Raw genomic sequence first — 56,042 nt, 5'->3', positions numbered from 1 at the left:
TCGACACCCAGCGCTCCGGCGCCGAGCGGACCGCGCCCGACCCCGGGTGGCGCACGTCCCGGTCAGCAGCAGCGTTCCGGTGCTCCGGCGCACGGTGGTCCGCGTCCCGGCGGTCCGGGTCCGAAGCCGGGGCCGAAGACCCCGCGCGTCGGCAACAACCCCTTCTCTTCCGCGCCCGATCGGGAGCGTCCCGCGCCGCGTCCTGCCTCCAGCCAGGGTGGACCGCGTCCAGGTCCCGGCCAGGGTCCGCGTCCGGGTCCGGCCCAGGCCGGTCCGCGTCCGGGTGGTGGCGCTCAGGGCGGTACCCGGCCGGCTCCGGGCCAGGGCGGTCCGCGTCCCGGTGGGCCGCGTCCGAGCCCCGGCTCGATGCCGCCGCGCCCGAATCCGGGTGCGATGCCCGCGCGTTCGGCCCGTCCGGGTCCGGGCGGTGCCGGTGCGGGCCGTCCGGGTCGTCCGGGCGGTGGCCCGGGTGGTGGCGGCGGCCGTCCCGGTGGCGGCGGTGGCGGTGGCTACCGCGGCGGCGGTGGTGGCGGCGGCGGCACGGGTGCGCCCGGTGCAGGTGCCGGTGCTCCCGCGGCCGGTGGTTTCCGCGGTCGTCCCGGTGGCGGTGGCGGCGGTCGTCCGGGTGGTCCCGGTGGCCGTGGCGGTGCGGCCGGTGCGTTCGGTCGTCCCGGCGGCGCCCCGCGTCGTGGCCGTAAGTCGAAGCGGGCGAAGCGCGCCGAGTACGAAAGCATGCAAGCCCCCGCCATCGGTGGCGTGCGGCTGCCGCGCGGTAACGGCGAGATCATCCGTCTCGCCCGCGGTGCCTCGCTGTCGGACTTCGCGGAGAAGATCGATGCGAACCCGGCCGCCTTGGTGCAAGCCCTGTTCAACCTCGGTGAGATGGTCACCGCGACCCAGTCGGTGAACGACGAGACCCTCGAGCTGCTCGGCAGCGAGATGAACTACGTCGTGCACGTGGTCAGCCCCGAGGACGAGGACCGCGAGCTGCTGGAATCGTTCGACCTGACCTACGGTGAGGACGAGGGCGGCGAGGAAGACCTCGAACAGCGCCCGCCGGTGGTGACCGTCATGGGTCACGTCGACCACGGTAAAACCCGACTGCTCGACACCATCCGTAAGGCCAACGTCCGTGAGGGCGAGGCCGGTGGCATCACCCAGCACATCGGCGCCTACCAGGTGCTCACCCATCTGGGCGATAACGACCGACTCATCACCTTCATCGACACCCCGGGTCACGAGGCGTTCACCGCCATGCGTGCCCGTGGTGCCAAGGCCACCGATATCGCGATTCTGGTGGTCGCCGCCGACGACGGCGTCATGCCGCAGACAGTGGAGGCCATCAACCACGCCCAGGCGGCCGACGTGCCGATCGTGGTCGCGGTCAACAAGATCGACAAGGAAGGTGCGAACCCGGACAAGATCCGGCAGCAGCTGACCGAATACAACCTGGTTGCCGAGGAATACGGTGGCGACACCATGTTCGTCGACATCTCCGCCAAGCAGGGGACAAATATCGAGCAACTGCTCGAGGCGGTCCTGCTGACCGCGGACGCGGCGCTGGATCTGCGGGCCAACCCGGACATGGACGCACAGGGTGTCGCCATCGAAGCGCACCTCGACCGCGGCCGAGGCCCGGTGGCGACCGTGCTCATCCAGCGCGGCACGCTGCGCGTCGGTGATTCGATCGTGGCGGGTGACGCCTACGGTCGCGTCCGCCGCATGGTCGACGAGCACGGCGACGATGTCGTCGCTGCGCTGCCGTCGCGGCCGGTCCAGGTCATCGGCTTCACGTCGGTGCCGGGTGCCGGTGACAACCTGCTCGTCGTCGACGAGGACCGGATCGCTCGCCAGATCGCCGACCGCCGCAATGCGCGTAAGCGCAATGCACTGGCCGCGCGCAGCCGCAAGCGGATCAGCCTGGAAGACCTGGATGCCGCGCTGAAGGAGACTTCGGAGCTCAACCTGATCCTCAAGGGCGACAACTCCGGTACCGTCGAGGCCCTCGAGGAGGCGCTGCTCGGTATCGAGATCGACGACGAGGTGCGCTTGCGGGTCATCGACCGCGGTGTCGGTGGCGTCACCGAGACCAACGTCAACCTGGCGTCGGCGTCGAACGCGATCATCATCGGGTTCAACGTCCGGGCCGAGGGCAAGGCGACCGAGCTGGCCAACCGCGAAGGTGTGGACATCCGGTACTACTCGGTGATCTACCAGGCCATCGACGAAATCGAGAAGGCCCTCAAGGGCATGCTCAAGCCGATCTACGAAGAGGTCGAGCTGGGCCGGGCGGAGATCCGCGCGATCTTCCGTTCGTCCAAGGTCGGCAATATCGCCGGCTGCATGGTCACCTCGGGTTCGGTCAAGCGCAACGCCAAGGCGCGCCTGCTCCGCGACAACATGGTAGTCGCCGAGACGGTCACGATCTCCACCTTGAAGCGGGAGAAGGACGACGTCACCGAGGTCCGCGAGGGCTTCGAATGCGGTATGACGTTGACCTACAACGACATCAAGGAAGGCGACGTGATCGAGGCCTACGAGCTGCGCGAGAAGCCGCGCGACTGATTTGTTCATCGGTGGTCCGGTCCGGCCGTCAACGCTGGGCCGGACCACCGAGACAATCTTTTCGTAGGCGCCGATACAGGAGGCTTGGGTGTACCTGGGTGCACTGGAGTTCGATGTCCTGCTCGGAGACGTGCACTCGCTGAAGCAGAAGCGTTCGGTGATCCGGCCCGTGCTGGCCGAATTGCAGCGCTTCGGCGTGAGTGCCGCCGAGGGTGGGGAACAAGACCGCTACCGTCGCTCATTGCTCGGAGTCGCCATGGTCAGTTCCGGTATGGATCACTTGACCGAGGTACTCGACAAATGTGAGCGGCACGTCGCGGCTCGTCCGGAGTTAGAGTTGCTGGCAGTGCGCCGCAGGATCTTCGGACCCGAAGACTGAGTTAGCAAGTGAGGAGGGTTCAGCCATGGTGGATCAAGCCAGGGCACGCCGACTCGCCAAGCGGATTTCCGCGATCGTGGCGACCGCGATCGAGTACGAGGTGAAGGATCCGCGTCTGAATTTCGTGACCATTACCGATGCGAAGGTCACCGGCGATCTACGCGAGGCGACGGTGTACTACACGGTGATGGGCGAAACCCTCGACGTGGAACCGGATTACGCGGCCGCGGCCGCCGGTCTGGAGAAGGCGAAGGGTGTGCTGCGCTCGAAAGTGGGCGCGGGCACCGGCGTGAAATTCACCCCGACATTGGCGTTCGTGCTGGACAAGGTGCCCGACGCGGCACGGGATATGGAAGAGCTACTAGCCAGGGCGCGGGCCGCCGACGACGCGGTCGCGAAGGTGGCGGCCACCGCCACCCACGCCGGCGATGCCGACCCGTACAAGGTCGAACGCGAATCCGACGAGTGACGTGCGGTAGACCATGACGACGATGCCCGTCGACCCGGGTAGGGGGGTCGCTGTCGATCCGGTCGATTTCGGACCGGCCGTTGCCGCATTGAGCGCGGCCCGTTCGGTGACCATCCTGTGTCACGTGCAGCCCGATGCCGACACCATCGGCAGCGGGCTGGCACTGGCATTGGTTCTGCATCGGCGCGGTATCCCGGTATGGGTGTCGTTCGCCGAACCCGCCGAACTGCCCGCCACGATGCGAACGCTGCCCGGTGTGCGGCATCTGGTGCCGCCCGCGGATGTACCCGCCGAGGTGGATCTGGTGGTGTCGGTCGACTGTGGCAGTGCCGGTCGGCTGGGTTCACTCGGTGATCGATTAGCCGGGGCCGCAACGACTTTGGTGTTGGATCATCATCGCTCCAATACCCGGTTCGGGACGATCAATGTGATCGATGCGAGTGCGGAATCGACGACCAGTCTGATCGCGCGGCTGCTCGATACCTGGCAGGAGCCGATCGATGCCGAAGTGGCACATTGCCTCTACGCCGGACTGGTCACCGATACCGGATCCTTCCGCTGGGTGCGGCCCGGCACCCATCACCTGGCCGAACGGCTGTTGGCCACCGGCATCGACGGTGCCGAAATCACGCGCTCGCTGATGGATACGCATCCGTTCGGCTGGTTGCCGATGCTGTCGCGGGTGCTCGGCTCGGCCCGGCTGGAGCCGCAGGCTGGCGGTGGGACCGGGCTGGTGTATGCCATTGTGCGGCGCGAGGATGTCGATGGAGTGCGCTCGGAAGAGGTGGAGAGTGTGGTCGACATCGTCCGCACCACCTCCGAGGCCGGGGTCGCCGCGGTGTTCAAGGAATCGCGCACGATTCCGGATCGGTGGACGGTTTCGCTGCGCTCGCGCGATAGTGTGCCGGGGGCGCAGGATGGTGTCGATGTTGCTTCTGTCGCAACGTCTTTGGGCGGTGGCGGACATCGGTTCGCGGCGGGGTACACCACCAACGGCACCTCTGAGTCGGTCGTAGCGGCTTTGTTGGCCGAGCTCGGGTGAGTATCGGTCGTGGGTTGGCAGGTCGGACAGAGGTGCGCGATTCTTCAGCGCTGTTTCCGGCAGAGGGGTGGCAGCGCGCCAGGCGCGGAGTTGCCTTTCGACCGCATTGTGGTGTGCGTATGACAGGACCCGGCAGATCTTGTGCTCGCCGACTTCGGCGGTATCGAGTCAATGGGTGAGACACGACCGGATTCATCGCGCACGACGGGCATCGATCCGGTGAATCCAATGGTCGCGACTGCCTCGGAGGTCGGGGATGGGTTGGATCCGACCCGTGCGGTGGGGCCGCGACGGATTCTCGGACTCGCTTTGCCGACCTTGGGTGTGCTGGTGGCAGAGCCCATCTATCTGCTATTCGATCTGGCCGTGGTGGGGCGGCTCGGGGCATTGGCATTGGCCGGGCTCGCGGTCGGCGGATTGATTCTGGCGCAGGTCGGTTCGCAGCTGACGTTCCTGTCGTATGGGACAACAGCGCGGGCGGCGCGGCGGCACGGAGCGGGGGATGAGCGCGGTGCGATCGTGGAAGGGGTGCAGGCGACCTGGGTTGCCGTGATCGTCGGGACGCTGATTCTTGTTGTGGGGCAGGCGATTGCGGTTCCGCTGACGAATGTGATCGCCGGTGGTGGGGATATTGCGGGGCAGGCGTTGGTCTGGGTGCGGATCGCGTTGTTCGGGGTGCCGCTGATTCTGATCGCGATGGCGGGTAACGGGTGGTTGCGCGGGGTGCAGGAGACGCGTCGGCCGCTGCTGTTCGTTGTTGCGGGACTGCTGGTTTCGGGGGTGTTGTGCCCGACGCTCGTGCACGGGTTACTGGGTGCGCCGCGGCTGGAGTTGGCGGGTTCGGCGGTCGCGAATGCGGCGGGACAGTCCGTGACGGCCGGGCTCTTCCTGACCGCGCTGCTGCGCGCACATGTTCCGCTGGCGCCGCACTGGTCGGTGATGCGGGCGCAATTGGTTCTCGGTCGCGATCTGATCGCCCGCAGCCTCGCTTTCCAAGCCAGCTTCGTGTCAGCTGCGGCTGTCGCCTCCAGATTCGGTGCCGCATCAGTGGCCGCACATCAGCTGGTCCTACAGCTTTGGAATTTCCTTGCCCTGACCCTGGATTCGCTCGCGATCGCCGCCCAAACGCTGGTCGGTGCGGCACTGGGCGCGGGTGACGTCACTGGTGCGCGCGGACTTGCGCGCCGGATAACCCGCTGGTCGGGCGGATTCGCTGTGGTGCTGGCGGCGGCTTTCGCGGCAGGCGCCGTCGTCATCCCCGAACTCTTCACCGACGATCCGGCCGTGCTCGACCGCACCAACGTCGCCTGGTGGTTCTTCGTCGCCATCATCCCGATCGCAGGCATTGTCTTCGCTCTCGACGGCGTCCTGCTCGGCGCGGGCGACGCCGCCTACCTCCGCAATACCACCCTCGGGGCCGCCCTCCTCGGGTTCCTTCCCGCCATCTGGCTCTCCCTCGTCTTCAACTGGGGCATAGCAGGCATCTGGACCGGCCTAGTGGCCTTTATGCTGCTACGCCTGATCGCCGTGGTCTGGCGCGCAGAATCCGGCCGCTGGGCTCGAATTGGTACGGAGATCCCGCGCGTCCAGGCTTAGTTAGCGCACCTTCCATGCGGCACAGAGTTTCGGGGGCGAATTCGTGCTCGGCAGGCGGCAGTCCTCAGCGGTGTCCGCGGACGATCACGCCTGCCGGGTGAACGTGCGTGCGGTGTGCGGCGGGTCGACAGTCGCGTCCGTGGACTCCCGCTCCTGAAGGGCGTACTCGTGTGCGGCGGGAGGAAGGTCATCGGTCGTATGGGCGGACGACTGGTCCGTCAGGCGACCGTGTCTGCGGTGGGGCGGCGCGTGGTCAGTGGTGTTTGCGGACGATCACGCCTGCCGGGTGAACTGGCGTGCTGTGGGTCGACAGTTGCGTCTGTGACTGCCACTTCTGAAGGGGTGTTCGCCCGGCGGGCGGAAGGTCATCGGTCGTATGGGCGCACGATTGCTCCTGTCAGGCGACCGTGTCTGCGGTGGGGCGGCGCGTGGTCAGTGGTGTTTGCGGACGATCACGCCTGCCGGGCGGATCGAGCGTCCGGAGATGGTCAGGCCGGTTTGGACGACGGATGCCACCGTGCGATCGAGGGCGGGATCGTCGGTATCGGCGACGTCCGCCGCTTCCATGGTGAGCGAGTCGAAGGCGTCGCCAGGCTGTGGGTTGACCAGTGTGGCGCCGCGGCCGACGATGAGCCGTTCGATGCGAGTGACGATCGCTTCGAATGCCGCACGCTCGCGCGCGGATTCGGCGGTGCCGGCGCAGGCGGTGGTGTCGGTGTGGATGGCGAAGAGCTCCAGGACAAGCGGGAGGTCGGCGCCAGCGCGGTCGCGGCGATCGCGGGCCTTGGCCTCGTCTGCGAGGCGATCGATGGTGGTGGCTTGGCGGGCGACTACCCGGGTGAGGTCTTCGATGCGTTCCGCCAAGTGGGCGAGCGGCTCGGCGGGGTCGGTCATGCTCGCACTTTAACGCGAGTTCGTGGGGGCGCATCGATTGTTCTGGGCGGTAGCGGGATCCAGTGTCGGGAACCGGGGTGGTGTCGGAGGTGGCTGCTACCATCGCGTCTCATGGGGGTCTACGGCATCGACCTTGGTACGACGAATTCGGCGATCGCGCGGATGGACGCCGATGGTCGGCCCGAAGTCATGATCGGTCTGAACGGTGAGGCGACGGTGCCTTCGGTCGTCTTGTTCGCGTCGGCGTTCGATCATCTGGTGGGTGAGGGCGCGCGGCGGCAGGCCCGACTCGATCCGGAGCATGTGTGCGCGCTGGTGAAGCGGCGGATGGGCGATACGGATTGGCGTTTCGCCGCGCACGGTCAGACGTGGTCCGCGCCTGCGGTTTCGGCGCTGATCCTGAAGAGCCTCGCCGCCGATGCCGAATTCAGCGGTGGCGAGCTGGTGAAACGCGCGGTGATCACCGTGCCCGCCTACTTCGGCGACGAGGAGCGGCGCGCGACCATCCATGCGGGCACGTATGCGGGCTTCGATGTCGCCGGTGTGCTCTCCGAACCCATCGCTGCGGCGCTCTCCTACGGGTTCGGCAGACTCGACGGCAGTGCGGGAGTCGGCAAGCCGGGCCCGCGCGAGACGGTGCTCGTCTACGACCTGGGCGGCGGCACCTTCGACGCCACCGTTATCGAACTCGCAGACCGCCGCATTTCGGTGCTCGCGGTCGAGGGTGATCACCAACTCGGCGGCGCGGACTGGGATGAACGCATCGCGCTGTATCTTTCGCAGAAGTTCTGCGAGGCGAATCCGGATGCCGAAGACCCGCTCGATGATTCGGCGGGTTCGCAGATGTTGGTGCTGGCCGCCGAACGTGCCAAACGCGAGTTGACCGATGCCGAGCGCACCGATGTGGTGATCGCGCACGACGGTGCTCGCGCGGTGATCCCGCTGACGCGCGATGAAGTCGACGCGATGACCGCATCACTCATGCGCCGCACCATCGACCTGACCCGCGACTGCCTGGCTGCGGCGAGCAAGCGCGGCGTCGCATCCGTCGACCGCCTGCTGCTCGTCGGCGGGTCCTCGCGCATGCCGATGGTGGAGCGCGAATTGCGTAAGGAGTTCGATCTCGCTGGTGAACTGCGCGATCCCGACCTATCGGTGGCACGCGGCGCGGCACTCTACGGCGAAAAGCTGGAGCTGGAACGTCTGGTCCTCGCCGACCTCACCACGCGCGGCCGACTGCGCGACGGTGCGCAGATCGAGGACGCGGCACCGGCCGATCTGGACCAATCGATCGCCCGCGTCGCCGCCTCCTTCGGGCACCCGGTCGGGCTGGTGCGTCGGATGCTCGAAATCCAGGTCGATACCGTCGTTTCGCGCGGTTTCGGCGTGCTCGCACTGGACTACCAGTACGGGCTAGCGGCAACCTGGTTGGTGCATCGCAACTCGACCCTGCCGGTCAAAGTTCGTCGCTCCTTCGGCACCGTGCGTGCGGATCAGGACGAAATCGCGCTGACCATCGTCGAACAGCAGGGCCAGGCGGCATCGGCGCGACCCGAGGATACGAAGGTGCTGGTGGAAGGACGCATTCGCGGCATTCCCGCGGGCTATCCCGAGGGCAGCGAGGTGCGGGTGACCTTCGAGATGGGTTTCGACGGCGTCCTGCGCGTCACCTGCCATCACGTCGACGCCGATATTCCGCTGGTCTTGACCGCGCAGACCGGTGCGACTCTGTCGCAAGCGGATGTCGCGCGCGAACTCGATCAGGTCCAGCGCACCCGCCGCCGCGACAGCTGAGCCGGGACCATGGAGGCGTTCAACCCGAACGACTATCGCAAGCGGGTACTCGCCGATGTCGAGCGCCGCGGCGGGCCCGGGGAGTCGGATCCGTTCGAGCTCTACGACATTCCGCTGGACGAGGTGGACTCGCTCAGCGATGCCGAGATCGCCGTGCGGGTCGAGGAGGTCTGGGGTTTCTGGCAGCGCCAGCGCGACCATCCGAAATACCGGGTGCTCGTGGGTCTGCTCGTGGCAGCGCATCCAGTGCTGTCTCGGGTGCTGTTCGATTCGGCAGCACGTCGCGTGGAAGCGGGGCGGATTCGGGAGATGCGCGAGCGGCGGGATGCGGACCGCTACGAGATGCTCGACGCGGCGATCTCCCGATTGGTGCAGCGGCACGGTGGGGTTCCGGCCGGGAAGGTGTCCGGGCTGGAGGAGATCGGCGCGATGGGCGGACTCAGTGCCACCGAGGTCGCGACTCGATTGCGCAGGCATCGGGTGATCGAGGACGCTCCGATGCCCGTCGGTGTGCTCACCGACCAACGCAGACAACAGGTTCGGCAGCTGCTCAGCGAATGGGAACGGCTCATCGACGGTGAACCCACGCCCACGCTGTTCGCGCTGCTGCGGGTGGATCCGGCGAAAGCCGGTCAGACCCAGGAGATTCGATTGCGCGCCGAGGCTTTGCGTGCTCGGTCGCGCGAGCTGCCGCCTGGACGCATCCGAGTTGTCTTGGACGAGTTACTGATTCATATCCAGGATGTACTCGAATCGGACGAGGCGACGCTGCGGGAATATCTGCGGTCGGTGGCCGAGGATGTCGCCGAGGAATTGCGGCCGCAGGTCAGGGCGGCGGTGCTGGTCGAGGACGAACTCGTCGGCGACGACTTCCAATACCTGCTCGACGAGGCGATGCGGTTGGGTCTCGAGCGGTCCGAAGCTACTCGGGTGCTCACCGAGATCGCCGCGGAACTCGGTGCGCGAGTCGAGAATTCGCCGCCGACCGCACCGCCGCAACCCATATCCTCACCTCCTGCCCCCAGACTCTGGGAGGCACCGCTCAGGGCTGCTCGGGCGGCACTGCGCGGGGCACGTCCACAGGAGGCCGCGCGGCATGTCGAGGAGGCGCACCGGCTGGCCGGCCCCGATGGGGAAGGGCTCACGCCGATTCGTTCGGTATCCGATGAGGTCGACCGGGTACTGAACGAGGCCAAGGCCCACTGGCGCGATGCGATGGCCGCCTGCGCGGCAAAGCGGTATTTCGAGGCGCTTGCGCAGCTGGAAAAGGTGCGCCGCACCGCCTCCGATCTGCTGCCGCCGAACCAAGTGCCGAGTATCGACCAGTTGCTCGCCGAAGCCCGGTACGCGATTGCCGAAGCGGACCGGCTCTTCGCCGAGGCACAGTCCGGCCCAACCGATGCCAGGATGCGCGGACTGCTCGCCGTGGTCGAGATCTGCGCCGATCACGGGGGTGCGGTCACCGCGCTCGCGGAGTCGCCGCTCGAGGCTCCGCAGCGGGTCGAGGCCACCCGGTTGGCGAATGGGTCGGTGCTCGTAGCGTGGTCGCCGACATCGACGGATAACGTCGCCTACCGAGTGACCAGGTTGCAGCCGGACGGGTCGTGGCGCGTGGTCGGCCGCACACAGGCGACCGAGCTCGAGGACGGTGGTGCACCAGCCGCGGGGCAGCCGGTGTACGCAGTGGCCGCCGCGGTCGCGGGCAGGTACTCGGAGACCACGCGATCCGATACCGCTCCGGTCGCGAAGCCACAAGGCGGACATGAACAGCCGCAGGACGATCCGACCCCGAGTGGCATCCCGGCAGTGACTGGACTCGCCGAACAGGCGGGGCTACTGGTCTTCATGTGGCCGATCGGTGTCACCGAGGTCATGGCCGTCGTGCGGCCCGACCAACCACCGATCAACCCGGACGATCCCAAGGCCCGCTCCTGGAAGGTCACCAATATGCGGTACGAAATCGACGGCGGTGTCCGGATCCCACCCGATATACCGCGACCGTGTCACATCGCCATCGCATCCTGCCGCCGCGAACCGAACGGAAACCTCACGGTCGCCGCAGGTTTCGCACCGACGGCGCGGATCCACTGGCTCGGATAACGGCGGTCGGTCTGCGTGCCGTGGATCCCGAGATGCAGTGAATCCGCGGCCGGACCGTCGGGACCTCGATAATGCCGCGTGCGGTCCGCGCCGTCCATTGGCGTGATTCCGGATTCGCAACCCGGATCACACGCCCACCCTCGTCGTCGCCGCCTACCAGCGGATCGAGGCCCCGGACCGGCCGTACGAACGCGGCCGTTAGCGCCATGATCATCGAGCCGAACGGCGGCAACGCGCGCGGATATGCCAATGTAGGTGGGGTGATACCCAAGTTGATGGCGGTGAGCGACATTCACGTCGGGCACCAGGGGAATCGTCCGGTCGTCGAGCAGATTCGGGCGGATTCGCCCGAGGACTGGCTCATCGTGGCCGGGGACGTCGGGGAGAAGTCCGACGACATCCGCTGGGCGCTGGAGCTGTTGCGCGGCCGCTTCGCCAAGGTGATCTGGGTTCCGGGCAACCACGAATTGTGGACCACGGCGAAGGATCCAGTGCAGATGCACGGTGTCGCGCGCTACGACTACCTGGTTTCGATCTGCCGGGATCTCGATGTCATCACACCGGAGGATCCTTTCCCGGTGTGGACCGGCGCGGGGTCCGAGCAGTACGGCGGTCAGGTGACGCTGGTTCCGATGTTCCTGCTCTACGACTATTCGTTCCTGCCCAAGGGCACCAAAACGAAGGCCGAGGGGCTCGCCCTGGCCCGGGAACGCAATGTGGTGGCCACTGACGAGTTTCTGCTCGCTCCGGATCCGTACCTGACCCGGGACGCCTGGTGCCACGCCCGCGTCCAGGTCACCAAGCGGAAGCTGGACGCACTGCCACCCGAGACGCCGATCGTGATGATCAATCATTTCCCGCTGGTCCGCCAGCCCACCGAGGTGCTGTGGTATCCGGAATTCGCGCTCTGGTGCGGCACCGATCTGACCGCCGACTGGCATACCAGCTACAACGTCGTCTGCTCGGTCTACGGCCACCTGCACATCCCACGCACCTCCTACTATGACGGCGTGCGCTTCGAAGAGGTGTCGCTCGGTTACCCCCGCGAATGGCAGCGCCGTGGACTGCCCGACCAGTTGCTGCGTCAAATCCTCCCGACGCCGGATTACCCGCCGGGCTCGCTGAACAAATGGGGCGGCCATTTCAAGGTGACACCCGAGATGGAGGCCGCGGCCGCCGAGATGCGTGCCAAAGCCGAGCGCCGCCGCGGCGTCTGACGCTGTCCAGCATGACGGCAGCAATTTGATTCGCAGCACAACTACTGATTTGGTGTGTACATGGGTAACTCGTCGGGTACGGGCACACTCATCTGCCCTCTGACCGCCGGACGCCGCTCGCATGGCGGCACACGAGTTCGGCCTGAAGGTTCGGGGAGGCGGAGGAGCTGATCGAGAAAATTCTTCCCGCTGGCGTGGCTTCGGCAGAGCTCTTGGCGTACCCGGAGGATCTGCAGCCGCATCCGGCCGAAGCGCATCTCATCGAGAAGTCGGTGGAAAAGCGTCGCCGCGACTTCATCGGCGCTCGGCACTGCGCCCGGCTGGCGTTGGCGGAACTGGGTGAGGCTCCGGTCGCGATCGGCAAGGGCGAACGGGGTGCGCCGGTGTGGCCGCGCGGCATCGTCGGCAGCCTGACGCACTGTGATGGTTACCGGGCGGCGGCCCTGGGCCACAAGCTGCGGTTCCGATCGATCGGCATCGACGCCGAACCGCACGGCACCCTCCCCGAGGGCGTGCTCGATTCGGTGAGCCTGCCGCCCGAGCGGGACTGGTTGGCGCGGGTCGATGGGTCCGGCCTGCACCTGGACCGCTTGCTGTTCTGCGCGAAGGAGGCCACCTACAAGGCGTGGTGGCCATTGACCGCGCGCTGGCTCGGCTTCGAGGACGCCCACATCACCTTCACCATCGATGAGAGCTCCGACGGCGCGGGTTCGGGCACCTTTCACAGTCAGATCCTGGTGCCCGGGCAGGTCACCGACGGTGGCGCTCCACTGATTTCCTTCGACGGCCGCTGGATGATCGGCGACGGACTCATCCTGACCGCGATCGTGCACGGCTGATGGCCGATCCACGGATCGATGCACTCGGCGGTCTGCTGATCGTCGACAAGGACGGCGGCTGGACCAGCCACGACGTCGTCGCGAGATGTCGAAAACTATTGCGCACCAAAAAGGTGGGGCACGCGGGGACACTCGATCCGATGGCCACCGGTGTACTGGTGCTCGGCGTCGAGCGCGCCACCAAACTGCTCGGCCTGCTCACCCTGACGACCAAGGCCTACACCGCGACCATCCGGCTCGGCCAGGCCACCACTACCGACGATGCCGAGGGCGAAGTGCTCTCGACCGCATCGGCCACTCATCTCGCCGACGCCGAAATCGCTTCGCACACCGCGAAATTGACCGGCGATATCGAACAGGTGCCCGCGACGGTCAGTGCGATCAAGGTGAACGGCGAACGCGCCTATGCCCGGCATCGGGCCGGTGAAGAGGTGCGGCTCGCCGCTCGCCCGGTTACCGTCTCGCGCTTCGATATCGTCGCCCGCCGGGATGTTTCGGAGTTCGTCGACCTGGACGTGGTCGTGGAATGCTCGTCCGGGACCTACATTCGTGCCTTGGCGCGCGATCTGGGCGCCGGACTCGGTGTCGGTGGTCATCTGACCGCGTTGCGTCGCACCAGGGTCGGCCCGTTCACCCTCGAACACGCCAGAACCCTCGACGAATTGGCCGAATCCGAGGACGCGCCGTTGAGCCTGAATGTCGACGACGCCATCCGAACCGCATTCCCGCACCGCGATATCGATGACAAACAGGCCGACGATCTGCGCAACGGTCGCTGGCTCGAGCCGGTCGGCATCCCCGGCGTCTACGCCGCCATCGACCCGTCCGGGCGCGCGATCGCGCTATTGCAGGAAAGCGGTAAGCGCGCGGCCTCGGTCATGGTCGTGCGTCCATCGAATTTCTAACCGCGCCGAGCGGTTCCAGCGCACCGAGGAGCGCGCCGACGCAGATGTCGCGCAGTTCGGCGCGGGTGCAGGTACGGTTTTCCAGCCAATCGACCGATAGCACCCGGACGAAGGTCAGCCAACCCATCAGCACCGATGAGGTGAGCTCCCGGATATGGCCTTCGACGCCCATGGCGTCGAGCAGACGGGCCCGGAGTTCGCCGAGTTCACCCGAGATGATCGCCTGGATGGTCGGATCGCCCGCGAGCAGGCGATTGGCGGCCACCACGGTATTGGCGTTGGCCTCGAAATAGTCGAAGTGCTCGTCGAGTCCGGCCGCGAGTTGTTCGGGCAGCGGGGTTTCGGTATCGAGTTTCGTGGCGACCAGCAGGCGATCAGCGGCCAGTTGGTAGACGCCCGCGAAGAGGTCGCGTTTGGTCGGGAAGTGACGGTAGAGCAGGGCGCGCGAAACGCCGGCCGCCGCCGCGACATCCTCCATCAGCACCGCATCGTAGGCGCGTTCGGCGAACAGTTTCGCGCCCGCGTCCAGTAGCAGGCGGCGGCGTTCGTCTGGGGCGAGGCGGCGGCGAGTCACCTTCGTAAGCTTAGTTGACGTATGTCTACTAAGCGTCGTAGGGTCGGCCTTAGTAGACATACGTCTACTACTGAAGGGAGGAATTCATGACCTCGGCACTCAAATGGCTGTCCATGGCGATGGGCATTGTCATCGTGGGGATCGGCATCTTCCACATGGCCGCCGGTATCGACGGCATCCCCGATATGGGCTCCTCCGGCGTGACCGCCGATAGTCAGACCCGCTTCTTCGGTGGCATCTTCGTCGGCTATGGCCTCGCCTGGATCTGGGCCGCCCGCCAAGTCCCGATCTCGACACTCGCGGTGCGCTGGCTCGCTGGAATCTTTCTACTGAGCGGCATCGCCCGCTTGATCTCGGTCGCTGTCTACGGCTGGCCGCACTGGTTCCAAATCGTCCTCACCGCAATAGAATTCGCCATGCCACCGATCTTCTTCTGGCTCGCCGCCAGCCACGAAAGGCGCACTCACGTCACCACCGAAACCGTGCCCGCCGCTGGCTGAGCGGCTCCGGTAGGTATCGCATATCGACGGCCCAGCTCGCGAGGGTGTGCCCGATGCGAGGTAGGTAGTGGTTGTGCGTCAACAGGTGCGGAAAAAGTGGTGGGCAAGGCTGTGCGCGCGGTTTCCAGAGGCCTTGACCTGTGGTAACTCCGGGGCACGGCGCTGCGATAGGGGTATCGGAGGATGTTCTTGCCGCGGACGCGGTGGCCGCGGCGGCGTGCGGTGGTGACGACTCGTCACCACCGGCACGCGAGTCAGTCGCTGAGCCAGATGGCCTCGGCGGCGGGGCGGCCGAGATCGATGGTGCGGTCCCCGATGCGAATGGCTATGGTGCCCGCGAAGTCTCGGCGCTCCACCACGACGATCGGCGTATCGAGGGCGATGCTGACCGAATCGAAGTAGCGCAGCATATCCGGATCGGAATCGGAAATTCGTGCGACATGGCCGGATTCGCCCGCGTGGAAATCGCTGAGCTGGCGGGCGGGCGGTGTCGGCACCGCACCGTCGACCGAGGGAATGGGATCACCGTGCGGATCCCGGTCCGGATAGCCGAGTTTCGCGTCGATCCGCGCCATCAGTAACTCCGAAACCGCGTGCTCGAGCACCTCGGCCTCATCGTGCACCTCATCCCAGCCGTAGCCGAGTTCATTGACGAGGAATGTCTCGATCAGCCGATGTCTGCGCACCATGGCGACAGCGGCGCGGCGCCCGTGTTCGGTGAGCGTGATGGAACCGTACCGAGCGTGTTCGACCAGGCCTTGATCGGCGAGCTTACGAACTGCCTCCGAGACGGTGGAAGCCGAGACGCCGATTCGTTCGGCGAGCAATTTAGTCGAGACCTTTTCCTGCGACCACTCCTGAGCGGTCCAGATCACTTTCAAATAGTCCTGGGCGACCGAGGTGAGCTCCGGCGCAATCGTCGCGGTGCTGCCGTGGGGGCCTGTGGTCTCGGTCGGCTGCGCTGCGGTGTCGGCCAGCTCGCGTCGGGTTGCGATGTCTCGTTTACCGGGCACATCTTCGAGCTTATGCATAGGACTCGGGATTCACACATTCAGCCACTTGAACACTCGGTGCCGTTGTCCGACAGCGCCGATCCGGCTCGCCGATCCGTCGGTTTCGGCTGGTCGGGGCCGCTCTCGGGTTCGCCGTTGCGCGGTCGGCCCCGCTGAGCGCAACGATGCGGGCGGGCGGTGTTCCGCCGAGTTCGGCGGCAAGGTAGCTCGGGCTGCGAGGAGCACCGCGATATCCAGTTCGCCGTGTATCTCGACATAATGCGCGTTCGCCAATGGCACCTCGGGAGCGACGCCGGGTTCGGCTTGCGGTAGCCACGTCGTCACCCGTCTGAACCAGCAATTCACCCCATGTACACACGGAGCTCGATACCGGAGTGTGGATGGACACCTCCGAATACTGTTCGCCCCGCATTTTGCGTAGGCTGCGGACTGTGCAGAGATGGCGAAGCCTCGATGACGTACCCGCGGACTGGGGGCGGTGCGTACTCACGATCGGCGTATTCGACGGTGTGCATCGCGGTCATGCGCAGCTGATCAGCCGGGCCGTGAAGTCCGCTGCCGCACGGGGAGTTCCGGCAGTGTTGATGACCTTCGATCCGCACCCGATGGAAGTAGTGCGCCCCGGCTCGCATCCGGCGCAGCTGACCACGCTTACCCGGCGCGCGGAACTGGCCGAGGAATTGGGCGTTGATGTGTTCTGCGTGATGCCCTTCACCCAAGAATTCATGAAGCTGACCCCGGCTCGCTACGTACACGATCTGCTGGTCGAGCGGCTCCATGTGACCGAGGTCGTGGTCGGTGACAACTTCACCTTCGGTAAGAAGGCCACGGGCACCATCGAGACCATGCGTGAGCTGGGTGGGCGCTTCGGGTTCGAGGTCGACGGCGTGAAACTCCTCGGCGAGCACGCGGTCACCTTCTCCTCCACATACATCCGCGCCTGCGTCGACGCGGGCGATATGGCCGCGGCCGCCGAGGCCCTCGGCCGTCCGCACCGGGTCGAGGGTGTGGTCGTGCACGGCGACGGCCGCGGCCGCGAGCTCGGCTTCCCGACCGCGAATATCGCGCCGCCCATGTATGCCGCCATTCCGGCCGACGGCGTCTACGCGGGCTGGTTCACCGTGCTCGGTCCCGGTCCGACCATCGGCACCGTGACACCGGGGGAGCGTGCGATGGCCGCGATCTCCATCGGCACCAACCCCACCTTCTCCGGGCGCGCCCGCACCGTCGAGGCCTACGTACTCGACGGTGAAGCCGACCTCTACGGCCAGCACGTCGCGGTCGATTTCGTCGAGCACCTGCGCGGCATGCGCAAATTCGATTCCATCGACGAACTCCTCGAGGCGATGGACCGCGACGTCGAGAACACGCGCAAGGTCCTCACCGCCGCCGCCGACTCCTGACCGGATTCGGTTGACGCGAGGGCGTCGGGTAGGGTGGATCCTCGGGTTTGCTGCGGTCCGCGGCGGCACCCGGCCGGGTAACCGGAATCCTCGAGCGCGGAACTGAGAAATAGGAGTGGATGCCCCATGGCGCTGACCACCGAGCAGAAGTCGGCCATTCTCGCCGAGTACGGCGTGCACGAGAAGGACACCGGTTCCCCGGAGGCGCAGATCGCGCTGCTGTCCAAGCGGATCGCCGACATCACCGAGCACCTGAAGAAGCACAAGCACGACCACCACACCCGCCACGGCCTGATGGCGCTGATCGGTCGTCGCAAGCGCCTGTCGAAGTACCTCGCCGACAAGGACATCCAGCGCTACCGTTCGCTGATCGAGCGCCTGGGTCTGCGGAGGTAATTTCTTGCAGCGCTGCGGCGCCGCGTGTTCGCGGCCGCCTAGTGGCTGGCAGCCGAGTGACCGAGAATCACGACTTCGTCGCATAGCGCTTCGGGCGCTCGGCCGCGAACGTCGCTCGTAAGCTTCGCTTCGCGGCGGCGGGGTCGGGAATGGATGGTCTCGACACGCTGCTTACCCGAGGCGGTCGATCAGGTGGCCAACGGGGAGACGTACAATCTCCCCGTTGGCTATATGTGTATGAGGGGTATTCACACCCCGTTTGCACGACAACATTGCACAGCCGTATGCACCCGCCCGCGTGGCGTCGGTCTTCGGTAGTGGCCTCCCGGCAGGCGCGCAGTCGCCGGCGGGCTTCGATCGATGACCGCCTCCGCGTCGCCGTTTCCAAGGGGATCCGGCCGGGTGTGCGCGTCGCAGCCAGGAGGGTTGCCGCGCGTCCGGATCCGGTACGGCTGACGACAGCTGGATCGCGCCTACTCGGCGCTCGATCCAGCGAAGACGAGAGGTTGAGAGCAGAAAAATGTCTGAAACAACTACATCTTCGGCCATCGAGGTCGAACCCGGTGTATTCGAATCCGTCGCGCTGATCGATAACGGCACCTTCGGAACCCGCACCGTCCGCTTCGAGACCGGCCGTCTGGCCCGCCAGGCCGCCGGTTCGGTCGTCGCCTACCTCGACGACGAGAACATGCTGCTGTCCGCGACCACCGCGGGTAAGCACCCCAAGGATCAGTTCGACTTCTTCCCGCTGACGGTCGATGTCGAAGAGCGCATGTATGCCGCGGGTCGCATCCCGGGTTCGTTCTTCCGCCGGGAGGGCCGCCCGTCCACCGATGCGATCCTGACCTGCCGCCTGATCGACCGTCCGCTGCGTCCGTCCTTCGTCGACGGCCTGCGTAACGAGATCCAGGTCGTCGTCACCGTGCTGAGCCTGGACCCGAACGATCTGTACGACGTCGTGGCCATCAACGCCGCATCCGCGTCCACTCAGATCTCGGGCCTGCCGTTCTCCGGTCCGGTCGGCGGCGTGCGCGTCGCGCTGATCGACGGCCAGTGGGTCGCCTTCCCGACCGTCGAGCAGCTCGAGGGCGCGGTCTTCGACATGGTCGTCGCCGGCCGGGTCGTCGAATCCGGTGACGTGGCCATCATGATGGTCGAGGCCGAGGCCACGGATAAGGTCATCGAACTGATCGAGGGCGGCGCGCAGGCGCCGACCGAGGCCGTGGTGGCGCAGGGCCTCGAGGCCGCCAAGCCGTTCATTGCCCGCCTGTGCAAGGCGCAGCAGGACCTGGCCTCGCTGGCGGCCAAGCCCACCGAGGAGTTCCCGCTCTTCCCGCCGTACGAGGCCGATGTCTACGAGGCCGTCGAGGGCACCGCCAAGCGTGAGCTGGGCGAGGCGCTGAGCATTGCCGACAAGCAGGAGCGCGAGGCGAGGATCGATGAGATCAAGCTCGCCGTGCTGGACCGGCTCGCCGACGACTTCACCGGTCGCGAGAAGGAACTGGGCGCCGCTTTCCGGTCGGTCACCAAGAAGCTGGTGCGCCAGCGCATCCTGTCCGATGGCTTCCGCATCGACGGTCGCGGGCTGGCCGATATCCGTGCACTGTCCGCTGAGGTCGCCGTGATCCCGCGGGCGCACGGTTCGGCGCTGTTCGAGCGTGGCGAGACCCAGATCATGGGCGTCACCACCCTCGATATGGTGAAGATGGCACAGCAGGTCGACTCGCTCGGCCCGGAGACCTCCAAGCGCTACATGCACCACTACAACTTCCCGCCGTTCTCCACCGGTGAGACCGGTCGGGTCGGTTCGCCGAAGCGTCGCGAGATCGGCCACGGCGCGCTGGCCGAGCGGGCGCTCATCCCGGTGCTGCCGAGCCAGGAGGAGTTCCCGTACGCCATCCGTCAGGTCTCGGAAGCGTTGGGCTCCAACGGTTCCACCTCGATGGGCTCGGTCTGCGCCTCGACCCTGTCGCTGCTGAACGCCGGTGTGCCGCTGAAGGCGCCGGTCGCCGGCATCGCCATGGGCCTGGTGTCGGACACCGTCAAGAACGACAACGGTGAGGAAGAGGTCCGCTACGTCGCACTGACCGACATCCTCGGTGCCGAGGATGCCTTCGGCGACATGGACTTCAAGGTCGCGGGCACCCCGGACTTCGTCACCGCGCTGCAGTTGGACACCAAGCTGGACGGCATCCCCTCGCAGGTGTTGGCCGGTGCGCTGAGCCAGGCCCACGATGCCCGCACCACCATCCTGGAGGTCATGGCCGAGGCCATCGCCACCCCGGATGAGATGAGCCCTTACGCTCCGCGCGTCACCGCGATCAAGATCCCGGTCGACAAGATCGGTGAGGTCATCGGCCCGAAGGGCAAGGTGATCAACCAGATCACCGAGGAGACCGGCGCCAATATCTCCATCGAGGACGACGGCACTGTCTACGTCGGTGCGACCAACGGTCCGGCGGCGCAGGCGGCGATCGACCAGATCAACGCCATCGCCAACCCGCAGCTGCCCAAGGTCGGCGAGCGCTTCCTCGGCACGGTCGTCAAGACCACCGCCTTCGGCGCGTTCGTTTCGCTGCTTCCCGGCCGCGACGGTCTGGTGCACATCTCCAAGCTGGGCAACGGCAAGCGCGTGGCCAAGGTCGAGGATGTGGTGAACGTCGGCGACAAGCTGCGCGTGGAGATCGCCGATATCGACAACCGCGGCAAGATTTCGCTGGTGCCGGTCGACGAGAACGCCGACGAGCCCGCGGCGGCCGAAACCGCTGATGCGGGCCAGGCGGAGACCGAGTAGTACTTGTCTCTGTGACGAAGAAGAAGACGGCAACCCCTCTGCTCCGCGGCGAGCAGGGGGGTTCGTCTCTGGAGCTGCGGATGGACCAGATGCGGGGCACCGAGGCGGGGGTACGGCGCACCGTATTACCCGGCGGGCTGCGCGTGGTCACCGAACATGTGCCCGGCGTGCGTTCGGCATCGATCGGGGTCTGGGTGGGCGTCGGATCGCGCGATGAGGGCCCGACCGTCGCTGGTGCCGCGCATTTCCTGGAACACCTGCTGTTCAAGGCGACGCCGACGCGTTCGGCGTTGGATATCGCGCAGGCGATGGACGCGGTCGGCGGTGAGCTCAACGCGTTCACCGCGAAGGAGCAGACCTGCTACTACGCCCACGTCCTCGACGAGGATCTGTCGCTGGCCGTCGATATGGTCTCCGATGTAGTACTCAACGGCTTGTGCCGAGCCGAGGATGTGGATGTCGAGCGGCAGGTGGTGCTCGAGGAGATCGCCATGCGCGACGACGATCCGGAGGATCTGGTCGGCGACGCATTCCTATCCGCGCTCTTCGGTGATCATCCGATCGGGCGTCCGGTCATCGGCTCCATCGAAACCATCGAGGCGATGAACGCCAACCAGTTGCGCAGCTTCCATCTGCGCCGCTACCGGCCGGACCGGATGGTTGTCGCGGTCGCGGGCAATGTGGAGCACGAACACACCGTGGAATTGGTGCATCGCGCATTCGCGCCGCGGCTCGACCTGACCGCCGAGCCAGCGCCCCGCCGCGAGGGCCGCTTTCGGCCGCACAGCGCACCAGCGCTGCAGTGGAGCCACCGCGACAGCGAACAGGCACATCTGGCCTTCGGTGTGCGGGCGTTCGGGCGGCACGAGGGGGAGCGGCGCTGGCCGTTGTCCGTGCTCAATACCGTGGTCGGCGGTGGTCTGAGTTCACGCCTGTTCCAACGCATTCGGGAGGAACGCGGGCTGGCGTACTCGGTGTACTCCAGCGTGGACACCTTCGCCGATACCGGCGCGTTCTCGGTGTACATCGGCTGTCAGCCCGAAAATCTCGGCAAGGTGGCGACACTGGCGCGCGGGGTGCTGGAAGAGATTACGGCCAACGGCATTACCGACGCCGAGTGCGCGCGGGCGAAGGGTTCGTTGCGCGGTGGGTTGGTGCTCGGCTTGGAGGATTCGGCATCGCGGATGAACCGGATCGGTCGCAGCGAACTGAGTTACGGCAACCATCGCAGCGTCTCCGAGACGCTGGCCCGCATCGATGCGGTAACCACCGAGGAGGTTTCCGCGATCGCCCGCACCCTGCTGGCGCGGCCGTTCGCCGCCTCGGTGGCCGGACCGTATCGGCGCACCCGGGATTTGCCCGCCGCGATACGGCGATTGGTCGAGAGCTGAGATAGACGTGGTGGCCACACCGCGCCGGTGCTGCCGACACCTTGCGGGTCAGCTCAGTCGCTGTGGGCGCGGTTCGCTGCCTCGACGATCGAAGGCAGCAGGCCGGGTAGGGCATGGTCGAGATCCTCGGAGCGCAGGCGCTGGCAGGTCTGTCCGTCGATAATCAGTCGCTCGATGACACCGGCTTCGCGCAGAATCTTGAAGTGGTGGGTGGCGGTCGACTTGTTGATCACCTCGTAGAGCGCACCGCAGCGCACGGCGGTACCCGCATTGCTCAGCCGGCGCACCATCTCCAGCCGCACGGGATCCTGTAAAGCGCCGAGCACGGCGGGTAACGGGGCGACCGGCGTCGCCTCGGTGGCCGATTCCTTGGTTTCGGTCATGATCTACCTCACAGTGGTTTGATGACCATCGTACCGGCTGTATCGTCGTTTGAAGTTCGATCATCATCAAACTTACCTGATCGGGGTTCCGATGGCAGCGACAATGACGGTGGCGGCCGACCAGCAGACCTCGCAGCGCTGGGCATACGCGCTGATTCTGGCGGCGAGCGGGGTGGCGCTCGGCGTGTCCGGGGTACCCGCGCCGCTGTACGGCATGTACCAGAAGCAATGGCATTTCACGCCGCTGACGACCACCTTCGTCTTCGCGGTCTACGCATTCGCGGCGTTGGCCGCGGTGCTGGTCTCGGGGCGCATCTCCGATGTGGTCGGTCGCAAGCCGGTCCTGCTCGGCGCGTTCGCCACCATGATCATCGGGCTCGTGGTGTTCCTGTTGGCCGACAATGTCGCGATGCTGCTGGTGGCGCGGGCGCTGCACGGATTAGCGGTCGGCTCGACGGTGGTCGCCGGTGCCGCGGCACTATTGGATCTGCGGCCCAAGCACGGTGCGCGGACTGGTCAGCTCAGCGGCGTTGCTTTCAATGTCGGTATGGCCGTGGCGATTCTGGGTTCAGCATTGCTGGCGCAATACGCACCGCATCCGCTGCGCACGCCGTATGTCGTCATCACGGTGGTGTGCCTGCTCATCGGCGTCGGTGTCATCGCCCTGCGGGAACCGCACACTGCTCGCATCGCCGGACGCATCACGATCGCGAAACCGGCGGTGCCGCAGGAGATTCGCGGTGACTTCTGGTTCTCGGCGCTGGGCGTGATGGCGGCTTGGTCGGTGCTCGGCGTACTGCTGTCGCTGTATCCCTCGCTCGCCTCGGCCGAGACCGGCATCCACAATCTGGTCTTCGGTGGCGCTGTCGTCGCCTCGACCGCCGTCGCCGGTGCCACGGCGCAGCTGTTCGCGACCGGAATTCCGGCGCGGCGCGCGGCAATCGGCGGCGATACCGGCATGGCGGTGGCACTGGTCCTCACGGTGCCCGCATTGCACACCGGCAACTGGGTCGTGGTGCTGCTGGCCGGAGTGTTGCTCGGCGCGACCTTCGGACTCGGCTTCGGCGGTTCGCTGCGGCATCTGTCCGAGGTTGTGCCGCAGCACAAGCGGGGCGAGACCATGTCGGCCTACTACCTGCTCGCCTACTCGGCCATGGCGTTGCCGACCATTCTCGCCGGATGGGCGGCCACCGAATGGGGGCTGAGCGAGGTGTTCCCGTGGTTCGTCGGTGCGGTCGCATTCGCCTGCCTGGTCGCGGCAGGGCTGGGGCTGCGTCGGAATCAGGAATCGAAAACGCAAGGGGTGCAGGGGTAGCCGAGCTTGTCCGGTGGTCGGCGAGTGACAACAACCCGGCCACCTGGATGTGGGCTGTGCTGGCCCTTTCAGGGCGCGGGTGAAGGCGTGCGGGAGGCTCGAGCGTTCCCGAGAGCAGGCGGTTTTGTCCCTCGGTGCATTGCTTCACCACTGATAACGGCGCGCTTCGGGCCAAACCAGCTGTACCGTGTGAGATGTGCAGTTGCGGTACACCTTTCGTATCGCTTGTGGAGTGCGGGTAAGACCGGAACCCGTTCCGGCGCTGCGCGGTGAAGCAGGAACCCACCGACAGACGGCAACGGTCTAGTAGGAATCGCCTCCGTCTACGGAGGCGAGGATGTCAACATGCGGTGATGCGATGGGGGGACGGATGGGTAACCCTCTACACCGCGCGGCACTGTTGTTCGCGGTGTTGGGTGCGGTTGTCGGTGGATTGGTGATCGTCGGGTTGACCTGGTGGTTGCTGTGGTGGCTGTTGGGCGCTGAGTCCGAGACGCCGAATCAGTTGGATCTCACCAAGATCGCGCTATCGGTGGCCGCCGGGGTTGGTGGAGCGGTCGCGCTGGTGGTGGCGTATCGGCGGCAGCGGGATCTGGAGCGCGGGCGATTCGCGGAGCTGTTCGGGGCGGCGGCGCGGCAGCTGGGGGATGCGGATCCGGCTGTTCGGATCGCCGGAGTGTATGCGATGGCGGGGGTGGCCGATGAGTTCTCGGCACCGACTCGCAGGCAGCAGTGCATCGATGTGTTGTGTGGGTATTTGCGGCTGCCCTATGACCCGGCCGGTGGATCCGATCACCTTGTCTCGCGGGTCGAATCGGCCGACGAGGCGGGAACGAAGGTCGAACGGGTCTTCCAGTTCCGGCAGAGCGATGGGGAGGTGCGCCGGACTATTGTCAAGGTGATCGCCGACCATCTGAAGCGGTCCGCGGATGTCTCCTGGTCGGCGTGTGACTTCACCTTCAACGGCGCGGTCATCGAGAAGGCCGACTTCCGGTACGCCGTCTTCGCGGGTAGGCACACGTCGTTCGCACGCGCGGTCTTCAGCGATAAGACCATGTTCGAGCGAGCACTGTTTGTGGGTCAGCATGTCACGTTCCGCGATGCGACCTTCCGGGACGGTCCGGTGTCGTTCGACCGGGCGGAGTTCGGTTCGAATCGTGTCGAGAAGGCCGAATTAGCCGGATTCGGGACCACATTCGCCGGTGTTGCCTTCGAAGGCGCGGTGTCGTTCGAGGGCGTCGGTTTCATCGGCCCACGCACGACATTCGCCGGAGCTCGCTTCCTCGGCCCTCGAACCTCCTTCCAGGACGCGAAGTTCCGGGCGGAGTTCACCTCGTTCGAGCGCGCCGTCCTGGACGGCGCGCACATCGCTTTCGACCGCGCCGAATTCGCAAGTCCCCGTACGACATTCGAGGCAGCACAGTTCTACGCCACGCTCACCGCCTTCGACGAGGCGAAGATCGGCGCGCAGCATCGACTACGCAACCGTGGCACGCGCGAAACGAACTTCTCGCAGGCCGAGTTCCATGGTGGTGTCAGATTCCCGCGGACGGTGCTCGGCGGACGCACGGTCGACTTCACCGAGGGCGACTTCTTCGGCGATATCTCGTTCGTCGGCACGCGTTTTGCCGCCCACGACATCCATTTCGATCGGCCGAAGGCGTGGGTGGGCACGCATTTCGACTGGGATGACGCGCCCACCCGTAAACCAACGAGCGTCAAGCCGAATCCTTGGCCGCCGACCGCCACGGTGTGATGGTTATGTCGGCCAGCCACCGTAGGGGACGGTGATCAGTTCCATGAAGTGACCACTGGGGTCGAGGAAATAGACGCCGCGACCGCCATCGTTGTGGTTGATCTCGTTGACGCCCTGTTGCCGGGGGTCGGCCCAATGCTCCAGTTTGTAGCGCTGGATCTTGGCGTAGGCCGCATCGAACTCGGCCTCGGAGATGAGAAATGCGTAGTGCTGGGGCTGGATTTCGGTGATGTGCGGTGGCACGTTCGCGAAGTCGAAGGTGACGCCATTACCCGTTGGCAACGGGATGAACGGGCCCCATTCCTTTCCTGGTTCCAAACCCAGGATGTCCGACCAGAATTCGGCGGACACCCTATTGTCGCGACACCCGACAATGGTGTGATTGAACTGTACTGACAGGGGATTTCTCCTTGTATCGTGACGGTCCCGACCCCGGGCTCGGTACAAGGCGGCCTACGGGAGCACCGTCACGGGCGTCGAGGTTAGCCAATCGGGCTCCATAGTGCCAGCCCCGAGTGATGCGGGCCATGGTGGTCTGTCTGTGACGGCGCGCGGTAGCGTCGGTGGAATGAAGATTCGAGGGGCGGTCCTGGAGCGGATCGCAGCGCGCACCCCGTTCGCCGAGTCGGCGCCGATCACCGTCTGCGAGCTGGACCTGGGGGAGCCGGGTCCGGGTGAGTTGCTGGTGCGGATCGAGGCTGCCGGGCTGTGTCATTCCGATCTATCGGTGGTCGACGGAAACCGGGTGCGACCAGTGCCGATGCTGCTCGGACACGAAGCCGCGGGAATCATCGAAGCGATCGGACCCGGTGACAGTGACGTCGCGGTGGGGCAGCGCGTGGTGATGACCTTCCTGCCGCGCTGCGGGGAGTGCGCGGGCTGTGCGAGTGACGGCCGCACGCCGTGCGGGCCGGGCAGTGTCGCCAATAATGCGGGGGAGCTATTGAACGGCGGGCGGCGGCTGCATCGGGAGGGCGCGGAGGTGCACCATCACCTCGGCGTGTCCGCCTTTGCGACGCATGCTGTCGTCGATCGTCGATCAGTGGTTCCGGTCGATGCCGATGTGCCGCCGGAGGTCGCCGCGGTACTGGGCTGCGCGGTGCTCACCGGTGGTGGTGCGCTGCTCAACTCCGCGAAACCCGGTGTGGCCGACCGGATTATGGTCGTGGGGCTCGGCGGCGTGGGTATGGCGGCGGTGCTCGTCGCGGTGTCGCTCGGTGAGCACGAGGTGATCGCTGTCGATACTGTGCCGGAAAAGCTCGCTCTCGCAAGGGAACTCGGTGTGAGTGCCGCGTACACTCCGGCCGAACTCGCGGAACGCGGCATTCAGGCCGATGTCGTGGTCGAGGCCGCGGGCAATGTTCGTGCCTTCGAAACGGCTGTGGCCGCAACAGGGCCCGGCGGTACGACCGTCACTGTCGGATTGCCCGCCCCCGACGCACGCGCGAGTATTTCGCCCCTCGCGTTGGTCGCTCAGGGGCGCACCATCATCGGCAGCTATCTTGGCTCGGCGGTGCCATCTCGGGATATTCCGGAGTACGTCCGCATGTGGCGCGAGGGTCGATTGCCCGTCGAGAAGCTGGTGTCTTCGCACGTCGGGTTGGACGAAATCAACCACGCCATGGATGAGCTTGCCGCCGGGCATGCGCTGCGGCAGGTGATTGTGTTCGATTGACATCCTCGTCTCCGTGAACCGAGGCGATTCCTACTAGCGCGGTGCTGTGCGGTAATCACGGGTGCCCGGTGTCGAGAGCGTCGACGAATCGTTCTAGAAGACGGGCGAATTCAATGCGCTCGCGGTCTGTCCAGTCCGACATCGCGGCCGCCATGGTGGCGCGGCGGCCGTCGCGTGCCGCTGTGACGACGGTGTGTCCTGCGGGAGTAAGTCGCAAGACAGCTCGCCTGCCGTCCTGCTGATCCGCCACCCGCTCGAGGTGACCGGATGACACCGCCTGGGCGACAAGGCGACTCGCTCGTGGCTGATCGACGCCCAAGGCCGGGGCCAGGGTTCCGACAGTGTCGGCATTCGCACCGGCTACGGCGTCCAGCACCCGGAATACCGCGATCGGCACAGGCGAATCACTGCCCAGTGCCCCACGGGTCTGGCGCCGCCGAATCCGCACCATCGCCGCCTCGACGGCCGCGGTGACCGCATCGTGCTCTTCCATCCGGTCTACTTTCATGTCATATTACATGTAATTGTAATTCTACATGCTTTGGAGGAACGATGGCAGCGCAACGTCCGATCGGCTACTGGCTGAAGGAACTCGACCGCAGGATCGACGCCCGCTTCGAAGATGATCTGGCCGCCTCCGGCCTGACCCGCCGCCACTGGCAGATCCTGCACTCACTCGCCGAAGGTCCCCGCTGCGCTTCGGATGTCCGCGACGGTCTCGCCCCTTTTTGGAAAGACCCTTCGCAGTGGGGCGTCCAACTCGCGCAGCTGGTGGATCGCGGTGACATCACCGACGATTCGGACACCCTAGCCCTCACCGAGGTGGGCCACACCACCCACAATCAAGCCTTCACGCTGATCGGTAAGCGCCGCCGCGCCATGCTCGACGGGATCACCGACGATCAGTACGTCGAGACCGTTCGCCTCCTGGAAAGAATGGCCGAGAACATGGCCGGAGCCTGAGCGCTCGCGTCGATCACCGGAGGTCAGCGGACCGGGAGGGGAGCGGGTCGATAGGCTGGCGGAGTCGTTGATGGAATTAGGAGGTGCGGTGACCATTCGGGTCGGAGTGCTCGGTGCGCGGGGGAAAGTCGGTCAGGCGATCTGTGCGGCGGTGCAGGCGGCCGGCGATCTGGAGTTGGTCGCGACCGTCGACAAGGACGATTCGCTCGAGTCGTTCACCGAGTCGGGCACCCAGGTGGTCGTCGACTTCACCAACCCCGATGTTGTGATGGGGAATCTGAAGTTCCTGGTGGAACGCGGAATTCATGCGGTGGTCGGGACTACCGGATTCGATGAGGCCCGCCTGGACGAGGTGCGCGGCTGGTTGGCCGGGCGACCGGAGACCGGTGTGCTCATCGCACCGAACTTCGCCATCGGCGCGGTGCTGTCCATGCGCTTCGCCGAGCAGGCGGCGCGGTTCTTCGATTCTGTCGAGGTCGTCGAGCTGCATCATCCGAACAAGGTCGACGCACCCTCGGGCACCGCATATCGCACCGCGGGCCTGATCGCCGCCGCGCGGAACAAGGCCGGAGTCGGCCGCGGCCCCGATGCCACCACCCAGGAACTCGAGGGCGCCCGCGGCGCCGATGTCGATGGCGTGCGGGTGCATTCGGTGCGTCTAGCCGGACTCGTCGCACATCAGGAGGTGCTCTTCGGCACCCAGGGCGAAACCCTCACCATCCGCCACGATTCCATCGACCGATCCTCCTTCGCCCCCGGCGTACTGCTCGGCGTCCGCGAGATCGCCAATCGCCCCGGCCTGACCGTCGGGCTCGACCCGTTCCTGGATCTATGACACCGGAACCGGTCCAGCCGGAGGACCAAGGCTCGGACACCGACTCGGGCGGCGGTGCGCGCGGCAGGGACGTCCGCAAGCTCGTCGCATTCATCGCGGTCTTGGTCGTCGTCCTCGGCTTCTACTTCCTGCTGCTCGGCCGCATCGCACTCAGCCTCATCGGTTCCGGCGACATCGCCGCCGCTGTCATCGGGATCGGCGTCCTTATCCTGCCGCTGCTCGGCGTCTGGATAGTCGTCGCCACCCTCCGCGCCGCCTTGGCCCACCAACACCTCGCCCGCCGAATCCACGACGAGGGTCTGGAACTCGACACTTCGAACCTCCCCCGTCGCCCCTCCGGCCGCATCGAACGCGCCGCCGCAGACGAACTCTTCAACAAGGTCAAACAGGAATGGGATGCCGACCCGGACAACTGGCGCGTCTCCTACCGTCTAGCCCGCGCCTACGACTACGCCGGCGACCGCACCCGAGCCCGCGAAACCATGCGCCGCGCAGTGGCCCTGGAAAAACTGGACCAGACCCCCTGATCCGCCTTTGGACATCGAACCCGCGCTCGAGAACAGCCCCTCGAAGAACCCGACCCCTGGAGCAAAAGACCCCCAATATAGAACAGTCCCCGGTAGTCTCCATCGAATCCGTGAGTTTCAGTCGTCGCTGACAGCTCCGATATTCGACTGGCTTGCCGGGGGCCTGGCCAGATCCTTGAAAGCCCTCCGATGTCTTCGGACGTCTCCGCCGACCTCTTCGGCACTTTCTGGTTATCTGGTGTAAACCTCTATTTTCCTCCTAGTTTGTCACTAGTCAATAGCCCAGGGCCCTTGAATTCATTCGAATTCCAGGTCGGCAGTACGCTGCTGGATGTGCCTCGGCTGCTGATCATTCATCACACTCCGTCGCCGCATATGCAGGCCATGTTCGAGGCGGTTGTCGCGGGGGCGACGGATCCGGAGATCGAAGGGGTGGCGGTCGAGCGCAGGGCAGCTCTGGCGGTTACCGCGAGCGACGTGCTATCAGCCGATGGTTATCTGCTCGGTAGCCCGGCGAATCTCGGTTATATGTCCGGCGCGCTCAAGCATGCGTTCGATACGTTCTATTACCCGTGCCTGGACTCGACGCGCGGTCGGCCGTTCGGCTTCTATCTGCACGGCAATGAGGGCACCGAAGGCGCGGAGCGCGGCGTGCGAAACGTGACCACCGGACTCGGCTGGGAGCAGGTTGCCGCGCCGGTCATCGTGATGGGAGCGCCAGGTAAACAGGACATCCAGCAGTGCTGGGAGCTCGGCGCGACCGTCGCGGCGCAGCTCATGGGGTAAATGCGCCCGTCCCCCGAATTTTGGTGTCTGACTGGTATCCCGCGGGTCCGTGCATACTACGAGGTGACGTTGTAGTGGAGGGGATGTGGACGAGTTTGCTCGGGAACGGAGTATCGAGGTGATGTGGGCCGAAGGGGGCGAAACAGCACCGCGCCGGATCGGGCTGGTCGAAGATCACGAATCGGTGGCGATAGGGCTTGCCGCGATGCTGGCACCGGAACCCGATCTCGATTTGGTGCTGACCGCGGGGACCGTACCGGAACTGCTGGCGGCGGCGGCGAATAGCGCCCCGCTGGATCTGGTCGTTCTCGATTTGCGACTGGCAGACGGATCCTCGCCCGAGGACAATGTGCGCGCGCTGCGCGCCCGCGGCGTCGAGGTCCTGGTATTCACCGCTGCGGATAACGCATTCCTGGTGCGCGCCGCGGCGAAGGCCGGGGTACTCGGCGTGGTGCGTAAATCCGAGGATGTGCCGACGGTGGTCGCGGCGGTGCGTCGGGCCGCCTCGGGTGAGCAGGTGGTGACCACCGACTGGGCCGCCGCGATCGATGGCGATCCGCAGCTGTCCGACGTTGGTCTGAGCCCGCGCCAGGAAGAGGTGCTCACCCTCTACGCCTCCGGTGAGAAGGCCTCCCGCGTCGCGCGGCTGACGGGCCTGTCCGAGCAGACCGTCAACGACTATCTGGGGCGCATCCGGCAGAAGTACGCCGATGCGGGTCGTCCGGCGCCCACCAAGACCGACCTCTACAAGCGGGCGGTGGAGGACGGATGGCTACCGGTCCCTGAGCGCCATCCGCGCGCATGAGCGAGCGACCATGACCACCCCCGCAATCGCGGGCATACCGGAACCGAGCGCCAACGAGGCGCGGGTATGACCGCGTCCAGCGCACTGGACACCTCCACCACCACTGCGAGCGCCGTCGACCCGTTCCGGGCCCGTCGATGGCGCCGTGGGCGGACCGCGGTGTCCAGGGAGAAGATTGTCGAAGCGGCCTCGGATCGCATTCTGCGCCGCATGGGTCTGGCCGTCGGCATCGCCGGTGTGATCGTCGCGATCGTCGAGCTACCCGATATCGCCGACCAGGCCAAATTCGTCTCCGGCCCGTGGGCGAGCCTGGTGGTCGGTGTGGCGCTCGGCTGGTTCCCGGTGCTCGCGGTCGTCTCGTTCACCATGGGCCGCAGGGCGATTCGTGTGGTGGCAGCGGCGGCGGCGGTGAGTTATCTTGCGGCGCTTGCGACCATCCCGTTCATCTATGCCGTGCCGTTGACCGACACCACCTCGGTGTGGATGTATCGGGTACTCGCGCTCGGCGTGCTGGCAGCCGTATTGGCCTGGCGTCCCGCGCTGGCCACCGGCTATCTCCTGGTCGCCGCGGCCACCGCGGCACTGGGGAACCGGTATGCGGTGCCCAGCACGACGAGCTGGTCCCTCATCGGCGATTTCGCCAGGGCCGCTGGCCTGTGCGCACTATTCCTGTGGTGCTGCATCTTCGCGCTCGCGGCGGCGGCGCGGGTGGACCGGGAATCGGTGATCGCGAGCCGACGCGCGGCCGCCGTGGCCGGCGCCGCGGCCCGGGATCGTGAGCGTGCCCGCTTCGCGGCATTGATCCACGACGCGGTGCTGTCGACCTTGCTCGACGCCTCGCGCGCGGGTGCCGAATCGCCGGTGCTGCGCAGTCAGGCCGAACGCACGCTGGAACAACTGGACGAGTGTCGCGGCACCAATACCGAACCCGACCGACTGGACGCACAATCGGCGATCGGCTTCCTGCGCTCGGCGATCTACGCGGTGAATCCGGGCATCCGATTCACCGCGCGCCGCTGGGCCGGACTCGATGACCTGCGCCTGCCGGTGCATGCGGCGGGCACCATCGCCGCAGCCCTGGCCGAGGCGGCGCGAAATAGTCTGCGCCACGCCACCGTTGCGGGCCGCACCGTACAGCGCACCGTCACGGTGACGATCAGTGCGGGTGGTATCCGTGTCGTATTCCGTGATGACGGCGCGGGTTTCGATCTGGACCGGGTGCCCGCCGATCGTCTCGGCGTCTCGGTCAGCATCCTCGGCCGGATGCGTCAGCTGGCCGGTGGCGCGGGATTCGTGGAATCCCAACCGGGGGAGGGGACCACGGTGACCCTGGTCTGGGGTGGCGATGGCTGATACCGATAACGAATTCGGCCTGCGCGATCTGCTCGGGCTGCGGGACCGCTCGGCCTGGCTCTTCCTGGTCATCTTCGAGGCCACGATCCTGCTGTACATGGTGCGCAACTTCGCCGAGTCTCCGCTGCTTCTGGCCGCGACCGCGCTGGTCTTGGTAGCCGGTGCCGGAGTGCTGGTCCTGGTGATTCCGGTCGATCCGCTGCCGCTGCCCGCGGCCATCGCGGTGGCCGCGGCCGGTCCGATCGCGGCGGCGCTGACCACCGTGAGTATCGACCACGGCCTGTCCAAGCAGGTCTGGACCGCCTTCGCGTCGTCCTATGTGCTCGCGGTGCTGGTGGTGCGCGGCCGATTGGGAGTGGCGTGGTGTGGTGTCGCGGGCATCGCGGCGGTGATCGCGGTGGTGGGTGCGACGAACGGTCTGCGGGTGGTGGTCGGATCCATCGTGCCGATTGCCACGGTGGCCGGGGTCTCCATCGGTGCCGCGGTCATGCGGCCGATGCAGCGCTCGCTGCGGCTGCTGCGCGAGGAGGCGACCATGCGCGCGGCCGCCGAGGCGACCATGGCCGCGCAGAACGGCGAGCGAGATCGGCAACTGGCTCGGCTCGACAAGGTGGCCCGCCCGATTTTGGAACGCATCGCCGAAGGCGCGGAACTCACCGCGGGCGAACGCGAAGAGTGCAGGCTGCTCGAGGCCGAACTTCGCGATGGTCTGCGCGCTCCGCAATTGGTGACCGACGCGTTGAGCAGTGCCGCGCGTGGTGCGCGCTCGCGCGGGGTCGAGGTGGTGCTGCTCGACGACGGTGGATTCGCCGGTGTACCGAAATGGGTGCGCCAACAGGTGATCGAATCGGCGACCAGGGAATTGGATGCGGCCAATGCCGGTTCGGTGACCGTGCGGGTATTGCCGATGGGCCGACGGGTGCTTGCCACGGTGCTCGCGAACGCACCCGACCGGGATCGGCGGACCGAGATCGACACCGCAGGCGCGGTCTCGGTCTCGACGTAACGGTGGACCGTTTCTCGCACCCTTCCGGCAGACAGTCGCATGCACTCCTGAAACTGTCGTACCCCCATGGCATTGTCGTGCGCATGCGGACCATGAGTGCGGCCGCGGCGCGTCGGACGGCGCTGGCCGCGCAGGGTTTCGGGCGGTGGAAACCGGCTGCGCCGACGCGGCGGACGATTCTCGACGTACTCGGCAGAACCCAACTGCTGCAATTGGATTCGGTATCGGCAGTGGTGCGCGCGCACTATGCGCCGGTCTTCAGCCGGATCGGTGGTTACGACCGGTCGGTGTTGGACGAGGCTGCCTGGAGCAATGGTGTGCGTCGCCCGCGCCGACTGGTCGAATATTGGGCGCACGAGGCCGCGCTGATCCCGGTCGAGGATTGGCCGCTCATGCGCTGGCGAATGCGGAAATACGAACACGGGCGCTGGAGCGGTATGCGCCGGGTGACCGAACGCAACCCCACCCTCGGCAAGGACATTCTCGACATCATCACCGAGGTCGGCGCATCCACCGCCGGTGAGGTGGAACGTCACCTCGAGCTCGACAAGCCGCGCCCGAAGGGCTCGTGGTGGAATCTCAGCGATACCAAGATGATCTGCGAGGCGCTCTTCGCCGCAGGTGCGCTCTCGGTCGACAAGCGGGTCGGATTCGCCCGCCACTACGATCTGGCCGAGCGGGTGATTCCGCCGGAGATATTGGCGCGCAACGTATCCGAGACCGAGGCCGTGCGGGAATTGGTCCTGCGCGCGAGCACCGCACTCGGCGTCGCAACCGAGACCGACCTGCGCGACTATTACCGCCTGCACCGCTCCCAGACCGAACCGGCCATCGCGGAGCTGGTCGATGCCGGGGAGCTGGAACCGGTGGAGGTGTCGGGCTGGGGTAAACCCGCCTATCTGCGCGCCGGTGCCGCCACGCCGCGCCGGATCGGGGGTGCGGCCTTGCTGTGCCCCTTCGATCCGCTCATTTTCTTCCGGAGCCGCACCGAGCGGATCTTCGACTTCCACTACCGGATCGAGATCTACACACCGGAACCCAAACGGGTACACGGGTATTACGTATTCCCGTTCCTATTGAACGGACAACTGGTCGGACGTGTCGACCTGCGCGCCGAGCGCGCATCGGGCAGGCTGTTGGTCCCGGGTGCATTCGCCGAGCCGGGTCACCGCACGCCGGAAACCGCCGCGGCACTGACGGACGCCCTGCGTGAAATGGCGGACTGGCTCGAACTGGACGAGGTGGTCATCGGCGAGCGCGGCGATCTTGCACCGCTACTGTCAACTTCTCGCTAACTTTCCAACTTTCGAAGGTGTCTCTGTCGTGGTGCCGGCTCGCCTGCCTTCACATGTCGCGCTTGGGGCCGCCGTAACCGCGCATCTGGTCGCGCAGTGCACCGCTGACGGCATTCGAAAGCCAGGAGTTCAAGGAGACTCCGCTGGCGGCGGCGGCCTCCTCGGCCTTGGCCTTCAACTGCTCGACCATCCGCAGCGTGACCCGGCTGATGTCGCCGGTCATCTCCTCGATCGTCGGATGCTCGCTGTCCGCCGCTGGATTCTTTCGGACATCCACGGTGGCGTCGGTGCCATCCACCGAGACGTGAACTGTCCGGTCGCCGAGCTCGGTGCTGACTTCCGCGGCCAGGTCCGATAACGCGGCGAGCAGCGCCAATCGCGCCGAACTCTCGGTGGCTGCGGCGAGTGCGGCTGCGGTGGCCTGGGTCTTTTCATCACCGAGTGCGGCAGCCGCGATCAGGTCCTCGCGTAGCCTGGCGGTGTATTTGTTCAAATCCATGACATCAGTGTGACGCCATTACTGACGCCATACAAGGAGTAATTTGACATCATGATCGAATTCTGGGAGGTGAATCACTTGCCGTGGCAGGCCGTTCGGCTATGAGGGTGTCGAGGCTGTTGCCGCGAGCGGGTAACCTTTCTGACCATGACGAACGGTGAATCGACGCCTACACCGCGGTGTGAGCCTCAGGCCTGGAGGCGGCAGCATGCGTAACCACGGAGGGCCGGCGAGCACCGCAAATTCAGCGCGGCTGCGCGCGTCCGGCACAGTAGGTGTCGCGATGGTCACCCCCTTCGGTGCCGACGGCAAGCTGAATATCGATGCCGGCGTCGCGCTCGCTGCCCGCCTGGTCGACCGCGGCGTCGATTTGCTGGCGATTTCCGGTACCACCGGGGAATCGCCGACCACCACCGAATCGGAGAAGGCGGATCTGCTGCGCGCCGTCGTCGATGCCGTCGGTACGCGCGCGACCGTGATCGCGGGCGCGGGCACCTATGACACCGCGCATTCGATCGAACTCGCCCGCAATGCCCAACGTGCGGGCGGGCACGGCCTGCTCGTGGTGACGCCGTACTACTCCCGTCCCTCCCAGGACGGCCTGATCGCGCATTTCACCGCCGTCGCCGATGCCACCGACCTGCCGGTGACCCTCTACGACATTCCGCCGCGCTCGGTGGTTCCCATTGCCAGCGACACCATTCGCAGACTCGCTGAACATCCGCGCATTGTCGCGGTCAAGGATGCCAAGGGCGATCTGAACGCGGGTGCGGATCTCATCGCCAATACCGATCTGGCCTTCTACTCCGGTGACGATGCGCTGAATCTGCCGTGGCTGTCGGTCGGCGCGATCGGATTCATCAGTGTCATCGGACATCTCGTACCCGAGCGGCTGCGTGCCCTGCTCGATGCCTACACCGCCGGTGACGTGGTACGTGCCCGGGAGATCAATGCGGCCATGTTGCCGTTGAACGCCGCGATGTCGCGACTGGGCGGCGTCGCGATGAGCAAGGGCGGGCTCCGTCTGCTCGGTGTGGATGCCGGCGAACCGCGCCTGCCGCAATTGATGCCGACCACCGAACAACTCGATGCCCTCGCCGCCGACCTCCGGCTGGCAGGGGTGCTTTCATGAGGAGTGAGCGAATCAGAATCAACGCTTTGTCAGACATGATCGAACCGACCAGTAGTGAGGTGCAGTCATGACTGAAGCAGCAGGCCGTCGCCCCCGCCGGACCGCGAGCCGCCCCGCGGGCGCACCCGAACCAGCCGCGGAACGGCCACCGACCAGCACCGAAAGGTCCGATCAGGCTGCGCAGTCCGACGTCGGTGATCTCTCGCAGTCCGATACCACGCCGGAGCAGGCTCCCGCGAAAAAGGCCGCGCTGAAGGCCCCGGCCGAGCAGCCCCGCCGAGCGGCGCGCGGCCGTCAGCCGCGCGGACGCGGACGCGGTGAGCAACCCGTGGCGGCCCCCGTGGAGCGGCCAGCAGCCGATCGACTGGGTACCCCGCCGAAGCTGCCCAAGAACGGTCTGCGCGTATTCGCTCTCGGCGGCATCGGCGAAATCGGCCGTAATATGACCGTTTTCGAATACGGCGGCAAACTGCTCATCGTCGACTGCGGCGTGCTCTTCCCGGAGGACCAGCAGCCCGGTGTCGACCTGATTCTGCCCGACTTCCGGCCCATCGAGGACCGGATGGATGATGTCGAAGCCATCGTGCTCACCCACGGCCACGAGGATCACATCGGCGCGGTGCCGTTCCTGCTGCGCCTGCGCGCCGATATCCCGGTGGTCGGTTCGAAATTCACCCTCGCGCTGGTGGCCGCGAAATGCCGCGAGCACCGGCAGCGTCCCAAGCTCGTCGAGGTGATCGAGGGCCAGCACACCACGCACGGCCCGTTCGGCTGTGAGTACTTCGCGGTCAACCACTCGATTCCCGATGCCATTGCCGTTGCCATCCGCACGCCCGCGGGTGTCGTACTGCACACCGGCGATATCAAACTCGATCAGCTGCCCCTGGACGGTCGCCTCACCGACCTGGCCGGATTCTCCCGCCTCGGTGACGAGGGCGTCGATCTGTTCCTGGTGGACTCCACCAATGCCGAGGTGCCGGGTTTCGTCACGCCGGAACGCGAAATCGGCGGTGTACTGGATACGGTAATCGGTAAGGCCAGGCATCGGGTGATCGTCGCCTCGTTCGCCAGCCATGTGCATCGCATTCAGCAGGTGGTCGATGTCGCGCAGAAGTACGGGCGCCGCGTGTGCTTCGTCGGCCGCTCGATGGTGCGCAATATGGAGATCGCACAGGAACTGGGCTATCTGACGGTGCCCGACGGAGTGGTCGTCGATCTCGATGTCGCCGCGACCCTGCCGGGTGATCGGCTGGTGCTCATCTCGACCGGCTCGCAGGGCGAACCACTATCGGCGCTGTCGCGGATGGCGCGCGGTGAACACCGCCAGATCAATATCCGCGCCGACGACCTCGTGGTGTTGGCCTCCTCGCTGATTCCGGGCAATGAGAATTCGGTATTCGCGGTGGTCAACGGTCTATCGCGACTCGGCGCCACGGTGATCACCCAGCAGAATGCGAAAGTGCACGTCTCCGGGCACGCGTCCGCGGGTGAATTGCTCTACCTGTACAACGCGGTGCGACCCACCAATGCGATGCCGGTGCACGGCGAGTGGCGGCATCTGCGCGCCAATGCGGCGCTGGCCGTGGCGACCGGTGTGGCCGAGGATCGAGTGGTGCTCGCCGAGGACGGCGTCGTGGTGGACCTGGTCGACGGGATCGCCTCGATCGTCGGGCGGGTGCCGGTCGGACATGTCTATGTCGACGGACTCTCGGTCGGCGATGTCGGTGAATCGACGCTCTCGGATCGGCTCGTCCTCGGGGAGGGCGGGTTCATCTCGATCACCCTCGCGGTCGATTCGACCACGGGTAAGGCGGTCAGCACGCCCGAGGTGAGTGGGCGCGGGTTCTCCGACGATCCGAGCGCACTCGTCGATGCCGCGGAACTCGTCGAGATCGAGCTGCTGCGACTGGCGGGTGAGGGTGTGACCGAGACCCATCGCATCGCGCAGAGCGTGCGGCGGGTGGTCGGTCGCTGGGTGGCCGAGACCTATCGCCGCCGCCCGATGATCGTGCCGACGGTCATCGGCGTCTGACATCTACCCGAACCGCCGGGTGCCATTGCTATCCGGCGGTTTTTCCGCATTACCGGGGTGCGTGCCGACTGTGTTTTCTGGAAATACCGCCCCGATCTTCGGAGGTACCTCGGTGCACCTGTCGGATGCGGGACTGCCGCGCTGACTCAGCATCCGATATGTTCGGCAGATGAGCATGGCGCAACGGGAACGTCGGGCACTGGTGGACACGATGTCCACGGCGGGGCCGGACGCGCCCACACTGTGCGGCGGCTGGACGGTGCGAGATCTGGCCGCGCACTTGGTAGTTCGGGAACGCCGCCCGGACGCTTCCCCCGGCATCATGCTGAAACCGTTCGCCGGATATCTGGAGTCGGTGCAGACCAAGGCGGCGCGGCGGCCCTTTCCGGAACTGCTGGCGGATGTGCGCTCCGGTCCGCCGTGGTGGTCGCCGCTCAAACCGCTCGATGCCGTCGTCAATCTGACCGAAATGTTCGTCCATCACGAGGACGTGCGTCGCGGGGCACCCGGCTGGGAGCCGCGTGACCTGCCCGCCGCCGATGAGGACAAGCTGTGGTCGGGCCTGCGTCGCATGGGGCGGATGGCCTATCGCAAAGCGCCGGTCACCGTCGAACTGGCCACTCCCGACGGCAGGCGGGCCGTGGTGCATACGAAGCCGGGAACGGCACAGGTGACGCTGACCGGCAAGCCCTCGGAACTGCTGCTGCACGCCTTCGGCCGCGATGAGGTCCGGATCGAAACCGCGGGTGATCCGGCCGATGTGCAGGTGGTGCTGCAGTTGGATCGGTCATTGTAATCCTGTTCGGGGGCGGGATTGCTCAGTCGACACGCCATACACGATGACTGATTCGCGACGACTGATTTGGTGTGCACATGGGTAACTCGTCGGGTACGTCCAAAAGCCCTCTAGCACTTCACATGCGGTCCGGTACGAGCTTGTCGAGGCACTTGCGTCGGCGGAAGGTTCGGGGAGGCGGGACGGTTACCTGTGTGGTTGATGGTCTGGATGGGGCGTTTGCGACTAGCCTGAGTCCATGGCAGGTAAGTCCCGCAGCTCCACGACCACTCGTGCGCGGGCGGGATCGGCCCGGGGGAGGACCACGGCGGCATCTCGTTCGGGTCAGGCTCGCAGCACCGCTCAACGCCGCTCGCCCGCACCGCGCGGCCGCACCGCACCGGTGCGCCGCCCGGTCCGTCGCAAGTCGAATACCGCACCGCTCGCGGTCATCAGCCGTGGCATCAGCAGCGGCTGGAATATGCTCGCGCGCGGTCTCGGTGCCACCACCAGGGCCGTGAGTCGGGCGGGTGAAATCGAACACGGCCATCGTCGCGATGGCGTCGCACTGGCCCTCATCGCCCTCAGCGCGGTGATCGCGGCCGCGGTATGGCTCTCGGCGGGCGGGCCGATCGGGCACTGGGTCGAGGAGGCGATTCGCGCTATCGCCGGATCGGCTTCGGCCGGACTGCCATTCGTGGCCACCGGAATCGCCATTGTCCTGATGCGAACCGAGGCACGACCGGAGATCCGGCCGCGACTGGTACTCGGCGGACTGCTGATCGGATTGCCGATCCTGGGTCTGTGGCATATCGCGGCGGGAGCACCGACCGATGCGCACGGGCGATCGCGCGCAGCGGGTTTCGTCGGATTCGTGGTCGGCGGACCGCTCACCAACGGCCTCACGGCCTGGCTTTCGGTGCCGATTCTGTTGCTGGCCATCGTTTTCGGTGTGCTCCTGGTAACCGGAACCACCGTGCGTGAGGTACCGCAGCGGTTGCGCGAGTATTTCGGCACCGGCAGCGGCGGCGACGAATACGGTGACTACGATGGCGAATCCGAATTCGATCCGGCCAATTACGATGCCGACGGGTTCCCGCTGCATCGCGGTACCAGGTCGAAGCGACGTGGTCGCACTCCCGAAGAGAACTACCCGCCCGACGAATTCGGCGGTTCCGATGCGGTCACCGGGATCATCGGCGAACCGCCCCTGCGCGATGCGAAACCGATTGCGACAGAGGCGGCGCCCGAAGAGAAGCCGAAGCCGAAGAAGCGCGCCCCGAAGGTCGAGGACCAGACCCCGCCGCCGCCCAAGCAGCTGGAGTTCATCGCCGATCGTGAGGTCGAGGGTGATTACACCCTGCCGCCGCTGACGCTGCTCACCGACGGCGAACCGCCCAAGAAGCGAAGTGCCGCCAATGAATCGATGATCGAGGCGATCACCGAGGTGCTGGTGCAGTTCAAAATCGACGCGGCGGTTACCGGTTTCGTGCGCGGCCCGACGGTTACGCGCTACGAGGTGGAACTCGGTCCGGGGGTGAAGGTCGAGAAGATCACCGCGCTCGCCCGCAATATCGCCTATGCCGTCGCCACCGAGAATGTTCGGCTGCTTGCCCCGATTCCCGGTAAGTCCGCCGTCGGTATCGAGGTGCCCAACTCCGATCGCGAACTGGTGCGTTTGGCCGATGTGCTCAAGGCGCCCTCGACCCGAAATGACCACCACCCGTTGGTGATCGGCCTCGGCAAGAATATCGAGGGCGATTTCGTCTCGGCGAATCTCGCGAAAATGCCACATCTGCTTGTCGCGGGTTCGACCGGTTCCGGTAAGTCGAGCTTCGTGAACTCGATGCTGGTATCGCTGCTGGCACGCTCGACTCCGGACGAGATCCGGATGATCCTCATCGACCCCAAGATGGTGGAACTCACCCCGTACGAGGGCATTCCGCATCTCATCACCCCCATCATCACCCAGCCGAAGAAGGCCGCCGCCGCGCTCGCCTGGCTGGTGGAGGAGATGGAACAGCGCTACCAGGACATGCAGGCCAATAAGGTGCGCCATATCGACGACTTCAACAAGAAGGTCAAGTCGGGTGCCATTACCGCGCCGCTGGGCAGCGAACGGGTCTACCGGCCATATCCGTACATTCTCGCCATTGTCGACGAGCTCGCCGACCTCATGATGACCGCGCCGCGAGATGTCGAGGACGCGATTGTGCGCATCACCCAAAAGGCCCGCGCCGCCGGCATTCACTTGGTGCTCGCGACACAGCGCCCGTCGGTGGACGTGGTCACCGGTCTGATCAAGACCAATGTGCCGTCCCGGTTGGCCTTCGCCACTTCGTCATTGACGGATTCGCGAGTCATTCTGGATCAGCCGGGCGCGGAGAAGCTGATCGGTATGGGTGATGGACTGTTCCTGCCGATGGGCGCGAACAAGCCCACCCGACTGCAGGGTGCGTTCATCTCCGATGAGGAGATCCACGCGGTCGTCGACTTCACCAAGAACCAGGCCGAACCCGAATATCAGGAGGGCGTCACCGCCGCCAAGGCTGGTGAGAAGAAGGATGTCGACCCCGATATCGGCGACGATCTGGATGTGTTCCTCCAGGCCGTGGAACTGGTCGTCACTTCACAATTCGGCTCGACCTCCATGCTGCAGCGCAAGCTGCGCGTCGGCTTCGCCAAGGCCGGTCGCCTGATGGATCTGATGGAAACACGCGGAGTCGTCGGCCCCAGCGAGGGGTCGAAGGCACGCGATGTGCTCATCAAGCCCGATGAACTCGAGGGGCTGCTGTGGACGATCCGCGGCGGTGGGGACGCGGAGCCGGACAGCCCGGAGGACTGAAACCGACTCGGCGGCAAATATTCTCACCGCCGGTGGGTGGGCGTTGTGTCGGTACAGTGGTGCCGCGTGATGATCTGTGGAATCAGAGTGTCGCACGATGGTGGGGTCGCGGTTATCGAGGACGACCGGCTGGTGTTCGGCGTCGAGCTGGAGAAGCTGGACAACGGCAGGCGGCACCGGACGCTGGGCGATCTCGATCAGGTCGCCGAGATCTTGCGGTCGGAGGGATTGACGCCCGCTGATATCGACCGGTTCGTGGTGGACGGCTCTGCGCTGGAGACGGATTCGACCGAGCCCACGCGCGTTGCGACATTGGTCGGTGGCCGGCCCTTCGAACTCACGATCGCGCCGTATCAGGATCGACCCGGGCGCACCATACCGCTGGCGCGGCACCGCTTTCGCAGTCACGGATTCGGTTCCGCTGCGCAGGAGTACGTCAGCTATCATCATGTGGACCAGCACATCTTGGGCGGATATTGCACGAGTCCGTTCGCGGCACGCGGGGAGGATGCGCTCGTCCTGGTCGGGGACGGTCGAGCTGTTGTGCGGCTCTATCATGTGGTCGTGGCGGCACGAAGGGTCCGTCCGGTCGCCGCTTTCCGGGATCGAGCGGAGCACTTGTCGTTGAGTTCGCTTGTGCGCGAGGATTCTTCATTGCCATCCAGGGTCGTGGTGACTGGGGAAAGCGCCCTCGATATCAAATGGAACTCGCGGCTGCGCGGGATTTTCGAGGAGGTCTGGATTCCGCCGTTTCCCGACGACTCCGGCGCGGCTATCGGTGCCGCGTGCTGCGAGATGTTCCGGAAGGGGCGCAATCCCGCGCTGCGGTGGGGTGTCTACTCCGGTCCACGAGTCAGGATATGCGGCGTGCCGGACAACTGGCGCAGACAGCTCTGTGACGAGCGGGGAGTGGCGGAGTTACTGCACCGGAAGGATGAGCCGGTAGTGGTGCTCTCGGGTCGCGCGGAGCTCGGACCGCGCGCCCTCGGCAACCGCAGCATCCTCGCGCCCGCAACGGATTCGGCAATGCGGGACCGGCTCAACGGCATCAAGCGCCGAGCCGCCGACCGGTCGGTGGCGGCAGTGTGCCTGGCGGAACGGGCGGCGGAGGTGTTCGGGCCCGGCGGCAGCGATCCGTACGTGACCTTCGAGCATCGCATCCGCCCGGAGTGGGCCGACCGCATTCCAGCCGTGCAGGTGGACGGTACCGCGCGGGTGCAGACGATCGATGCCGTGGCAAAGAGCCCGACCGCCCGGATCCTTTCGGCGTACGAGGCCATCAGCGGCATACCGGTGTTGTGCAATACGAGCGCGAATTCCCAAGGGTGCGGATTCTTTCCGGATGTGGCCGCCGCGGCGCGCTGGGGTGGCACCCGCTATATCTGGTCGGAAGGGTATCTGTATACCGATCAGACACAGACTCGACAAACTACCCGCGAACATGGCTGGTTGCCGCGCGACTGGAGCCGGACAAGTGTGACGTGGTAGCTCATCGTGGAATCGAACCACGCGGCAAGGCCTTATGAGAGCCCCGGGGCGACCTGAATGAGCTTTGTTCGGTCTGCGCTGGAGTGCCAGGATTCGTAAACAGGTGCTCCATCCGTTGAGCTACGAGCGCCGATCCACGCAAACCGCGCGGATTGGTTCCCTCGGCGAGATTCGAACTCGCATCAACCGGATTCTAAGTCCGGTGCCTCTGCCAATTGGGCTACGAGGGAATGGTTTTGGTGCCTGTGGGAAGATCGAACAACCCACCTGCGCCGTCGGAGGACATTGCTAGCGACTGTTGGCAGGCCGCTCGAAAAAGTCAGCTCTCGCCACTGAGCTACAGGCGCTCAAAACCGGTATGCAGCAGGGCTGTTCAAACACGTAATACGAAATGCCTACTGCTGTATCTTCACTATGAAGTTGTCAGCACGGATGGAGGGACTCGAACCCCCAGCCCACGACGTTGGAGATCGTTGCTCTTCCAGTTGAGCTACATCCGCTGGACAAGAAAAAGGGCCGCTCCGTGGCGAGTATTCCGCCTGGAGCGGCCCCTGTTCAGGCCTTCTCGAATCGAGACCTCAGGGGCGGCTCCGGATACTCGCCTGTCGCAGCTGCGACATCAACAGCCAGGTCGTGCGCAGCTGCGACATCGGCCGTCGGGTGCCCGAACGCAATTGCCAGGCACCGGCGAGGGAGCGTAGTCCCTGGTCCTGGATGCTGGCCATTGCCTTTGCCTTTCGTGGTTCCGATAACCGATCGATTACTGATTCTTTCGAGCGACTCGCAAGCAGTCGCTAGCGGTGCCGATAACGCTAACACCGAAAGACGCGATGAGGAACCCATTTATTCCGCGCCGGCGAGTTGTCGGCGAGCCTGCAGTGTGTAAGTCCGCGGAAGGCGTTCCGGATGCTCCCTGAGTCGCCACTCACTATTCGACTGCCGCGCCATCTGTCCGGGCAATGCCTCCCACGGAACGCTGCGGTGCTCCACCAGTCCAGTGATCGTCATGCCGTGATCGAGAAGTGCGGTCACCACGTTACCGAGTCCGTGGTTCCACTGGTGCGTCACGATCTGCGTGAATTCCGTATCGGTCTCGACATAAGTCGTTCCAGACGAAAAGACAGTGGGCTCGGGCGTTTCGAAGTGAGGGTAGCCGACAGTCGGTCGGTCGGTGCGGGTTTCGTCCATGGCCCACAGCATCGGATGTCTTTTGCGCAGAGATAACCCGTCCGCCCGACCGAAGTAGGCCAGCGACTGTTCGCGCCCAACGGTCCATGCTCGGAATCCAGCACAGCGCGCCGATTCCGGTGAAGACGAGATCGTGAGGGTGACACCGCGGTCGCCGGACCCGCATGTGATTATGGTCAGCAATTCCTCCGCTAGCTCGACAGATCGGACAAATCGGGCATGATTGCTGTTATGAGACGCCCTGCCGCCCCGGAGCCCGCATGCACGTAACCGCACTCGAGTGGACCCTGACGATCGCGGTGATCCTGGGTCTGTTCGTCTTCGATTTCTTCGCCCACGTCCGCACACCACATGATCCGAGCTTCAAGGAATCCGGCATCTGGTCGGCGATCTACATCGGATTGGCCCTGGTATTCGGTGGTTTCGTCGCCGTGAAGTGGGGCTCGACCTTCGGGGGCGAGTACTACGCGGGCTTCGTCACCGAGAAAGCCCTCTCGGTCGACAACCTGTTCATCTTCGTCATCATCATGTCGAGCTTCGCCGTGCCACGGATCTACCAGCAGAAGGTGCTGCTGATCGGCATTGTGCTGGCGCTGGTCATGCGCGGGGTGTTCATTGCCGTCGGTGCGGCCGCGATCAGTGCGTTCAGCTGGGTGTTCTATCTGTTCGGCCTGTTCCTGGTCTACACGGCCGTGAAACTGTTGCGCGAGAGCGGGCACGAGATCGAGCGGGAGGAGAAGCGCGACAGTCGCATCGTGGCGCTGGCCAAGCGGGTGCTCCCGACCACCGATGAATACGACGGCGATAAACTGCTCACCCGGATCGACGGTCGGCGGGTGGTTACGCCATTGTTGTTGGCGCTGTTGGCAATCGGCTTCGCGGATCTGCTGTTCGCGCTGGACTCCATCCCCGCGATCTACGGTCTGACCGAGCAGCCCTACATCGTGTTCACGGCGAATGCCTTCGCGCTCATGGGTTTACGGCAGTTGTATTTCCTCATCGGCGGCCTGCTGGATCGCCTGGTCTACCTGTCCTATGGCCTTTCGGCGATCCTCGCGTTCATCGGCGTCAAACTGGTACTGCACGCATTGCACGAGAACACCCTGCCTTTCGTCAATGGTGGTCGGCACGTCCAGGTACCGGACATTTCCACGCCGCTCTCGCTGAGCGTGATCATCGGGATTCTGCTCATCGCGACCGTGGCGAGCCTGATCAAAACCCGTGGTGCGACCCGGTCCGCCGAGGGCCGGATCGGGGATTAGAAGACCCGGTTGTAGTCGGGCGCGATCTCGAAGCCGCGTCCGGTCGCGTCATTGCGGCAGGTCACCCCGACGCGTTGGGCCCGGCAGGTGAAGCCGTACACGCTCAGGCTCGACCCGACCGGCAGCACCGGCCAATCGGCGTCCCCGCTGGAGGGGGTTGCGACGAAGAAGCCCCGGTTCACACAGAGATATCCGGCGCTTTCGCCGACGGCGAGGGCGGCCGCACTCGGGTCGCTACTCCAGCAGGCCTGCATCGTCGGCGGGGTTGGTTGAGTGGTGCCCTGGCAGCCGACCGGTCGTTTCGGCTGTCCGAACGGCTCATCGAGGAAGCCGCAGGCGATGCCGCCGTCGGCCGTCCGGAAGTAGTAGCCGTCGGTGGCGCGATAGTGCGACTCGTCGACCAGCCCTGGTCGTAGCAGGGGGCGATCCCCGGCAGCCAAGTTTGCCGTGTTGTCGAAATCGGTGGCCGTCGAGCAGGTGGTGAGTGCGAGGCCTGCGACCGACATCGACGCGAAAATCGCGACGGATATGCGCATACGGGGGAGTCTGCGTCGGCGGGCACGGATTCGCCCGCACCTGGCGCGGCGTGTCGCCGCAAGTTTGCTGACCGCCGAGTGTCGAGCGCTGACACGCGGCGGCCGGATCGATCAGGAAGCGAATGCGCCCATCACCGGCAGCCACTCGACCGCGCGCACGTCATCGATGAGATTCTCGCGGGCAAACGGATCCTGCGGCAGCAGTTCCTCGAGCGTCGCCTCATCCGCGACCTGGAACAGCAGCAGGGCGCCGGATCCGTCCGGGTAAGGGCCGCTGGTCAGCAGTGAACCCGCATCGACCAGACCGTTGAGCCAGGCCCGATGTTCCGGGCGGACGGTGTCGCGCGCCTCGACGGTCGCGTCGGAATAGGTGTAGTGCACGGCGAAGATGGGCACGATCGATCCGTTCTTGTCAGAGGTTCAGCAGCATTCGAGTATTGCCGAGCGTGTTCGGTTTCACATAGCTGAGGTCGAGGAATTCGGCGACGCCGGGATCGAAGGTCCGGCACATCTCCGCGTACACCTCCGCGGTCACCGGTGTGCCGTCGATTTCCACGAACCCGTGCCTGCCGAAGAAGTCCACTTCGAAGGTGAGTACGAACAGCCGTCCCAGTTCGAGTTCCCTGGCCACCGCGACCAGCCGCTCCACGATGAGCCGTCCGACACCATGCCCCTTGACATCGGGATGCACCGCGACGGTGCGCACCTCGCCGAGATCGGCCCACAGCACATGCAGCGCGCCGCAGCCCACCACCCGGCCGTCGAGTTCGGCCACCCAGAATTCCTGCACCGCCTCATAGAGCGTGACCAGGTTCTTCTCCAGCAGAATCCGACCGGCGTATTCATCGACGAGGGCCTTGATCTGGGGCACATCGGAGGTTCGGGCGCGTCGCACGACAGGAACGGAGTTATTCGCGGCAGGTGCCGCGCCCGGATACGCGTCGCTAGTCGAACCACCTAATGGTCCCCGAGAGGTCATGGGGTGCACAGTAGTCGGCCCGGTTACCGATACTCTGAACGTGTGCCGCACATCCACCCGCTCCGCTCACCGCATCGCCTCGGCATGCGTCCGAGCCTCGTAGCGGCGGGTGTTGTCGGCCGCGCGGCCGGTCCGAGCGCCAGCGTGGCAGAGGCTGTGACGCACGCGCCGGAGCCGAGCGCCAGCGTGGCAGAGGCTGTGACGCACGCGCCGGAGCCGAGCGCCAGCGTGGCAGAGGCTGTGACGCACGCGCCGGAGCCGAGCGCCAGCGTGGCGGAGGCCGTGAGGGAGCGTAGCGAGCGAGCCATGTCACAGCCGTGCACGCACGCGCCGGAGCCGAGCGCAAGCGAGGCGGAGGCGTGAGCGTGCAGCCCGAAGAGATCGATCGACGCTGGGTCGAACCTGCGGTCCGTGCCGGATTCGCGCCCGCCCAGGCCGATCCGGTCGTCCCGCTGATGAATATCGCGAATGTATTGACCATGCTGCGCATCGCGCTGGTTCCGCTGTTCGTGCTCGCGCTGTTCGTGGGCGGCGGTCATCAGACCGGCTGGCGGATCGCGGCCGCCGCTTTGTTCGGCATCGCCGCCATCACCGATCGCTTCGACGGGCAATTGGCGCGCAAATACGGTCTGGTCACCGATTTCGGCAAACTGGCCGATCCGATCGCGGATAAGGCGCTGATCGGTTCAGCCGTGATCGGACTTTCCATGCTCGGCGATCTGGCCTGGTGGATCACCCTGGTCATCTGCGGTCGTGAGATCGGGATCACGCTGCTGCGGTTGGTGGTGGTGCGGCGCGGGGTGATTCCGGCCGGACGCGGCGGCAAGTTGAAGACGCTTGTGCAGTCCGTCGCGATCGCGGTTCTGCTGTTGCCGCTGCACGGCGGATTCGCCACCGCCGGTATGGCGCTGATGTACGTGGCCGTCGCGCTGACGGTCATCACCGGCCTCGACTACCTGGGGCAGGCGGCGCGAGTGTGGCTCGCGGGAGGTCCGGGCCGGGCACGCGGCGCATGACCGATCCGCTGACAACCGGAGCGCCTGTCATCGAATTGGTGCGCGAACTCGGTGCCGCCCGGCAGACCGTGGCGACCGCGGAATCGTTGACCGCGGGCCTGCTCGCGGCGACCATCGCCGGGGTGCCCGGTGCGAGTGCGGTGCTGCGCGGCGGGCTGGTCGTCTACGCGACGGAACTCAAACACAGCCTCGCCGGTGTCAGTGACGAAGTGCTCGCGACCGAAGGGCCGGTGGCCGCGAGCACCGCAGAAGAATTGGCAGTTGGTGCTCGGCTGCGCTGCGGTGCGGACTGGGGAATCGGATTGACCGGCGTCGCCGGACCCGAATCCCAGGGTGGGCATGCCGTCGGCACGGTCTTCCTCGGCTTGGCCGGGCCCGGCCATACCGAGGTCATGCGGCTGAAACTGGACGGTGACCGGTGGGCGATCCGAATCGGCGCTACGCACAGCGCGGTGCGGGAGTTGCGTCGTATCGTGGGAGGCGGCCGCTAGCGACTGCTTGCGGGTCGCTCGAAAGGGTCAGCTGGCCAGGTGCCTCGGCATCTGGTTTGGCACTGTGGGAACCAACCAGCCCCTGCTCGACGTTGTGCCAGAAAGGACGGCGTGCGCAGCGCTGGTAGGCGCTCGCGGACCCGGTTACTGGAAGCTAAGGAGAACGACATGACGCTGCTGCGAGAGGCGATCGGGGACAGTTTGCGGCGTGCTCGTCTCGCCCAGAGCCGGACCCTGCGTGAGGTCTCCACCTCGGCGCGCGTGAGCCTGGGATATCTGTCCGAGGTCGAGCGGGGCCGCAAAGAGGCCTCCAGCGAACTGCTCGCCGCCATCTGCGCGGCCCTGGATGTCCCACTGTCGCGGGTGCTCTGGGATGTGAGCACGATCATGGCCGGTGCCGACGGCCTGCCTGCTGACGCGCCCGCCCAGACCGCCGACGCACCGGAGACGGAGCGGACCGCCGCGGTCGAACCCGCCGAGGCCGCGCCGGAGCCCGCGACCGCCACGATGTCGGTGGCCGGACCCCGGCCACAGATCGCCGAGGAGACCCGGATCGTCATTCCGGCGCCCAAGGCGGACATGCTGGTCCTGGTGAAAAGCAACTGATCGCTGGACGAGAGATGGCGTCCGCGGCCGACGCTGCGAACCTGTGCCGAAAGCGGATAGATTCTGTACTAGGCGTCGATAGGGCCGGGTTCGCCCGGCCCGGGTGCCACATGGTGGAGGATAGGCACATATCGGGTGCGTGACGGTCGCGCACTAGAGTCGCGGTAAAGCGCGGCGCATCTTATGGAGGCGGGATCAATCGATGGCTAATCCGTTCGTCAAGGCCTGGAAATACCTGATGGCCCTCTTCGATTCGAAGATCGAAGAGCATGCGGATCCGAAGGTCCAGATTCAGCAGGCTATCGAGGAAGCTCAGCGCCAGCATCAGGCCCTCTCGCAGCAGGCCGCATCGGTGATCGGCAACCAGCGTCAGCTGGAGATGAAGCTGAACCGTCAGCTCGACGATGTCGAGAAGCTCAATGCCAATACGCGCCAGGCCGTCATGCTGGCCGATCAGGCCGCCGCGGCGGGTGATACCGAGAAGGCGATCCAGTACACGAACGCCGCCGAGGCATTCGCCGCGCAGTTGGTCACCGCCGAGCAGGCTGTCGAGGACCTCAAGGTATTGCACGACCAGTCGCTGCAGGCGGCCGCGCAGGCCAAGAAGGCGGTCGAGCAGAACGCGATGCTGTTGCAGCAGAAGGTCGCCGAGCGCACCAAGCTGCTCAGCCAGCTGGAGCAGGCCAAGATGCAGGAGCAGGTCTCGGCATCGCTGCAGCGGATGGATTCGACGCTGTCCGCGCCGGGTACCACGCCGAGCCTGGATGCCGTGCGAGAGAAGATCGAGCGCCGCTATGCCAACGCGCTGGGTGCCGCCGAACTCGCCGGCAATTCGGTGCAGGGCCGGATGCTCGAGGTGCAGCAGGCCAGCGTCCAGATGGCCGGACACAGCAAGCTGGAGCAGATCCGTGCCTCGATGCGCGGCGACGCGCTGCCCGCGGGTGGCGCGACCGCTATCAATCCGGCCGCGGCGCAGGCGAATCCGGCGCAACCGCAGATGAACAAGGGTCAGACCGCGCAGCAGTAGGCGCGTAGTTCGAAATAAATACAGTTCGGCGAGGACTGGTTCGGTGGAAGACAAGGCACGGGTACCTGGCGGGTCGGCCGTCGGTCATGCTCAGGCCCTGCCTGTCCGGCCACCGCGGGTCGCGCCGAGTGCTTGCCCTGAAGGAGACCGATGAGCCCGAAGGGATCTCTCGAACGTCGTCGTCGCGGTGCCGCGCTCGTGCGCGCACAGGCGGTGCTCGCACCTCAGCCGGGGAGTCTGCCCGACAGTCTGCGCGAGGTCGGTGAACATGCACTGGTGGCGGTGCGGCGCTGGGCGGATCCGCGCGAGCGGGAATTGCGTAAGCGCCGTCGGGTCCGCCGCCGCAGCTTCCAACTCGGCACGGTCGGCGGTCTCACTACTGCGGGAACCGTTGGGCTGGTGGTGATTTCGGCACCGGTATGGGCTGTGGTGGTGGTTGGCGGGGGAGCGGTGGCGCTGGTCACCGGAACCGCGCTGAGTGCCCGCCGCTACCTTCGATTACGCCGCGCGCCGCTGCCGCAGGCTGCCTTCATACCGCGTAAGCAGCCACCCCCGTGGTCCTCTGCGCGCGGACCGATTTCTCGCTTGGTTCGGGCAGAAAAGGCGCTACACGGCCTCGGTACGCAGATCGCCCGCTCGAACCGATTGCCCGAGGATGAACTCGCCGACATGATCGAAACCGCGGGCTCGGGCGCGGCCGCGCTGCATGCGCTGGCCGCCGATATCACCGCGATGGAACAAGCACTCGGCGCCATGGGGCGTTCGAAATCCGTCGTCGCCGTTGGCCTCACCGAGAATATGCAATTCGCACTCGGCCGCCTCGATAGCGGGGTCGCCGAATACGAACAGGTGGTCGCCGCGGCGGGGCGGATTCTCGCGGTTCCCGAAAGTGCCGTGCTGCAGCACAACTTCGACACCATCGTCGCCGACCTGCGCGATGCCGCCGATCGGCTAGACGGGTGGGCACAGGCACTTACCGAGATCGCGGATCAGCACGCCCCCACTTCCCTTCCTCCGCAGGCGATCTAGCGACTGAGCTCGGGGCGGGACGATACTGCCTCTGCCGTAGTCGCGGCGCGATAGTGCTTCTGCGGTAGTTACCTGGGCGGGGTGAGATTGTCTCCTGCGACAGTTGCCGAGGCGAGGGCGAGTGATGGTACTTCCGCCGCAGCGCAGCTCGTCAGGCGTTCATTATCGACGGAGAGTCAGACTCCATGCCCGGCTGCGGCTGCACTTCGCCGCCAACCTGGCGCTACTCGCCGAATATCCCCGACCTCTGCGGGCGCTGCCCAGCATCGGATGCTCGTCACCTGCTCGCCGCGCACCCCCGCATGGGCAGAGCCGCCCGGATACTAAACGCGGGTGATGGTGCGAGGCACCGGCGAAGCCTCGGCTGACCACGTGTGATGGGAGTGTCGAGGTGTTCTGCTGTCCGAGCCCCGGTCGACCGACATGCAACCGATGGTTGCGTGATTGTGGATGGTGGGCTAGCGTGATGTGCAACCAATCATTGCGTATGGAGGGAAGAGTATGGAGTACGGCAGCATCGAACGCGAGATCCACGTCGACGCCTCACCAGAGGTGGTCTTCGAGGTGGTCAGCAGCCCGGAACACATCTCGGAATGGTGGTCCGACGCGGCCGACTTCCAGGTAACTCCCGGCGCGGTCGGTGAGCTCGTCTTCGGCGACCGAGAACATGTCGCCCCGATAACCGTGCTGACCGTCGAGCGGCCCCGGCTGTTCTCGTTCCGCTGGTGCTATCCGGAGGGGTCCACCGACCTCGCCGACTCGCTGTTGGTCACCTTCGAGCTCACCCCGTCGGGCGCGGGCACCAGGATTCGGCTCACCGAGACCGGGTTCCGCGAGATGGGCTGGGAGGCTGCGAAGTTGGAAGAGACCTATCAAGACCACGCCTCCGGGTGGGACAGGTTCGTTCCGCAGCTCGGAGAGTACATCGCGCGATTGGTGTCGACCCGGTGACTACCATCGTCGACGACGACCTGTGGTCCGCGGTCGGGGATCCGACCCGTCGGCGAATGCTCGACCTGCTTCTGGCGGCCGGGGATGGCACGGCCACCAGCCTCAGTGAGCAACTGCCAGTGACACGGCAGGCCATCGCGAAACATCTGGGCGTGCTCGACCGCGTCGGTCTGGTGCACGCCACCCCCGCGGGGCGGGAACGGAGGTATCGGGTGGATGAGGCACAACTTGCCCGCGCGGTCGCGCAGTTGTCCTCCGTCGGGGCGGCATGGGATGCCCGGCTGCGGCGCATCAAGCGGATCGCCGAGGCGATTCAGCGCACAAAAGATCAGCAGAAGTGAAAATCCAACACTGGAAAGAGGATTCGAAATGGTGGATATCCTGCATCGAGTCGCAATCAAAGCGTCGACGCCCGAGGTCTATACGGCCCTGACAACGGTCGAGGGGCTCGCCGGTTGGTGGGCGACCAATACCGAGGGCAAAGGCAATGACATCGGCGGCGTTCTCCAATTCCGTTTCGACGCCGGCGGATTCGATATGAAAGTCGTCGAGCTCGACCCCGGCAAGCGCGTGCGCTGGGAGGCCGTCGAGGGCCCCGAAGAATGGGTCGGCACCCACGTCGACTGGAACCTCGACCAGGTCGACGACTACGCCGTCGTGCTCTTCAAGCACGAAGGTTGGCAGGAGCCGGTGGAATTCATGCATCACTGCAGCACCAAGTGGGCGGTTTTCCTGTTGAGCCTGAAGTCGTTGCTGGAGACCGGAAAAGGCGCGCCCGATCCGCATGATGTGAAGATCGACAACTGGAACTGACGCAGTAGAGTCGCAGTATGGTTCGGCCCGGGAACGAAGTCGACGCCCGCGAGATACTGCAGCGCTTTCGGCAGGCTGCCATCGAGCAGTCCGCCGAAGGTATGACCGGTCTCTATGCGGTGGAAGCGGTGCACGAGTTCCCGTTCACCAGACCGGGTGTGCCCGCACGGTTGGTGGGACGGCAGGAGATCGTCGACTTCATGGTCGCGAACTGGACTGTCAGCCCGTTGAAATACGAGTCCTATCGCACACTCGCGATACACGACACTGCCGATCCGAACACGATAATCGTCGAGCAGGAAGTGGTCGGAACGAGTTCCGCGACCGGCCCTTTCCTGCTTCCCAATATCGTCGTCCTCACCGTTAGCGGCGGCCAGATCGCCCACTTCCGCGACTATGTCAACGTCTTCGCCGCCGGCGAAGCCATCGGTCGCCCGATCACCTGAAGCGCCCGAATTCGACGGGTGATCACCATGCGCTGCTGGCGGCGAATGCTGCCAGGAGCGCATGGCGATCAACTGGGTTTCAGGAGTGAACGGTGTGTTCGGCGACGGTCCAGGCGCGGGCTTGGTCGCTGATGGTGATGCCGAGGCCGGGGCGCGATGACAGGTGCATGCGGCCGTCGGTGATGGCGAGGCGTTCGTTGAAGAGTGGGTCGAACCATTCGAAGTGTTCGACCCAGGGCTCGCGGGGGTAGGCGGCGGCGAGGTGGATGTGGATTTCCATCGCGAAATGTGGTGCCAGTTGCAGGTTTTGACTGTCGGCGAGCGCCATTATCTTCAGGAATTGGGTGATGCCGCCGACGCGCGGTGCGTCCGGTTGCACGATGTCCGCGCCGTGCGCGGCGATGAGTTGGGTGTGTTCGGCGACGCTGGTGAGCATTTCGCCGGTGGCGATGGCGGTGTCGAGGGTGGCGCCGAGTTGGGCGTGCCCGTCGAAGTCATAGGCATCGAGGGGTTCTTCGATCCATACCAACCCGAACGGTTCGAAGGCTCGGCACATGCGGCGGGCGGTGGGGCGGTCCCACTGCTGGTTGGCATCGACCATCAATGGCACTCGGTCGCCGAGCTTCTCGTGCACCGCCGTGAGGCGAGCCAGATCCACCGCGTGGTCGGGGTGTCCGACCTTGATCTTGATACCGCCGATGCCGTGTTCCAGTGATTCGGTTGCACGGTCGAGGACTTCTTCGATCGGTGCGTGCAGGAACCCGCCCGAGGTGTTGTAGCAGCGCACCGAATCACGGTGGGCACCTAGCAGTTTGGCCAGCGGCAACCCGGCGCGCTTGGCCTTCAGATCCCACAAAGCGACGTCGAAAGCGGCGATCGCCTGCACTGACAGCCCGCTGCGACCGACCGATGCACCCGCCCACATGAGCTTGTCCCAGATCTTGGCGATATCGCTGGGGTCCTCACCGAGTAGCGCGGGCGCGATCTCGCGGGCATGTGCGAACTGTCCCGGCCCGCCCGCGCGTTTGGAGTAACTGATGCCGATGCCTTCGAGTCCGGCCTCAGTGGTGATCTCGGCGAAGAGCACGGCGACTTCGGTCATGGGTTTCTGCCGACCGGTCAGCACCTTCGCATCGCTGATCCCGGTGGGCAGGGGCACGGTGACCGAGGAGATCTTGACGTTGGTGATCCGGTCGAGGATGGGTGAATCCATGGTGTGTTCCTTCGGGGTCAGGCGATCGTCTTCACGAGGGTGGTCAGCTCCGCGAGTTCGGCCTCGGTCAGGTCGGTGAGCGGCGGGCGGACCCGACTGGATGGTCTGCCGACCGCGGTGAGACCGGCCTTGATGATCGATACCGCGTAGCCGGGTCGGCGGTCGCGGATGTCGAGGTACGGGATGACGAAATCGCGCAGGTGCGTGTAGACGGTCGCGCGATCGCGGGCGCGGACCGCGTGATAGAAGTCGAGCGCGAACTCGGGGGCGAAATTGAAGATGGCCGAGGAATAGGTGGTCACACCCATTTCGGTGTAGGGGAGTGCGAAGGTTTCCGCGGTAGGCAGGCCGCCGATGTAGGTCAGCCGGTCGCCCATCCTGGCGTAGATCCTCGTCATCGACTCGATATTGCCGACTCCGTCCTTGAAACCGATGAGGTTCGGACTGCGCTCGGCCATCCGGGCGACCGTCACATCATCGCAGGCGGCATTGGCGCGGCTGTAGAAGATCACCCCGAGCGAGGTCGCGGCACACACCTGGGCCACATGTTCGACCAAGCCGTCCGGCGAGGCTTCCACAAGATAAGGAGGCAGCAGCAGGATTCCGTCCGCGCCAGCCGACTCGGCCGCGCGCGCCTGTTCCACCGCCATCCTGGTGCCCGCTGTCGCGGGCGCGATGACCGGGACCCGGCCACCGGTCTCGGCTACGGCGGCGCGCACCACGCGATCGATCTCCGCACCGGTCAGGGCGAAGCCTTCACCCGTGCCGCCGGCCGCGAACAGGCCAGCGACCTCATAACGGGACAGCCAGCCGATGTGATCCCGATAGGCCCGCTCGTCGAAGTTCAGTTCGGCGTCGAAATGGGTGACCGGGAACGAGAGCAATCCGCGCCCTAGCGCGGGTCCCAATTCCTCGGCGGAAAGCTGCGACACGGATATCCTCCTGGCAACGGAAATTGCTGATTTCTTGGAGATTAGGTCCGGCGCCCGATGCCGGTCCAACACTGTTTCGAAATCGACCGATACTCGAATGGCATCAGATCAGGCTGGGTGGGGTCCGACCCGCACCCGCTCGTTTGGGTATCGCTCAATACCGAATTGGTGTTCGACGGGTATCGCTTCGGCCCTTTAGCCTCCTTTCACAC

55 protein-coding genes and 3 tRNA genes (1 of these 58 cut by a window edge) are annotated in these 56,042 nt (G+C 65.8%); 41 read left to right on the top strand and 17 right to left on the bottom strand.

Going from position 1 to position 56,042, the window contains the following annotated elements:
* The 5 genes from infB to ACQP2U_RS30815 all read left to right on the top strand — a co-directional run.
* A protein-coding gene (infB, locus tag ACQP2U_RS30835) for a translation initiation factor IF-2 (RefSeq protein ID WP_433710678.1) crosses the window boundary here: on the top strand, positions 1 to 2,565 show its 3' portion. It extends 468 nt beyond the left edge of the window; the window shows 2,565 of its 3,033 coding nt (coding positions 469-3,033); its start codon lies beyond the left edge, outside the window; it ends in the stop codon at positions 2,563 to 2,565.
* 88 nt (positions 2,566 to 2,653) lie between these two features.
* Complete coding sequence (locus tag ACQP2U_RS30830; RefSeq protein WP_397032152.1) at positions 2,654 to 2,944, top strand: DUF503 domain-containing protein; 291 nt, start codon at positions 2,654 to 2,656, stop codon at positions 2,942 to 2,944.
* 25 nt (positions 2,945 to 2,969) lie between these two features.
* Positions 2,970 to 3,413 (top strand): 30S ribosome-binding factor RbfA, encoded by a 444-nt coding sequence (gene rbfA / locus ACQP2U_RS30825; protein WP_433710677.1) that lies wholly within the window; start codon positions 2,970 to 2,972, stop codon positions 3,411 to 3,413.
* A gap of 13 nt (positions 3,414 to 3,426) precedes the next feature.
* Complete coding sequence (locus ACQP2U_RS30820; protein ID WP_433710676.1) at positions 3,427 to 4,455, top strand: DHH family phosphoesterase; 1,029 nt, start codon at positions 3,427 to 3,429, stop codon at positions 4,453 to 4,455.
* Between the two features lie 228 nt (positions 4,456 to 4,683).
* On the top strand, positions 4,684 to 6,051 hold the full coding sequence (locus ACQP2U_RS30815; protein ID WP_433716630.1) for an MATE family efflux transporter: 1,368 nt from the start codon (positions 4,684 to 4,686) through the stop codon (positions 6,049 to 6,051).
* Positions 6,052 to 6,483: 432 nt separating this feature from the next.
* Here the strand turns inward: ACQP2U_RS30815 and grpE are convergent, their stop codons facing one another.
* Positions 6,484 to 6,945, bottom strand: a complete 462-nt coding sequence (gene grpE, locus ACQP2U_RS30810) for a nucleotide exchange factor GrpE (RefSeq protein ID WP_433710675.1) — start codon at positions 6,943 to 6,945, stop codon at positions 6,484 to 6,486.
* A gap of 111 nt (positions 6,946 to 7,056) precedes the next feature.
* Here grpE and ACQP2U_RS30805 point away from each other — a divergent pair, with 111 nt between their 5' ends.
* The 5 genes from ACQP2U_RS30805 to truB all read left to right on the top strand — a co-directional run bounded on the left by ACQP2U_RS30805 (position 7,057) and on the right by truB (position 13,800).
* Complete coding sequence (locus ACQP2U_RS30805) at positions 7,057 to 8,739, top strand: Hsp70 family protein (protein WP_433710674.1); 1,683 nt, start codon at positions 7,057 to 7,059, stop codon at positions 8,737 to 8,739.
* Positions 8,740 to 8,748: 9 nt separating this feature from the next.
* A complete protein-coding gene (locus ACQP2U_RS30800) occupies positions 8,749 to 10,839 on the top strand; it encodes an Ig-like domain repeat protein (RefSeq protein WP_433710673.1) in 2,091 nt (696 codons plus the stop codon).
* A gap of 260 nt (positions 10,840 to 11,099) precedes the next feature.
* On the top strand, positions 11,100 to 12,056 hold the full coding sequence (locus ACQP2U_RS30795; protein ID WP_433716629.1) for a metallophosphoesterase family protein: 957 nt from the start codon (positions 11,100 to 11,102) through the stop codon (positions 12,054 to 12,056).
* A gap of 167 nt (positions 12,057 to 12,223) precedes the next feature.
* Positions 12,224 to 12,895 carry a 4'-phosphopantetheinyl transferase Npt gene (npt, locus tag ACQP2U_RS30790; RefSeq protein WP_433716628.1) on the top strand — a complete coding sequence of 224 codons (672 nt, stop codon included), beginning with the start codon at positions 12,224 to 12,226 and terminating at the stop codon, positions 12,893 to 12,895.
* A complete protein-coding gene (gene truB, locus ACQP2U_RS30785; RefSeq protein WP_433710672.1) occupies positions 12,895 to 13,800 on the top strand; it encodes a tRNA pseudouridine(55) synthase TruB in 906 nt (301 codons plus the stop codon). The genes npt and truB overlap by 1 nt, the downstream gene beginning before the upstream one ends.
* Here truB and ACQP2U_RS30780 read toward each other — a convergent pair.
* A complete protein-coding gene (locus tag ACQP2U_RS30780) occupies positions 13,772 to 14,374 on the bottom strand; it encodes a TetR/AcrR family transcriptional regulator (protein ID WP_433710671.1) in 603 nt (200 codons plus the stop codon). The two genes, truB and ACQP2U_RS30780, sit on opposite strands and share 29 nt — an antisense overlap.
* A gap of 86 nt (positions 14,375 to 14,460) precedes the next feature.
* On the opposite strand from ACQP2U_RS30780, the gene ACQP2U_RS30775 reads away from it, so the two are divergent.
* Positions 14,461 to 14,874, top strand: a complete 414-nt coding sequence (locus ACQP2U_RS30775; protein WP_433710670.1) for a DUF4345 domain-containing protein — start codon at positions 14,461 to 14,463, stop codon at positions 14,872 to 14,874.
* A 254-nt stretch (positions 14,875 to 15,128) separates the two neighbouring features.
* Here ACQP2U_RS30775 and ACQP2U_RS30770 read toward each other — a convergent pair whose 3' ends face one another.
* Positions 15,129 to 15,905 (bottom strand): metal-dependent transcriptional regulator, encoded by a 777-nt coding sequence (locus ACQP2U_RS30770; RefSeq protein WP_433710669.1) that lies wholly within the window; start codon positions 15,903 to 15,905, stop codon positions 15,129 to 15,131.
* Between the two features lie 12 nt (positions 15,906 to 15,917).
* Positions 15,918 to 16,211 carry a hypothetical protein gene (locus ACQP2U_RS30765; protein WP_433710668.1) on the bottom strand — a complete coding sequence of 98 codons (294 nt, stop codon included), beginning with the start codon at positions 16,209 to 16,211 and terminating at the stop codon, positions 15,918 to 15,920.
* Positions 16,212 to 16,318: 107 nt separating this feature from the next.
* Between ACQP2U_RS30765 and ACQP2U_RS30760 the strand changes: the two genes are divergently transcribed.
* The 4 genes from ACQP2U_RS30760 to ACQP2U_RS30745 all read left to right on the top strand — a co-directional run bounded on the left by ACQP2U_RS30760 (position 16,319) and on the right by ACQP2U_RS30745 (position 21,871).
* The gene (locus ACQP2U_RS30760; RefSeq protein ID WP_433710667.1) at positions 16,319 to 17,290 is read left to right on the top strand and encodes a bifunctional riboflavin kinase/FAD synthetase; all 972 of its coding nucleotides are present in this window, start codon (positions 16,319 to 16,321) and stop codon (positions 17,288 to 17,290) included.
* 126 nt (positions 17,291 to 17,416) lie between these two features.
* On the top strand, positions 17,417 to 17,686 hold the full coding sequence (rpsO, locus tag ACQP2U_RS30755; RefSeq protein ID WP_063044519.1) for a 30S ribosomal protein S15: 270 nt from the start codon (positions 17,417 to 17,419) through the stop codon (positions 17,684 to 17,686).
* A gap of 520 nt (positions 17,687 to 18,206) precedes the next feature.
* On the top strand, positions 18,207 to 20,480 hold the full coding sequence (locus tag ACQP2U_RS30750; RefSeq protein WP_433710666.1) for a polyribonucleotide nucleotidyltransferase: 2,274 nt from the start codon (positions 18,207 to 18,209) through the stop codon (positions 20,478 to 20,480).
* An 80-nt stretch (positions 20,481 to 20,560) separates the two neighbouring features.
* Positions 20,561 to 21,871, top strand: coding sequence for a M16 family metallopeptidase (locus tag ACQP2U_RS30745; protein WP_433710665.1), 1,311 nt, complete (start codon positions 20,561 to 20,563; stop codon positions 21,869 to 21,871).
* Between the two features lie 53 nt (positions 21,872 to 21,924).
* On the opposite strand, the gene ACQP2U_RS30740 is transcribed toward ACQP2U_RS30745, so the two are convergent.
* Positions 21,925 to 22,254 carry an ArsR/SmtB family transcription factor gene (locus ACQP2U_RS30740; RefSeq protein WP_397032129.1) on the bottom strand — a complete coding sequence of 110 codons (330 nt, stop codon included), beginning with the start codon at positions 22,252 to 22,254 and terminating at the stop codon, positions 21,925 to 21,927.
* 79 nt (positions 22,255 to 22,333) lie between these two features.
* On the opposite strand from ACQP2U_RS30740, the gene ACQP2U_RS30735 reads away from it, so the two are divergent.
* Positions 22,334 to 23,569 (top strand): MFS transporter, encoded by a 1,236-nt coding sequence (locus ACQP2U_RS30735; protein ID WP_433716627.1) that lies wholly within the window; start codon positions 22,334 to 22,336, stop codon positions 23,567 to 23,569.
* Positions 23,570 to 23,939: 370 nt separating this feature from the next.
* Positions 23,940 to 25,325: a pentapeptide repeat-containing protein gene (locus ACQP2U_RS30730; protein ID WP_433710664.1), complete on the top strand. Its 1,386-nt coding sequence runs from the start codon at positions 23,940 to 23,942 to the stop codon at positions 25,323 to 25,325.
* A 3-nt stretch (positions 25,326 to 25,328) separates the two neighbouring features.
* Here ACQP2U_RS30730 and ACQP2U_RS30725 read toward each other — a convergent pair whose 3' ends face one another.
* Positions 25,329 to 25,724, bottom strand: coding sequence for a VOC family protein (locus ACQP2U_RS30725; RefSeq protein ID WP_433716626.1), 396 nt, complete (start codon positions 25,722 to 25,724; stop codon positions 25,329 to 25,331).
* A gap of 169 nt (positions 25,725 to 25,893) precedes the next feature.
* Between ACQP2U_RS30725 and ACQP2U_RS30720 the strand changes: the two genes are divergently transcribed.
* Complete coding sequence (locus ACQP2U_RS30720; RefSeq protein ID WP_433710663.1) at positions 25,894 to 27,000, top strand: alcohol dehydrogenase catalytic domain-containing protein; 1,107 nt, start codon at positions 25,894 to 25,896, stop codon at positions 26,998 to 27,000.
* A gap of 55 nt (positions 27,001 to 27,055) precedes the next feature.
* On the opposite strand, the gene ACQP2U_RS30715 is transcribed toward ACQP2U_RS30720, so the two are convergent.
* Positions 27,056 to 27,493: a MarR family winged helix-turn-helix transcriptional regulator gene (locus tag ACQP2U_RS30715; protein ID WP_433710662.1), complete on the bottom strand. Its 438-nt coding sequence runs from the start codon at positions 27,491 to 27,493 to the stop codon at positions 27,056 to 27,058.
* Between the two features lie 59 nt (positions 27,494 to 27,552).
* Here ACQP2U_RS30715 and ACQP2U_RS30710 point away from each other — a divergent pair, with 59 nt between their 5' ends.
* The 8 genes from ACQP2U_RS30710 (at position 27,553) to ACQP2U_RS30675 (ending at position 34,570) form a co-directional block, all read left to right on the top strand.
* Complete coding sequence (locus ACQP2U_RS30710) at positions 27,553 to 27,963, top strand: MarR family winged helix-turn-helix transcriptional regulator (protein ID WP_433710661.1); 411 nt, start codon at positions 27,553 to 27,555, stop codon at positions 27,961 to 27,963.
* 88 nt (positions 27,964 to 28,051) lie between these two features.
* Positions 28,052 to 28,798 (top strand): 4-hydroxy-tetrahydrodipicolinate reductase, encoded by a 747-nt coding sequence (gene dapB, locus ACQP2U_RS30705; RefSeq protein ID WP_433710660.1) that lies wholly within the window; start codon positions 28,052 to 28,054, stop codon positions 28,796 to 28,798.
* On the top strand, positions 28,795 to 29,325 hold the full coding sequence (locus ACQP2U_RS30700; RefSeq protein ID WP_433710659.1) for a hypothetical protein: 531 nt from the start codon (positions 28,795 to 28,797) through the stop codon (positions 29,323 to 29,325). The genes dapB and ACQP2U_RS30700 overlap by 4 nt, the downstream gene beginning before the upstream one ends.
* Before the next feature lie 333 nt (positions 29,326 to 29,658).
* A complete protein-coding gene (locus ACQP2U_RS30695) occupies positions 29,659 to 30,111 on the top strand; it encodes a flavodoxin family protein (protein ID WP_397032669.1) in 453 nt (150 codons plus the stop codon).
* A 121-nt stretch (positions 30,112 to 30,232) separates the two neighbouring features.
* Positions 30,233 to 30,916: a response regulator transcription factor gene (locus tag ACQP2U_RS30690; RefSeq protein WP_433716625.1), complete on the top strand. Its 684-nt coding sequence runs from the start codon at positions 30,233 to 30,235 to the stop codon at positions 30,914 to 30,916.
* 66 nt (positions 30,917 to 30,982) lie between these two features.
* Entirely contained in the window at positions 30,983 to 32,269 is a 1,287-nt protein-coding gene (locus tag ACQP2U_RS30685) for an ATP-binding protein (protein ID WP_433710658.1), read from the top strand.
* Complete coding sequence (locus ACQP2U_RS30680) at positions 32,262 to 33,275, top strand: hypothetical protein (RefSeq protein WP_397032116.1); 1,014 nt, start codon at positions 32,262 to 32,264, stop codon at positions 33,273 to 33,275. Before ACQP2U_RS30685 ends, ACQP2U_RS30680 begins: the two co-directional genes overlap by 8 nt.
* An 83-nt stretch (positions 33,276 to 33,358) precedes the next feature.
* On the top strand, positions 33,359 to 34,570 hold the full coding sequence (locus ACQP2U_RS30675) for a winged helix-turn-helix domain-containing protein (RefSeq protein WP_433710657.1): 1,212 nt from the start codon (positions 33,359 to 33,361) through the stop codon (positions 34,568 to 34,570).
* Positions 34,571 to 34,619: 49 nt separating this feature from the next.
* Here ACQP2U_RS30675 and ACQP2U_RS30670 read toward each other — a convergent pair whose 3' ends face one another.
* Entirely contained in the window at positions 34,620 to 35,069 is a 450-nt protein-coding gene (locus ACQP2U_RS30670; RefSeq protein WP_397032112.1) for a toxin-antitoxin system HicB family antitoxin, read from the bottom strand.
* A gap of 208 nt (positions 35,070 to 35,277) precedes the next feature.
* On the opposite strand from ACQP2U_RS30670, the gene dapA reads away from it, so the two are divergent.
* From dapA to ACQP2U_RS30645, 5 genes are all read left to right on the top strand, one after another.
* Positions 35,278 to 36,201: a 4-hydroxy-tetrahydrodipicolinate synthase gene (gene dapA, locus ACQP2U_RS30665; RefSeq protein ID WP_433710656.1), complete on the top strand. Its 924-nt coding sequence runs from the start codon at positions 35,278 to 35,280 to the stop codon at positions 36,199 to 36,201.
* 67 nt (positions 36,202 to 36,268) lie between these two features.
* The gene (locus ACQP2U_RS30660; protein WP_433710655.1) at positions 36,269 to 38,233 is read left to right on the top strand and encodes a ribonuclease J; all 1,965 of its coding nucleotides are present in this window, start codon (positions 36,269 to 36,271) and stop codon (positions 38,231 to 38,233) included.
* A gap of 169 nt (positions 38,234 to 38,402) precedes the next feature.
* Entirely contained in the window at positions 38,403 to 39,029 is a 627-nt protein-coding gene (locus tag ACQP2U_RS30655; protein ID WP_433710654.1) for a TIGR03085 family metal-binding protein, read from the top strand.
* A gap of 238 nt (positions 39,030 to 39,267) precedes the next feature.
* Entirely contained in the window at positions 39,268 to 41,853 is a 2,586-nt protein-coding gene (locus tag ACQP2U_RS30650; RefSeq protein ID WP_433710653.1) for a DNA translocase FtsK, read from the top strand.
* A 69-nt stretch (positions 41,854 to 41,922) separates the two neighbouring features.
* Entirely contained in the window at positions 41,923 to 43,341 is a 1,419-nt protein-coding gene (locus ACQP2U_RS30645; protein ID WP_433716624.1) for a carbamoyltransferase N-terminal domain-containing protein, read from the top strand.
* On the opposite strand, the gene ACQP2U_RS30640 is transcribed toward ACQP2U_RS30645, so the two are convergent.
* From ACQP2U_RS30640 to ACQP2U_RS30625, 4 genes are all read right to left on the bottom strand, one after another.
* Positions 43,336 to 43,405 (bottom strand) — tRNA-OTHER (locus tag ACQP2U_RS30640). The genes ACQP2U_RS30645 and ACQP2U_RS30640 overlap by 6 nt on opposite strands.
* Before the next feature lie 89 nt (positions 43,406 to 43,494).
* Positions 43,495 to 43,571 (bottom strand) — tRNA-Leu (locus ACQP2U_RS30635).
* 197 nt (positions 43,572 to 43,768) lie between these two features.
* A tRNA-Trp gene (locus tag ACQP2U_RS30630) sits at positions 43,769 to 43,841 on the bottom strand.
* Between the two features lie 343 nt (positions 43,842 to 44,184).
* On the bottom strand, positions 44,185 to 44,529 hold the full coding sequence (locus ACQP2U_RS30625) for a hypothetical protein (protein WP_433710652.1): 345 nt from the start codon (positions 44,527 to 44,529) through the stop codon (positions 44,185 to 44,187).
* Between the two features lie 260 nt (positions 44,530 to 44,789).
* Between ACQP2U_RS30625 and ACQP2U_RS30620 the strand changes: the two genes are divergently transcribed.
* Positions 44,790 to 45,791, top strand: coding sequence for a TerC family protein (locus tag ACQP2U_RS30620; protein ID WP_433710651.1), 1,002 nt, complete (start codon positions 44,790 to 44,792; stop codon positions 45,789 to 45,791).
* Here the strand turns inward: ACQP2U_RS30620 and ACQP2U_RS30615 are convergent.
* The 3 genes from ACQP2U_RS30615 to ACQP2U_RS30605 all read right to left on the bottom strand — a co-directional run bounded on the left by ACQP2U_RS30615 (position 45,788) and on the right by ACQP2U_RS30605 (position 47,306).
* Positions 45,788 to 46,327, bottom strand: coding sequence for a hypothetical protein (locus tag ACQP2U_RS30615; RefSeq protein WP_433710650.1), 540 nt, complete (start codon positions 46,325 to 46,327; stop codon positions 45,788 to 45,790). The two genes, ACQP2U_RS30620 and ACQP2U_RS30615, sit on opposite strands and share 4 nt — an antisense overlap.
* A 111-nt stretch (positions 46,328 to 46,438) precedes the next feature.
* The gene (locus tag ACQP2U_RS30610; protein WP_433710649.1) at positions 46,439 to 46,723 is read right to left on the bottom strand and encodes a YciI family protein; all 285 of its coding nucleotides are present in this window, start codon (positions 46,721 to 46,723) and stop codon (positions 46,439 to 46,441) included.
* Between the two features lie 16 nt (positions 46,724 to 46,739).
* Positions 46,740 to 47,306 carry an amino-acid N-acetyltransferase gene (locus ACQP2U_RS30605; protein WP_433710648.1) on the bottom strand — a complete coding sequence of 189 codons (567 nt, stop codon included), beginning with the start codon at positions 47,304 to 47,306 and terminating at the stop codon, positions 46,740 to 46,742.
* A gap of 359 nt (positions 47,307 to 47,665) precedes the next feature.
* On the opposite strand from ACQP2U_RS30605, the gene pgsA reads away from it, so the two are divergent.
* From pgsA to ACQP2U_RS30560, 9 genes are all read left to right on the top strand, one after another.
* Positions 47,666 to 48,322 carry a CDP-diacylglycerol--glycerol-3-phosphate 3-phosphatidyltransferase gene (gene pgsA, locus ACQP2U_RS30600; RefSeq protein ID WP_433710647.1) on the top strand — a complete coding sequence of 219 codons (657 nt, stop codon included), beginning with the start codon at positions 47,666 to 47,668 and terminating at the stop codon, positions 48,320 to 48,322.
* The gene (locus ACQP2U_RS30595) at positions 48,319 to 48,813 is read left to right on the top strand and encodes a CinA family protein (RefSeq protein ID WP_433710646.1); all 495 of its coding nucleotides are present in this window, start codon (positions 48,319 to 48,321) and stop codon (positions 48,811 to 48,813) included. Before pgsA ends, ACQP2U_RS30595 begins: the two co-directional genes overlap by 4 nt.
* A 168-nt stretch (positions 48,814 to 48,981) precedes the next feature.
* Entirely contained in the window at positions 48,982 to 49,419 is a 438-nt protein-coding gene (locus tag ACQP2U_RS30590) for a helix-turn-helix domain-containing protein (protein WP_433710645.1), read from the top strand.
* 202 nt (positions 49,420 to 49,621) lie between these two features.
* A complete protein-coding gene (locus ACQP2U_RS30585) occupies positions 49,622 to 50,446 on the top strand; it encodes a PspA/IM30 family protein (protein ID WP_397032090.1) in 825 nt (274 codons plus the stop codon).
* Positions 50,447 to 50,596: 150 nt separating this feature from the next.
* Positions 50,597 to 51,475 (top strand): phage shock envelope stress response protein PspM, encoded by an 879-nt coding sequence (gene pspM / locus ACQP2U_RS30580; protein ID WP_433710644.1) that lies wholly within the window; start codon positions 50,597 to 50,599, stop codon positions 51,473 to 51,475.
* Between the two features lie 501 nt (positions 51,476 to 51,976).
* Positions 51,977 to 52,426, top strand: coding sequence for an SRPBCC family protein (locus ACQP2U_RS30575; RefSeq protein ID WP_433710643.1), 450 nt, complete (start codon positions 51,977 to 51,979; stop codon positions 52,424 to 52,426).
* Positions 52,423 to 52,767: an ArsR/SmtB family transcription factor gene (locus ACQP2U_RS30570; RefSeq protein ID WP_433710642.1), complete on the top strand. Its 345-nt coding sequence runs from the start codon at positions 52,423 to 52,425 to the stop codon at positions 52,765 to 52,767. Before ACQP2U_RS30575 ends, ACQP2U_RS30570 begins: the two co-directional genes overlap by 4 nt.
* A 28-nt stretch (positions 52,768 to 52,795) precedes the next feature.
* Positions 52,796 to 53,239: an SRPBCC family protein gene (locus ACQP2U_RS30565; RefSeq protein ID WP_433710641.1), complete on the top strand. Its 444-nt coding sequence runs from the start codon at positions 52,796 to 52,798 to the stop codon at positions 53,237 to 53,239.
* A 17-nt stretch (positions 53,240 to 53,256) separates the two neighbouring features.
* The gene (locus ACQP2U_RS30560) at positions 53,257 to 53,685 is read left to right on the top strand and encodes a nuclear transport factor 2 family protein (protein ID WP_433710640.1); all 429 of its coding nucleotides are present in this window, start codon (positions 53,257 to 53,259) and stop codon (positions 53,683 to 53,685) included.
* 79 nt (positions 53,686 to 53,764) lie between these two features.
* On the opposite strand, the gene ACQP2U_RS30555 is transcribed toward ACQP2U_RS30560, so the two are convergent.
* Entirely contained in the window at positions 53,765 to 54,898 is a 1,134-nt protein-coding gene (locus ACQP2U_RS30555) for an L-talarate/galactarate dehydratase (protein WP_433710639.1), read from the bottom strand.
* 17 nt (positions 54,899 to 54,915) lie between these two features.
* Positions 54,916 to 55,830, bottom strand: coding sequence for a 5-dehydro-4-deoxyglucarate dehydratase (kdgD, locus tag ACQP2U_RS30550; protein ID WP_433710638.1), 915 nt, complete (start codon positions 55,828 to 55,830; stop codon positions 54,916 to 54,918).
* Positions 55,831 to 56,042: the final 212 nt, after the last annotated feature.

It is taken from the genome of Nocardia sp. CA-084685, assembly GCF_050955785.1.
GTDB lineage: Bacteria > Actinomycetota > Actinomycetes > Mycobacteriales > Mycobacteriaceae > Nocardia.
The sequence above is the reverse complement of the archived record's forward strand: the minus strand, read 5'-3'. Positions and strand labels throughout refer to the sequence as shown.

Excerpts from the sequence above, each read along its gene's own strand:
- rbfA (WP_433710677.1), top strand. The coding sequence starts at position 2,970 with ATGGTGGATCAAGCCAGGGCACGCCGACTCGCCAAGCGGATTTCCGCG.
- ACQP2U_RS30820 (WP_433710676.1), top strand. The coding sequence starts at position 3,427 with ATGACGACGATGCCCGTCGACCCGGGTAGGGGGGTCGCTGTCGATCCG.
- ACQP2U_RS30815 (WP_433716630.1), top strand. The coding sequence starts at position 4,684 with ATGGTCGCGACTGCCTCGGAGGTCGGGGATGGGTTGGATCCGACCCGT.
- grpE (WP_433710675.1), bottom strand. The coding sequence starts at position 6,945 with ATGACCGACCCCGCCGAGCCGCTCGCCCACTTGGCGGAACGCATCGAA.
- ACQP2U_RS30805 (WP_433710674.1), top strand. The coding sequence starts at position 7,057 with ATGGGGGTCTACGGCATCGACCTTGGTACGACGAATTCGGCGATCGCG.
- ACQP2U_RS30800 (WP_433710673.1), top strand. The coding sequence starts at position 8,749 with ATGGAGGCGTTCAACCCGAACGACTATCGCAAGCGGGTACTCGCCGAT.
- truB (WP_433710672.1), top strand. The coding sequence starts at position 12,895 with ATGGCCGATCCACGGATCGATGCACTCGGCGGTCTGCTGATCGTCGAC.
- ACQP2U_RS30775 (WP_433710670.1), top strand. The coding sequence starts at position 14,461 with ATGACCTCGGCACTCAAATGGCTGTCCATGGCGATGGGCATTGTCATC.
- ACQP2U_RS30770 (WP_433710669.1), bottom strand. The coding sequence starts at position 15,905 with ATGCATAAGCTCGAAGATGTGCCCGGTAAACGAGACATCGCAACCCGA.
- rpsO (WP_063044519.1), top strand. The coding sequence starts at position 17,417 with ATGGCGCTGACCACCGAGCAGAAGTCGGCCATTCTCGCCGAGTACGGC.
- ACQP2U_RS30750 (WP_433710666.1), top strand. The coding sequence starts at position 18,207 with ATGTCTGAAACAACTACATCTTCGGCCATCGAGGTCGAACCCGGTGTA.
- ACQP2U_RS30745 (WP_433710665.1), top strand. The coding sequence starts at position 20,561 with ATGGACCAGATGCGGGGCACCGAGGCGGGGGTACGGCGCACCGTATTA.
- ACQP2U_RS30740 (WP_397032129.1), bottom strand. The coding sequence starts at position 22,254 with ATGACCGAAACCAAGGAATCGGCCACCGAGGCGACGCCGGTCGCCCCG.
- ACQP2U_RS30730 (WP_433710664.1), top strand. The coding sequence starts at position 23,940 with ATGGGTAACCCTCTACACCGCGCGGCACTGTTGTTCGCGGTGTTGGGT.
- ACQP2U_RS30720 (WP_433710663.1), top strand. The coding sequence starts at position 25,894 with ATGAAGATTCGAGGGGCGGTCCTGGAGCGGATCGCAGCGCGCACCCCG.
- ACQP2U_RS30715 (WP_433710662.1), bottom strand. The coding sequence starts at position 27,493 with ATGGAAGAGCACGATGCGGTCACCGCGGCCGTCGAGGCGGCGATGGTG.
- ACQP2U_RS30710 (WP_433710661.1), top strand. The coding sequence starts at position 27,553 with ATGGCAGCGCAACGTCCGATCGGCTACTGGCTGAAGGAACTCGACCGC.
- ACQP2U_RS30700 (WP_433710659.1), top strand. The coding sequence starts at position 28,795 with ATGACACCGGAACCGGTCCAGCCGGAGGACCAAGGCTCGGACACCGAC.
- ACQP2U_RS30690 (WP_433716625.1), top strand. The coding sequence starts at position 30,233 with ATGTGGGCCGAAGGGGGCGAAACAGCACCGCGCCGGATCGGGCTGGTC.
- ACQP2U_RS30685 (WP_433710658.1), top strand. The coding sequence starts at position 30,983 with ATGACCGCGTCCAGCGCACTGGACACCTCCACCACCACTGCGAGCGCC.
- ACQP2U_RS30680 (WP_397032116.1), top strand. The coding sequence starts at position 32,262 with ATGGCTGATACCGATAACGAATTCGGCCTGCGCGATCTGCTCGGGCTG.
- ACQP2U_RS30675 (WP_433710657.1), top strand. The coding sequence starts at position 33,359 with ATGCGGACCATGAGTGCGGCCGCGGCGCGTCGGACGGCGCTGGCCGCG.
- ACQP2U_RS30670 (WP_397032112.1), bottom strand. The coding sequence starts at position 35,069 with ATGGATTTGAACAAATACACCGCCAGGCTACGCGAGGACCTGATCGCG.
- dapA (WP_433710656.1), top strand. The coding sequence starts at position 35,278 with ATGCGTAACCACGGAGGGCCGGCGAGCACCGCAAATTCAGCGCGGCTG.
- ACQP2U_RS30660 (WP_433710655.1), top strand. The coding sequence starts at position 36,269 with ATGACTGAAGCAGCAGGCCGTCGCCCCCGCCGGACCGCGAGCCGCCCC.
- ACQP2U_RS30655 (WP_433710654.1), top strand. The coding sequence starts at position 38,403 with ATGAGCATGGCGCAACGGGAACGTCGGGCACTGGTGGACACGATGTCC.
- ACQP2U_RS30650 (WP_433710653.1), top strand. The coding sequence starts at position 39,268 with ATGGCAGGTAAGTCCCGCAGCTCCACGACCACTCGTGCGCGGGCGGGA.
- ACQP2U_RS30645 (WP_433716624.1), top strand. The coding sequence starts at position 41,923 with ATGATCTGTGGAATCAGAGTGTCGCACGATGGTGGGGTCGCGGTTATC.
- ACQP2U_RS30625 (WP_433710652.1), bottom strand. The coding sequence starts at position 44,529 with ATGGACGAAACCCGCACCGACCGACCGACTGTCGGCTACCCTCACTTC.
- ACQP2U_RS30620 (WP_433710651.1), top strand. The coding sequence starts at position 44,790 with ATGCACGTAACCGCACTCGAGTGGACCCTGACGATCGCGGTGATCCTG.
- ACQP2U_RS30615 (WP_433710650.1), bottom strand. The coding sequence starts at position 46,327 with ATGCGCATATCCGTCGCGATTTTCGCGTCGATGTCGGTCGCAGGCCTC.
- ACQP2U_RS30605 (WP_433710648.1), bottom strand. The coding sequence starts at position 47,306 with ATGACCTCTCGGGGACCATTAGGTGGTTCGACTAGCGACGCGTATCCG.
- ACQP2U_RS30595 (WP_433710646.1), top strand. The coding sequence starts at position 48,319 with ATGACCGATCCGCTGACAACCGGAGCGCCTGTCATCGAATTGGTGCGC.
- ACQP2U_RS30590 (WP_433710645.1), top strand. The coding sequence starts at position 48,982 with ATGACGCTGCTGCGAGAGGCGATCGGGGACAGTTTGCGGCGTGCTCGT.
- ACQP2U_RS30585 (WP_397032090.1), top strand. The coding sequence starts at position 49,622 with ATGGCTAATCCGTTCGTCAAGGCCTGGAAATACCTGATGGCCCTCTTC.
- pspM (WP_433710644.1), top strand. The coding sequence starts at position 50,597 with ATGAGCCCGAAGGGATCTCTCGAACGTCGTCGTCGCGGTGCCGCGCTC.
- ACQP2U_RS30575 (WP_433710643.1), top strand. The coding sequence starts at position 51,977 with ATGGAGTACGGCAGCATCGAACGCGAGATCCACGTCGACGCCTCACCA.
- ACQP2U_RS30565 (WP_433710641.1), top strand. The coding sequence starts at position 52,796 with ATGGTGGATATCCTGCATCGAGTCGCAATCAAAGCGTCGACGCCCGAG.
- ACQP2U_RS30560 (WP_433710640.1), top strand. The coding sequence starts at position 53,257 with ATGGTTCGGCCCGGGAACGAAGTCGACGCCCGCGAGATACTGCAGCGC.
- ACQP2U_RS30555 (WP_433710639.1), bottom strand. The coding sequence starts at position 54,898 with ATGGATTCACCCATCCTCGACCGGATCACCAACGTCAAGATCTCCTCG.